General features: G+C 69.8%; 51 protein-coding genes and 1 pseudogene (1 of these 52 running past the window's edge). 35 read left to right on the top strand and 17 right to left on the bottom strand.

Annotated features, from left to right (window positions below; all coding sequences use genetic code 11):
* The 5 genes from LY625_RS08350 to LY625_RS08330 form a co-directional block, all read left to right on the top strand.
* Nucleotides 1–961: type ISP restriction/modification enzyme (locus tag LY625_RS08350; protein WP_233739561.1), on the top strand; the 961-nt coding region annotated here is incomplete at its 5' end.
* Between the two features lie 48 nt (nt 962–1,009).
* A complete protein-coding gene (locus LY625_RS08345) occupies nt 1,010–1,660 on the top strand; it encodes a PAAR domain-containing protein (protein ID WP_233739560.1) in 651 nt (216 codons plus the stop codon).
* Nucleotides 1,661–1,672: 12 nt separating this feature from the next.
* Entirely contained in the window at nt 1,673–2,212 is a 540-nt protein-coding gene (locus LY625_RS08340; protein WP_233739559.1) for a type VI secretion system amidase effector protein Tae4, read from the top strand.
* On the top strand, nt 2,209–2,742 hold the full coding sequence (locus LY625_RS08335; RefSeq protein ID WP_233739558.1) for a hypothetical protein: 534 nt from the start codon (nt 2,209–2,211) through the stop codon (nt 2,740–2,742). Before LY625_RS08340 ends, LY625_RS08335 begins: the two co-directional genes overlap by 4 nt.
* 590 nt (nt 2,743–3,332) lie before the next feature.
* Complete coding sequence (locus LY625_RS08330) at nt 3,333–3,842, top strand: hypothetical protein (RefSeq protein WP_233739557.1); 510 nt, start codon at nt 3,333–3,335, stop codon at nt 3,840–3,842.
* A gap of 37 nt (nt 3,843–3,879) precedes the next feature.
* Here LY625_RS08330 and LY625_RS08325 read toward each other — a convergent pair whose 3' ends face one another.
* The 3 genes from LY625_RS08325 to htpG all read right to left on the bottom strand — a co-directional run bounded on the left by LY625_RS08325 (nt 3,880) and on the right by htpG (nt 7,649).
* Nucleotides 3,880–4,272 (bottom strand): immunity protein YezG family protein, encoded by a 393-nt coding sequence (locus LY625_RS08325; protein ID WP_233739556.1) that lies wholly within the window; start codon nt 4,270–4,272, stop codon nt 3,880–3,882.
* Nucleotides 4,273–4,306: 34 nt separating this feature from the next.
* Entirely contained in the window at nt 4,307–5,455 is a 1,149-nt protein-coding gene (locus LY625_RS08320; protein WP_233739555.1) for a DNA/RNA non-specific endonuclease, read from the bottom strand.
* 310 nt (nt 5,456–5,765) lie between these two features.
* On the bottom strand, nt 5,766–7,649 hold the full coding sequence (gene htpG / locus LY625_RS08315) for a molecular chaperone HtpG (protein ID WP_233739554.1): 1,884 nt from the start codon (nt 7,647–7,649) through the stop codon (nt 5,766–5,768).
* A 175-nt stretch (nt 7,650–7,824) separates the two neighbouring features.
* On the opposite strand from htpG, the gene LY625_RS08310 reads away from it, so the two are divergent.
* From LY625_RS08310 to LY625_RS08285, 6 genes are all read left to right on the top strand, one after another.
* A complete protein-coding gene (locus LY625_RS08310; protein WP_233739553.1) occupies nt 7,825–7,995 on the top strand; it encodes a hypothetical protein in 171 nt (56 codons plus the stop codon).
* A 9-nt stretch (nt 7,996–8,004) separates the two neighbouring features.
* Nucleotides 8,005–8,949, top strand: coding sequence for a PLP-dependent cysteine synthase family protein (locus tag LY625_RS08305; RefSeq protein WP_233739552.1), 945 nt, complete (start codon nt 8,005–8,007; stop codon nt 8,947–8,949).
* 61 nt (nt 8,950–9,010) lie between these two features.
* Nucleotides 9,011–10,252: an MFS transporter gene (locus tag LY625_RS08300; RefSeq protein ID WP_233739551.1), complete on the top strand. Its 1,242-nt coding sequence runs from the start codon at nt 9,011–9,013 to the stop codon at nt 10,250–10,252.
* 77 nt (nt 10,253–10,329) lie between these two features.
* The gene (locus tag LY625_RS08295) at nt 10,330–11,457 is read left to right on the top strand and encodes a hypothetical protein (protein WP_233739550.1); all 1,128 of its coding nucleotides are present in this window, start codon (nt 10,330–10,332) and stop codon (nt 11,455–11,457) included.
* Nucleotides 11,458–11,586: 129 nt separating this feature from the next.
* Nucleotides 11,587–11,778, top strand: coding sequence for a hypothetical protein (locus LY625_RS08290; RefSeq protein WP_233739549.1), 192 nt, complete (start codon nt 11,587–11,589; stop codon nt 11,776–11,778).
* A 99-nt stretch (nt 11,779–11,877) separates the two neighbouring features.
* A complete protein-coding gene (locus LY625_RS08285) occupies nt 11,878–12,960 on the top strand; it encodes a BON domain-containing protein (protein ID WP_233739548.1) in 1,083 nt (360 codons plus the stop codon).
* 42 nt (nt 12,961–13,002) lie between these two features.
* Here LY625_RS08285 and LY625_RS08280 read toward each other — a convergent pair whose 3' ends face one another.
* Both LY625_RS08280 and LY625_RS08275 read right to left on the bottom strand, forming a co-directional pair.
* A complete protein-coding gene (locus LY625_RS08280; RefSeq protein ID WP_233739576.1) occupies nt 13,003–13,230 on the bottom strand; it encodes an RNA-binding S4 domain-containing protein in 228 nt (75 codons plus the stop codon).
* A gap of 32 nt (nt 13,231–13,262) precedes the next feature.
* Nucleotides 13,263–13,658, bottom strand: coding sequence for a DoxX family protein (locus tag LY625_RS08275; RefSeq protein WP_233739547.1), 396 nt, complete (start codon nt 13,656–13,658; stop codon nt 13,263–13,265).
* A 185-nt stretch (nt 13,659–13,843) separates the two neighbouring features.
* On the opposite strand from LY625_RS08275, the gene LY625_RS08270 reads away from it, so the two are divergent.
* Nucleotides 13,844–14,680, top strand: a complete 837-nt coding sequence (locus tag LY625_RS08270) for an EamA family transporter (RefSeq protein ID WP_233739575.1) — start codon at nt 13,844–13,846, stop codon at nt 14,678–14,680.
* An 18-nt stretch (nt 14,681–14,698) separates the two neighbouring features.
* Here the strand turns inward: LY625_RS08270 and LY625_RS08265 are convergent, their stop codons facing one another.
* The 3 genes from LY625_RS08265 to LY625_RS08255 all read right to left on the bottom strand — a co-directional run bounded on the left by LY625_RS08265 (nt 14,699) and on the right by LY625_RS08255 (nt 16,671).
* The gene (locus LY625_RS08265; RefSeq protein ID WP_233739546.1) at nt 14,699–14,995 is read right to left on the bottom strand and encodes a hypothetical protein; all 297 of its coding nucleotides are present in this window, start codon (nt 14,993–14,995) and stop codon (nt 14,699–14,701) included.
* Nucleotides 14,996–15,059: 64 nt separating this feature from the next.
* Nucleotides 15,060–15,998: a peptidylprolyl isomerase gene (locus tag LY625_RS08260; RefSeq protein ID WP_233739545.1), complete on the bottom strand. Its 939-nt coding sequence runs from the start codon at nt 15,996–15,998 to the stop codon at nt 15,060–15,062.
* Between the two features lie 76 nt (nt 15,999–16,074).
* Nucleotides 16,075–16,671: a class I SAM-dependent methyltransferase gene (locus LY625_RS08255; RefSeq protein ID WP_233739544.1), complete on the bottom strand. Its 597-nt coding sequence runs from the start codon at nt 16,669–16,671 to the stop codon at nt 16,075–16,077.
* Nucleotides 16,672–16,731: 60 nt separating this feature from the next.
* On the opposite strand from LY625_RS08255, the gene LY625_RS08250 reads away from it, so the two are divergent.
* Nucleotides 16,732–17,151 carry a CopD family protein gene (locus LY625_RS08250; protein WP_233739543.1) on the top strand — a complete coding sequence of 140 codons (420 nt, stop codon included), beginning with the start codon at nt 16,732–16,734 and terminating at the stop codon, nt 17,149–17,151.
* Nucleotides 17,152–17,199: 48 nt separating this feature from the next.
* Here the strand turns inward: LY625_RS08250 and LY625_RS08245 are convergent, their stop codons facing one another.
* On the bottom strand, nt 17,200–18,822 hold the full coding sequence (locus tag LY625_RS08245; protein ID WP_233739542.1) for an alkaline phosphatase: 1,623 nt from the start codon (nt 18,820–18,822) through the stop codon (nt 17,200–17,202).
* A gap of 144 nt (nt 18,823–18,966) precedes the next feature.
* On the opposite strand from LY625_RS08245, the gene LY625_RS08240 reads away from it, so the two are divergent.
* On the top strand, nt 18,967–20,541 hold the full coding sequence (locus tag LY625_RS08240; RefSeq protein WP_233739541.1) for a hypothetical protein: 1,575 nt from the start codon (nt 18,967–18,969) through the stop codon (nt 20,539–20,541).
* 5 nt (nt 20,542–20,546) lie between these two features.
* On the opposite strand, the gene LY625_RS08235 is transcribed toward LY625_RS08240, so the two are convergent.
* The gene (locus LY625_RS08235; RefSeq protein ID WP_233739540.1) at nt 20,547–21,038 is read right to left on the bottom strand and encodes an 8-oxo-dGTP diphosphatase; all 492 of its coding nucleotides are present in this window, start codon (nt 21,036–21,038) and stop codon (nt 20,547–20,549) included.
* A gap of 118 nt (nt 21,039–21,156) precedes the next feature.
* Here LY625_RS08235 and LY625_RS08230 point away from each other — a divergent pair, with 118 nt between their 5' ends.
* Nucleotides 21,157–21,648, top strand: coding sequence for an acyl-CoA thioesterase (locus LY625_RS08230; RefSeq protein WP_233739539.1), 492 nt, complete (start codon nt 21,157–21,159; stop codon nt 21,646–21,648).
* 17 nt (nt 21,649–21,665) lie between these two features.
* On the opposite strand, the gene LY625_RS08225 is transcribed toward LY625_RS08230, so the two are convergent.
* Both LY625_RS08225 and LY625_RS08220 read right to left on the bottom strand, forming a co-directional pair.
* Nucleotides 21,666–22,322 carry a C40 family peptidase gene (locus LY625_RS08225; RefSeq protein WP_233739538.1) on the bottom strand — a complete coding sequence of 219 codons (657 nt, stop codon included), beginning with the start codon at nt 22,320–22,322 and terminating at the stop codon, nt 21,666–21,668.
* A 161-nt stretch (nt 22,323–22,483) separates the two neighbouring features.
* Nucleotides 22,484–23,008 carry a C40 family peptidase gene (locus LY625_RS08220; protein ID WP_233739574.1) on the bottom strand — a complete coding sequence of 175 codons (525 nt, stop codon included), beginning with the start codon at nt 23,006–23,008 and terminating at the stop codon, nt 22,484–22,486.
* A gap of 105 nt (nt 23,009–23,113) precedes the next feature.
* Here LY625_RS08220 and LY625_RS08215 point away from each other — a divergent pair, with 105 nt between their 5' ends.
* From LY625_RS08215 to hutG, 5 genes are all read left to right on the top strand, one after another.
* Complete coding sequence (locus LY625_RS08215; protein ID WP_233739537.1) at nt 23,114–23,593, top strand: peptidylprolyl isomerase; 480 nt, start codon at nt 23,114–23,116, stop codon at nt 23,591–23,593.
* A gap of 7 nt (nt 23,594–23,600) precedes the next feature.
* The gene (locus LY625_RS08210) at nt 23,601–24,815 is read left to right on the top strand and encodes a DUF418 domain-containing protein (protein ID WP_233739536.1); all 1,215 of its coding nucleotides are present in this window, start codon (nt 23,601–23,603) and stop codon (nt 24,813–24,815) included.
* 10 nt (nt 24,816–24,825) lie between these two features.
* Nucleotides 24,826–26,082, top strand: a complete 1,257-nt coding sequence (locus LY625_RS08205) for an FAD-dependent oxidoreductase (protein ID WP_233739535.1) — start codon at nt 24,826–24,828, stop codon at nt 26,080–26,082.
* A 67-nt stretch (nt 26,083–26,149) separates the two neighbouring features.
* On the top strand, nt 26,150–27,514 hold the full coding sequence (gene gorA, locus LY625_RS08200; RefSeq protein ID WP_233739534.1) for a glutathione-disulfide reductase: 1,365 nt from the start codon (nt 26,150–26,152) through the stop codon (nt 27,512–27,514).
* A gap of 9 nt (nt 27,515–27,523) precedes the next feature.
* Nucleotides 27,524–28,327, top strand: coding sequence for an N-formylglutamate deformylase (gene hutG, locus LY625_RS08195; RefSeq protein WP_233739573.1), 804 nt, complete (start codon nt 27,524–27,526; stop codon nt 28,325–28,327).
* Between the two features lie 3 nt (nt 28,328–28,330).
* Here the strand turns inward: hutG and parE are convergent, their stop codons facing one another.
* Nucleotides 28,331–30,238 (bottom strand): DNA topoisomerase IV subunit B, encoded by a 1,908-nt coding sequence (gene parE / locus LY625_RS08190; RefSeq protein ID WP_233739533.1) that lies wholly within the window; start codon nt 30,236–30,238, stop codon nt 28,331–28,333.
* A 198-nt stretch (nt 30,239–30,436) separates the two neighbouring features.
* Between parE and LY625_RS08185 the strand changes: the two genes are divergently transcribed.
* From LY625_RS08185 to truD, 8 genes are all read left to right on the top strand, one after another.
* The gene (locus LY625_RS08185) at nt 30,437–30,733 is read left to right on the top strand and encodes a hypothetical protein (protein WP_233739532.1); all 297 of its coding nucleotides are present in this window, start codon (nt 30,437–30,439) and stop codon (nt 30,731–30,733) included.
* A gap of 67 nt (nt 30,734–30,800) precedes the next feature.
* Nucleotides 30,801–32,492 (top strand): CTP synthase, encoded by a 1,692-nt coding sequence (locus LY625_RS08180; RefSeq protein ID WP_233739531.1) that lies wholly within the window; start codon nt 30,801–30,803, stop codon nt 32,490–32,492.
* Nucleotides 32,489–33,322, top strand: a complete 834-nt coding sequence (gene kdsA, locus LY625_RS08175) for a 3-deoxy-8-phosphooctulonate synthase (RefSeq protein WP_233739530.1) — start codon at nt 32,489–32,491, stop codon at nt 33,320–33,322. Before LY625_RS08180 ends, kdsA begins: the two co-directional genes overlap by 4 nt.
* Before the next feature lie 42 nt (nt 33,323–33,364).
* Nucleotides 33,365–34,657, top strand: a complete 1,293-nt coding sequence (gene eno, locus LY625_RS08170; protein ID WP_233739529.1) for a phosphopyruvate hydratase — start codon at nt 33,365–33,367, stop codon at nt 34,655–34,657.
* Between the two features lie 10 nt (nt 34,658–34,667).
* Complete coding sequence (gene ftsB, locus LY625_RS08165) at nt 34,668–34,979, top strand: cell division protein FtsB (RefSeq protein ID WP_233739528.1); 312 nt, start codon at nt 34,668–34,670, stop codon at nt 34,977–34,979.
* Nucleotides 34,980–35,031: 52 nt separating this feature from the next.
* Nucleotides 35,032–35,700 carry a 2-C-methyl-D-erythritol 4-phosphate cytidylyltransferase gene (ispD, locus tag LY625_RS08160; protein WP_233739527.1) on the top strand — a complete coding sequence of 223 codons (669 nt, stop codon included), beginning with the start codon at nt 35,032–35,034 and terminating at the stop codon, nt 35,698–35,700.
* A gap of 77 nt (nt 35,701–35,777) precedes the next feature.
* Complete coding sequence (ispF, locus tag LY625_RS08155; RefSeq protein ID WP_233739526.1) at nt 35,778–36,260, top strand: 2-C-methyl-D-erythritol 2,4-cyclodiphosphate synthase; 483 nt, start codon at nt 35,778–35,780, stop codon at nt 36,258–36,260.
* Nucleotides 36,239–37,312 carry a tRNA pseudouridine(13) synthase TruD gene (truD, locus tag LY625_RS08150; RefSeq protein ID WP_343223474.1) on the top strand — a complete coding sequence of 358 codons (1,074 nt, stop codon included), beginning with the start codon at nt 36,239–36,241 and terminating at the stop codon, nt 37,310–37,312. Before ispF ends, truD begins: the two co-directional genes overlap by 22 nt.
* Nucleotides 37,313–37,333: 21 nt before the next feature.
* Here truD and LY625_RS08145 read toward each other — a convergent pair whose 3' ends face one another.
* Nucleotides 37,334–37,831 carry an OmpA family protein gene (locus LY625_RS08145; RefSeq protein WP_233739525.1) on the bottom strand — a complete coding sequence of 166 codons (498 nt, stop codon included), beginning with the start codon at nt 37,829–37,831 and terminating at the stop codon, nt 37,334–37,336.
* A 68-nt stretch (nt 37,832–37,899) separates the two neighbouring features.
* Complete coding sequence (locus LY625_RS08140) at nt 37,900–38,451, bottom strand: Smr/MutS family protein (protein ID WP_233739524.1); 552 nt, start codon at nt 38,449–38,451, stop codon at nt 37,900–37,902.
* Between the two features lie 200 nt (nt 38,452–38,651).
* On the opposite strand from LY625_RS08140, the gene surE reads away from it, so the two are divergent.
* Genes surE through LY625_RS08120 form a run of 4 tightly spaced genes read left to right on the top strand, consistent with a single transcriptional unit; the run spans nt 38,652 to nt 41,535 of the window.
* Complete coding sequence (surE, locus tag LY625_RS08135) at nt 38,652–39,437, top strand: 5'/3'-nucleotidase SurE (protein ID WP_233739523.1); 786 nt, start codon at nt 38,652–38,654, stop codon at nt 39,435–39,437.
* The gene (locus LY625_RS08130) at nt 39,434–40,111 is read left to right on the top strand and encodes a protein-L-isoaspartate(D-aspartate) O-methyltransferase (protein WP_233739522.1); all 678 of its coding nucleotides are present in this window, start codon (nt 39,434–39,436) and stop codon (nt 40,109–40,111) included. Before surE ends, LY625_RS08130 begins: the two co-directional genes overlap by 4 nt.
* Before the next feature lie 19 nt (nt 40,112–40,130).
* Complete coding sequence (locus LY625_RS08125; RefSeq protein WP_233739521.1) at nt 40,131–40,715, top strand: YqaA family protein; 585 nt, start codon at nt 40,131–40,133, stop codon at nt 40,713–40,715.
* A 34-nt stretch (nt 40,716–40,749) separates the two neighbouring features.
* Nucleotides 40,750–41,535, top strand: coding sequence for a peptidoglycan DD-metalloendopeptidase family protein (locus LY625_RS08120; RefSeq protein ID WP_233739520.1), 786 nt, complete (start codon nt 40,750–40,752; stop codon nt 41,533–41,535).
* Between the two features lie 10 nt (nt 41,536–41,545).
* Here the strand turns inward: LY625_RS08120 and LY625_RS08115 are convergent, their stop codons facing one another.
* A complete protein-coding gene (locus LY625_RS08115) occupies nt 41,546–41,920 on the bottom strand; it encodes an Mth938-like domain-containing protein (RefSeq protein ID WP_233739519.1) in 375 nt (124 codons plus the stop codon).
* 9 nt (nt 41,921–41,929) lie between these two features.
* Nucleotides 41,930–42,232 carry a ribosome assembly RNA-binding protein YhbY gene (gene yhbY / locus LY625_RS08110; protein ID WP_233739518.1) on the bottom strand — a complete coding sequence of 101 codons (303 nt, stop codon included), beginning with the start codon at nt 42,230–42,232 and terminating at the stop codon, nt 41,930–41,932.
* Nucleotides 42,233–42,302: 70 nt separating this feature from the next.
* Between yhbY and rlmE the strand changes: the two genes are divergently transcribed.
* From rlmE to folP, 3 genes and pseudogenes are all read left to right on the top strand, one after another.
* Nucleotides 42,303–42,935 (top strand): 23S rRNA (uridine(2552)-2'-O)-methyltransferase RlmE, encoded by a 633-nt coding sequence (gene rlmE, locus LY625_RS08105; protein ID WP_233739517.1) that lies wholly within the window; start codon nt 42,303–42,305, stop codon nt 42,933–42,935.
* Nucleotides 42,936–42,963: 28 nt separating this feature from the next.
* Nucleotides 42,964–44,814, top strand: a pseudogene (ftsH, locus tag LY625_RS08100) (ATP-dependent zinc metalloprotease FtsH); the annotation flags it as partial.
* Between the two features lie 138 nt (nt 44,815–44,952).
* Nucleotides 44,953–45,126: the start of a dihydropteroate synthase gene (gene folP / locus LY625_RS08095; RefSeq protein WP_233739515.1), read on the top strand. The gene runs 726 nt beyond the window's last position; only the first 174 of its 900 coding nucleotides appear in the window; its start codon is at nt 44,953–44,955; its stop codon lies beyond the right edge, outside the window.

Raw genomic sequence — 45,126 nt, 5'->3', positions numbered from 1 at the left:
CGCAGAGGACGAGCCGGTTATCAAATGGTCGCGAAACCTCAAGCGACGTCTGGAGCAGGGAAGAAGCGAGGAGTTCGATCAGGACAAGATCCGGCCAATGTCCTACAGGCCCTACTACAGCCAATGGCTCTACGACTCCGAACTATTTGTTGACGAGCGAGGTGCCGCAGACACGATGTTCTTCGACGGCAATGTGTCGATTGCGATAAGCGGAACCGGGTCATCGAAGCCGTTCCAAGTGCTGGCATCCAATCAAGTTTTCGGTGTCGACTATCTGGAGAAGACTCAATCGCTACCGCTGTGCGTGCGCGTGGATGGCACGGTCGGCGACAACATCACCGACTGGGCGCTCAAACAGTTCCGCGACCACTACCGCCCCGGCAAGGGCAAGCAGGCGCAGGCCGTCACCAAGCCGGCGATCTTCCACTACGTCTACGCCGTCCTGCACGACCCGGTGTACCGCGACAAATACGCCCAGAACCTCAAGCGCGAGTTCCCGCGCATTCCGCTGTACGGCGACACCGAGGTCGACTTTTTGCGCTGGGCCGGCTGGGGCGAACAACTGATGAAGCTGCACATCGGCTACGAGACCGTCGAGCCGTGGCCGCTCACCCGCACCGACATCGACGACGACAAGGCCCGCGCCACCGGCCAGTCGCCGAAGCCGCTGCTCAAGGCCGACAAACCCGGCGGCCGCATCGTCCTCGACAGCGAGACCACACTGTCCGGCATCCCGCCCGAAGCGTGGGACTACCGGCTCGGCAACCGCTCCGCGCTGGAATGGGTACTCGACCAGTACAAGGAAAAGACCCCGCGCGACGCCACCATCCGCGAGAAGTTCAACACCTACCGCTTCGCCGACTACAAGGAAAAAGTCATAGACCTGCTGGCCCGCGTCACCCGCGTCAGCGTCGAGACGCAGGCGGTGGTTGAAGCCATGCGCGGGCAGGCGCGACACTAGCCCGACCATTCACCCAGGAAGGGATGCATGACAAGGATGTGGGCCGTGGTGGGCGACGCCACCAGCAGCGGCGGGCAGGTGGTTACCGGCTCGCCCTTCACCGATATCGACGGCAAGCCCGTCGCCCGGGTCAATGACAAGGCAACGTGCCCGACGCACAAGGGCACGTTCCCGATCGTCGACGGCGACCCGACCACCATCATCGATGGCGAGGCCGTGGCCCTGCACGGCAGCTCGCTGGCCTGCGGCTGCAAGGTGCTTGCAGTGCAGCAGGTGCGGGTGTTTCTGGATGCCGGCGGTGGCGGTGGCGGTAGTGGTGGCGGTAGTGGTGGCAGTGGCAGCTCCAGTGCCGGCTCGTCTTCCGCAGGCGCTGCAGGTGCCGCATTGGCTCGGTCTGCGGCGGCCGTTGTCAATGGTCAGTCCAGTGAGACCGTACCGGCGAAAGAGGTTCTAAGCATCAACTGGAGCTATGGCCCGGACGCGACGCCGTTGAGCCAGGTGTCGCGTCATTACGCGGACCTCAATGTGCATGTCGAAACACGCAACTATGCGGTCGGCGAAACCGTCGAGATTGAAGTCCGCAATCTGGATGACGGTGCATCTGTAATGACCTGCACGGCCGTCGTCGATGCAGACGGCCGTGCCTCCGTGATGAACGTTTTCCAGACGCGCCAAGTTGCGCTGTATGCCAGCCGCTAGGAGATCAACGGAATGACCATTCTGGAAGCCATGGTTGCCAGTCAGGCAGTACAGATCGATGTGCGACGCCCGCGCTTTTCCACCCTGTGGGAGCACTACCCGGTCGGTATGGCCGCGCCGGATGTATACCGGCTTGTTGGCGGCAATGCCTACGAGCTGTATCAGGAGGACCCGGTCGCGTATGCCAATGCATGTGCTTTGAGGTTGAGCCGGGCCTTCAATTACGGCGGCCTTGAGATCACCTCCACCGCGCGCGGATACAAGGTCAAGGGTGGCGATGGAAAACGGTATCTCCTGCGGGTCGTCGACATCATTGCGTTGGTAAAGGCCAATCTTGGAAAGCCCGACATCGAGGTCGCCCCACAGGGCGCTGATGTTTCTTCCGAGTTCCGTGGCAAGACCGGCGTCCTGATCTTCGAGGTGTCAGGCTGGGGGAACGCTACAGGGCATGCCACCCTCTGGAATGGCTCCGACTGCGGCGACAGTTGTTATTTTGTCCACAACCCGCCGGGTGCGACGACCACGAAAGTACTTTTCTGGGAGCTGAAATGAGCCGGTCTATCCTGCTGTTGCTCATGTCCGGACTGGCAGCCTGCAGCACGCACGCCGCGCAGGGCGATCCACGCCTGACGCTGAAGCAATGGGGTCTGGCCTACTGCGTTGCTGAACACGTCGAAGGGCGATCCGGGCCGGGCAGCGCGGCGATGGGCGGCTACTTCCAGCTGGGCAGCCACGAGAGCGAGGAGGCCTACGCAAACGTCCGCCGGTTCTTCGATGAGTGGATGGCCGGGCGTCCCGCGGTGCCGAAGACGCCGGGTACCGACCTGTCGCTGATGACGTGCATCAACGCCTACGAGTCGGCCGAGTACGGCCGCGTGGTGCGTGAGCAGGACCGGTTTTTGCCGCCGGCGACGCACGACGGACCGGGAGCACCCGGTTCCAGTTTGCCGACCACAAGGAAAACGTCATCGACCTGCTGGCCCGCGTCACCCGCGTCGGCGTCGATGCGCAGGCGCTGGTTGAAGCCATGCGCGGGCAGACGCGACACTAACCCGACAATTCACCCAGGAAGGGATGCATGACAAGGATGTGGGCCGTGGTGGGCGACGCCACGCGAACCTTCCGAAGGTGACCGAATGAACCGTCTATACGTCTTGCTGCTGATTGCGCTGTTCCCACTCGTTGGAGGATGCCGGCAACCGGCCAATACCTACCAGCAAGCGGCGATTCGCTGGGTAGACGGGAAGCCATGCTTCTCCGTGGCGGACACGGAGGAAAGCTGGAAGACACCTCCCACTATCGGAGCGATATCGGTCAGCGAGTACATCAACGACAGTTGGATAGAGCTGTGGGGCTGGACTACGCCCCTTTCGCCTCCAACCACCTTGGCACCAAGCCAATGCATTCCGTACGGTCATCTGCCTGCGGAGGAGGCTGGCGGAACGGCTGTGCCAACCTTGGTGCCCGGTGCGCGTTACGGCGTGGAGATCAACGCGCAGATCCCGAACCCGCGCGCCGGCGGCGACCGCATGGTGAGCCGTCGTTACAGCCGGCACTTCTGTCTGCAACCGACAGCGGGTGGAGCTTCGCCCCTGGTTGAGGTGCCGCGAGTTCGCGGCGAGTTGAGGTGGGAGGTGTGTGGACAACCGGTTGCGGGCGAGCCCGGGAGCGAATGAATCTTCGTTGTCTGCTGCTCTGCATCTGCGTCCTGCCGGCTACCGGTGGCTGTACCCAGCCCGTCGGGATGTATCAGCAGGCGCAGGTGCGCATTGTCGATTCGCAGTTGTGTTTTGCGGTTGCCGACACTGAGGAGGCCCGGCGTACACCGCCGGTGCTGACGGCGATATCGGTTGACCGGTTCACCGGTTCGGACTGGGAAAACGTCTGGCACTGGATCACTCCGCTGGAGCCGCAGGTGATATTGAGTCCGGATCAATGCATTCCGTTCGGCAGCGCCCTGATTGCGGGTGGGACCAGCGATTTTGTTGCAACACTGCAGCCGGGAGAGCGCTACAGCGTGGCGATCAATTCGCAGATCGTGAATCCGGAACCCCTTGGGGACCCGACGGTCGGACGCATGTACAGCCGGCGCTTCTGCCTGAAGCTCTCCACGGGTGGGGTGCCGACGTTGATCGAAGTGCCACAGGTGCGGGGTGAGACGGTCTGGAGTGTGTGCGAGTAGCCTGCCACCGGTGGCGGTGTCCAACCCGCCGGACGCCTTACTCCCCGGCCGCACCCGGCCGCGCCCGTTCGGCGACCGCGGCCAGCGTTTCGGGGGTGATGTCCCACTGCTCCGGTTTGTCGTACTCGAAGTCGACCTTCAGCTTCCCGGTGTCGCGGCGCACGCGCAGTACGCAGGCGTCCCAGGGCGCCTTGTCGTGCACGCGGGTGGCCTGGCGCAGTTCGTCGAAGGCCTCGCCGATCGCCGGGTCGCGTGGCGTGGCGGCCTGGTGGCCGTCGCCGTCGGTGTAGCGGAAACCGCTGAGCCGGCGCGCGACTGCGCCGTCGCCGTAGCGCACGACCAGGGCGTAGCCGTCCCACCGACCATCGGAAACGGCCGGGTCGGCGACCAGCAGCTTGCCGATCCGGGCGATCAGTTCATTCCTGTCCATTCCAGTACCCGTTGACGCGCAGGGCAGTGTGGCCTCAGGCATTTGCCCTGTCGATCATGTCGTCCATGCCGTTGGAGGCGATGGCGTCGAAGGACTGGCCCTCGCCGTTGGCAAAGGCGATCAGCGACGGGTCGTAGACCACGTTGCCGCTGTCGGGGTCGACCACGCGGTAGTCGACGCGGACTTCGTCCGGGCGGTGGGAGCCCGGTACCCCGGCCAGGTCGACGTCGATCTCGACTTCCATGCCCTTGCCCAGCCAGTCGCTCCATTCCTGTTCCATCTGCGCGTAGGCGCCGCGGTTGAACAGGCCGAACTGCGGGAACATGTTGACCGGGCCGTGCCCGTTGACGAAGCGGTAGGCGAAGATGTGGCCGACGTCGTCGCCGGTGCCCTTCATCTCGTTGTCGACGCGGAACCTGCTCTGCGCGTTGCCCTCGATCCGGTCGGAGTCGCGGCCGCGGCTGGAGGGTTCCCAGGTCAGCGTTGCCTCCGCGGAGGCCGGACGACCGTGCTCGTCCAGGGTCCAGGTGATGTCGTTGACCTCCCCCGAGCCGGCCTCGGTGACGGTGCCGCGCACCTCGTTCGCCTCGACGTCCTCCGCCAGGATGACGGTTCCGTCCGGCGGCTGGCCGGTCAGCAGCATCCGCGAGTAGCCGGCGCGGTCGGCACCGGCGGCATCGGACAGCATGCTGGTGTGGCGGGTGAAATCCTCGCGCTCGGCGGGATGGGACGCGGGGCCGCCGTCGCGGGGCGCGTCGAACAGCTGTTCGGAGCCACTCATCACCCGCAGGCCCTTCTTTTCGGTCATCTCCAGCGACAGGCGCAGGTCGGCGACCGATTCCAGGCCGTTGGCTTCGGCCAGGGCGGTGAAGGACGGTTCCAGCGCAGTGCCGGCGTAGTCGGCGCCGTGGACCTCGATGCGGGTGCGCTGGGGGATGGTGGCCGGGTCGAACGGGTTCACCGCGCGCATCTGTTCGGGCGTGGCGTTCTCGTTGCGGATCGTCACCTCGTAGCGCACCGGCACCTCGGTGGTACCGCCGCCGGGGACGGACACCACCATGTCCGCGGTGGCGGTGTAGGTGGTGTTCCACTGGCCCTGCTTCTCGTCGTGGATCCGCACCGAGCCTTCGTCGAGGTCGAACCGCACGTCCGCCGGGTCGGCCTTGAGGATGCGGGGATCCATGCGCGTGCCGCTGCCCGTGTCAGGGCGGAGCAGGTCGGGCAGGGTGCGGAGGCCGTCCAGCCAGGACTGGGACGGAAGCGGCGGGTTCAGGTGGGACGCGTCGAAGGCCATGGCGGGCGCGTGCAGGCGTTGGGATCGCCGGATCGCCGTCAATCTAGGCGGTGTTTTCCTACGTCGCCATTGGGGAAAACCCGAAGGCCCGCCGGGGGGCGGGCCTTTGGTGGATTCCCGCGTCCGCGGGAATGACGTCTCCGTGTTCGTGGGAATTACGCTCCAGCTTGGAATGACGTCTCCTGCTTTGCGGGGGCGGTCAGGCCAGCAGGACGCGGTTCATCCGCTGCACGAACGCGGCCGGGTCGGCCAGCTGGGCGCCGGCGGCGATCTCCGCCTGCTCCAGCAGCAGGGCGGCGATGTCTCCGGCCCTGGCGTCGTCCGCCTCCGACTGCACGCGCTGGACCAGCGGGTGTCCCGGGTTCACTTCCAGGGTCGGCTTGCTGTCGGGCAGTTCCTGGCCGGCCTCGCGCAGCAGGCGGGCGAAGTGCGGAGCCATGTCGAACTCCGACAGCACCAGGCAGGACGGGGAGTCGGTCAGGCGGGCGGACACGCGCACCTCGCTCACGCGCTCGCCGAGCAGTTCCTTCAACCGGGCCACCAGCGGCTCGGCGGCCTTCGCCGTTTCCTCCTGCTGCTTCTTCGCTTCCTCGTCCAGTGGCAGTTCGCCCTTGGCCACGCTCCGCAGCTTCCTGCCGTCGTACTCGTGCAGGTAGCCGAGCATCCATTCGTCGATGCGGTCCGACAGCAGCAGCACCTCGATGTCCCTGGCCCGGAACGCCTCCAGCTGCGGGCTGCCCGCGGCGGCGGCGTGGCTGTCGGCGGTGACGTACCAGATCGCCTCCTGACCCGCGGCCATGCGGCCGATGTAGTCGTCCAGGGACACGGTCTTCGCGCTGCCGTCGCCCCTGGTGGAGGCAAAGCGCAGCAGCTTCGCGATCCGTTCGCGGTTGGCGGTGTCCTCGCCGATGCCCTCCTTGAGCGTGTTGCCGAAGGCCTTGAGGAAGGTCGCGAACTTCTCCGGCTCGTTCTTCGCCAGCGACTCGATCAGGTCCAGCACGCGCCTGGTGCAGCTGGCCTTGATGCGCTCGAGCTGGCGGTTCTGCTGCAGCAGCTCGCGGCTGACGTTGAGCGGCAGGTCGTCGGCATCCACCACGCCGCGCACGAAGCGCAGGTAGTTGGGCAGCAGTTCCTCGGCGGCATCCATCACGAACACGCGCTTGATGTACAGCTTCAGGCCCTTGCGCTCGTCGCGCCCGCCCATCATCACGTCGAACGGCGGCTGCGCCGGCAGGTAGAGCAGGGTGGTGAAGCTCTGGTTGCCCTCGACCCGGTTGTGGCTCCAGGCCAGCGGGTCGGCGAAGTCGTGGCCCAGCGACTTGTAGAAGCCCTGGTACTCCTCGTCGCTGATCTCCGACTTGCCGCGGGTCCACAGCGCGGAGGCGGAGTTGACGGTCTCCCACTCGTCGGCCGCCGGCTGTTCCTCGCCCTCGGCCTCGGCCTGCTTCGGCATGCGGATCGGGAAGGCGACGTGCTCGGAGTAGCGGTGGACCAGCTCGCGCAGCTTCCAGGCCGAGAGGAACTCGTCCTCGTCTTCCTTCAGGTGCAGGACCACCTCGGTGCCGCGCTGCGGGCGCTCGACGGCTTCCAGGGTGTATTCGCCCTTGCCGTCGCTGTCCCACTTCACGCCCTCCGCCGCGGCGTCACCGGCACGGCGGGTGAGCACGGTCACCCGGTCGGCGACCACGAAGGCCGAGTAGAAGCCCACGCCGAACTGGCCGATCAGCCGGGCGTCGGCCTTCTGCTCGCCGGCCATCGCGGCCAGGAAGCGACGGGTGCCGGAACTGGCGATGGTGCCGATGTTCTCGACCACCTCCTGCCGGGACATGCCGACGCCGTTGTCGGCAATGGTGATCGTCCGGGCCTTCCCGTCGAAGCTGACATCGATGTGCAGCTCGCCGTCGCCAGCCATCAGGTCGGGGTTGGCCAGGCCTTCGAAGCGCAGCTTGTCGCAGGCGTCGGAGGCGTTGGAGATCAGCTCGCGCAGGAAGATCTCCTTGTGCGAGTACAGCGAGTGGGTCACCAGGTGCAGGACCTGGGCGACCTCGGCTTCGAACGGGCGGGTTTCGGGCGTGGAGCTCATGCGCAAGGGTCCGGGATGAAGGGGACAGGTGACGGAAGTGGGCCCGGTGCCGGTGAAATCAAGCCGCCTGCCCGGGGGCTTGACCTGGATCAGGCGTGAATGCTTTCGCGCTGGCACCTTTACACCGCATGGCGTATCACGTTGCCACACGTCCCGCACCAGGAGGCACAGCGGCATGAACACGCCAGTCCAGAGCCACGATCCGGTCCCACCGCCACGGCGGACCGCCATGCACCCGCGGCAGACCCGCGAGGAACGCCGCAGCCAGGAGGATCTGGTCGATGCCGAGAGCGAGCAGAGCTTTCCCTGCAGCGATCCGCCCGGCTGGACCCTGGGCACGCGCTGAGGAGGTCAAATGAACCGTTTTGCCGCAGTTTCGAACTCCATCCTCGATGCCATCGGCGACACCCCGCTGCTGGAGATCGACGGCATCTTCGCCAAATGCGAGTTCGTGAATCCGTCCGGCTCGATCAAGGCGCGGATCGCCCTGTACATGGTCGAGAAGGCCGAAGCCGAGGGGTTGCTGAAGCCCGGCGACACCCTCGTCGAGGCGACCAGCGGCAACACCGGCAACGCGCTGTCGATGGTCGCGGCGGTGAAGGGCTACCGGATGCGGGTGGTGATGCCCGAGGGGCTGTCCAACGAGCGGGTGGCGATCTCCCGGGCCTACGGGGCGCAGGTCGAGTTCTGCGGCAACTTCCACGTCAACTCCGCGCTCGAGCGTGCCCACGAACTCGGCCGCCAGGAGGGCTTTTTCTGCCCGAGCCAGTTCGAGTCGGAATGGAACGTGGAGGAGAACCGTGTGGTCCTCGGGCCCGAGATCCTGTCCCAGCTGCCCGAAGGCCGGGTGCCCGATGCGCTGGTGATGGGCGTGGGTACCGGCGGCACCCTGATCGGCGTGGGGCAGGCCTTCCGCGAAGCCAACCCGCAGGTGCGGCTGTTCGCCATGGAACCGTCGGGCTCGCGCACCATCCTGTGCGGCGAGGTCGATACCCACGCCATCGAGGGCATCTCCGACGGCTTCGTGCCCGGGATCTTCGCCCGCCACGCCGCGCTGGTCGGCGACACCCTGGCGGTGTCGGACGACGAGGCGATCCGCGAAATGCGCCGGCTGGCCCGCGAGCACGGCCTGCTCTGCGGGCCCAGCTCCGGTGCCCACCTGGTCGCCGCACGCCGGGTGCGCGGGCAGCACCCGGAACTGCGTACGGTGGTGACGCTGTTCTGCGACGAGGGCGAAAAGTACCTGCAGGAGCACTTCAGCGCACCGGCCATGGACGTGGTGGGGGCGGCGTTCGAATAGGCCGCGTTCGAACGGCAATGCACCCCCGCCGGCCGGTGCCGGCGGAGTAGCATTGCCGCCCATGGCGAACCCCACCCCCTTTCCCTGGCGCGGCAGGTTGCTGGTGCTGGCCGGCATCACGCTGGCCGCGTTCAACCTGCGCACCGCCATCACCTCCCTGACCCCGCTGCTGGAGATCGTCGGCGGCGACCTCGGGTTCGGTTCCGGCACCGCGGGGGTGCTGGGCATGCTGCCGACCGCGGCCTTCGCCGTGCTGGGCGTTGCCACGCCACCGATCGTCCACCGCCTTGGCCTGGAACGGACCGTGGTGCTGGCGATGTCCCTGGCGGCGGCCGGGGTGCTGGCGCGCGGGCTGGTCGGTGGTACGGCCGGACTGATACTCGCCTCGCTGGTGGCCCTGGCCGGCATGGGCATCGGCAACGTGGTGCTGCCGCCGCTGGTGAAGCGCTACTTCTTCGACCGGGTGGGCACGGTCAGCTCGGTGTATCTCACCTCGTTGCAGCTGGGGACCATGGCACCGGCGTTCTTCGCGGTGCCGCTGACGCTGGCGCTGGGCTGGCGGCTGTCGCTGGCGGCCTGGGTGGTGCCCGCCGCGCTGGCCGCGTTGCCGTGGCTGTGGGTGCTGCGCGGCGGGCGCCCGGCGCTCGCCCGCCAGACACCGGGGAACACCGCGGAGCTGCCGAGGGCGACCCCGCCGGCGGGGGCGAAGGTGTGGCGGGCGCCGCTGGCGTGGTCGATGGTGGCGCTGCTGGGGATGACCTCGCTGGTGACCTACGCCCTGTTCACCTGGATCCCCAGGTGGATGAGCGATGCCGGCCTGGACCCGACCGCGGCAGGCGCGATGCTGGGGGTGTACTCGGCTGCCGGGCTGGTGACCTCGCTGGCGGTGCCGGTGCTCGCGGCGCGCATGCGGCAGCCGTTCCAGCTGATTCCGCCGATGCTCGCCGGTTACGCCATCGGCTTCGCCGGCCTGCTGTGGGCACCCGGCACGCTGCCGGGCCTGTGGCCCGCGTTGCTGGGGCTGGCGGGAGGCTCGTTCCCGCTCGCCCTCACCCTGGTCAACATGCGCACCCGCACGCCGGCCGGCTCGGCAGGGCTGTCGGGATTCATCCACGCCGCGGGTTACCTGCTGGCCTGCGCCGGACCGCTGGCGGTCGGCTGGCTGCGCGACTCCACCGGCGGCTGGGGCTGGCCGGTGGTGTTCCTCGCCGGGTGCCTGGCGGTGCTCGCCTGGGGCGGCTGGACGTCCTGTCGGCCGCGGTTCCTGGAGGACGAATGGTGCGTGGGGCCGGTCCGGGGCTGAGGTCCCGTGTTTAGCTGCTGTTGCGTCCCCCGGGCATGCTGCACATAGACTGGAGGCCCGTCCCGCCACCGCGTCCCATGACCCGTTTCCGTCGCCACGCCTTCGTCGCAGCCGCCGCCCTGGCCCTCGCCGCGTGCGGGCAGGGACAGCCGGGAGAGCCGGCGGCGCCGGCTGCGGCAACCGGCGCGGCCACCCAGGCCGATGCCGGGCCCGACGCCGGAACCGGCGAGGCGGCGCAGCCACCGGGTGGCGCGGTGTCCGATGCCACCGCTGCCGAGCTCAAGGCGCCCCGCGGGGCGCCGCTGGAGCGGGGAGTGGACTGGCGGCCGCTTGAGCTGACCAGCGGCGAGGCGACGGTGAGCTGCATCCCCGAATACGGCGAAGCCGGCGACGGCGTGCCGGTGGCCAACCTCGGGTACTCGGCCATGCGCCGGGCGATGGCGGCCTGCACCGATACCGGCGTGCTGCGCCTGCGCTACCACGGCAAGGTCGCATCGGACTTCACCGCCCTGATCGAACGCACCGCCGAGCTGGCGGACACGCTGGGCCTGGAGCGCCGGATCCTCGACCTGGATTCCAGCGGTGGCCAGATCGAGGAGGCGATCCGCGCCGGCGACATCATCGGCGATTCCGGCTGGACCCTGTGGGTACGCGAGGGCTCGGTCTGCCACAGCTCCTGCGTGCTGGTGCTGGCCGCCGGCGACATGCGCATGATCGCCGGCGATGTCGGCATCCACCGGATGATCCGCATCGGCTCCAACGCCACCTCCCGCGCCGAGCTGCAGCAGGAGCTGCAGGACGTGCACGGGCAGGTGCGCGAATACCTGCAGCGCAACGGCGTGGCCTTCGCGGTCGCCGACCTGATGATGACGGTTCCCAACCGCGCCTTGCGGCTGCTGACGGAGGACGAGCTCGACCTGTACGGGCTGTCGGGACAGAACGCGGTGGCCGACGACCTGCAGCGCATCCGCCTGGCGCAGAAGTGCGGCGAGTCCTTCGTCCGCCGCAGGGAGGCGTTCTTCCGTGCCTTCGACCGCGAGTGCCGGGCCGCAGAGGAGGAAGTCGGCGCGATGGGCGAGTGTGGCACCGTCCTGCGCAAGCGCTTCGGCTTTCCCGATACCGAATGCCCGGCCGAAAGCCCGCTTTCGGAGTACGACGCGGCGCTGGCCGCAGGGGCGGGGAAGGGCGGCGGCGAGCGCTCCTGAGCACGGTACAGACCGGGATCGTTCCCGGGCGCATTCCCCGCGGCGTCGGTCATCGCGCCGGTTCGTCCCCACCACGCCGATTTAATGATGCCCGGCGCAGTCTGATGGCCTCGAACCAGGAGGACATCGATGAACGAACGCATCCGTCCCGGGCCCGCGCGGGCCGAAACCCGCGAAGGCGAACGCGGCCCGCGTGAGTATCCGCACGGCTCCGGCGACCGCAATACCCACCCGGAAGACGACGAGCGCGGAAAGTTCCACGGTGGCGAGCAGCGCGAGGCGGGCCGCGAAGGCCCGCCACGTGACGCCGGGCGGTCCTGAGCAGGCCCCAGGCGCATCCCTCCCCCCGGACCCGGCTGCAGAACCGGGCACACGCGTACCCGCGCTCGCGGGCCGCAGACACCTGCTACGGAGGCATCCATGCGAAACCAGCAAAAAGACGTCGGAGACGAACTCAAGGCCGTCGCCCAGGACATGCTCGCGCTGGGGGCGCGTGCCATGCGGACCGGGCGTGAGTGGTTGAGCGACTGGAGAAACGACATGCAAGGCAATGACAACGACAACCGGTCCCGCCGGCGCGAGCACGCACGGCGCGGCCAAGGCGGGCACGGCCCCGATTACTACGCCTCCCAGGACTACGGTCGCGGGCAGGCCTATGGGCAGGACGGCCTGCATGCCGAGTACGGCTCCTACGGCGGCAGCTATCGCGATGCGCAGGGCGAGGACAACCGCTTCGGCGAGCGCCAGCAGCCGGGCCGGCGGCACGGCGGCAGTTGGCAGGAGCGCGGCCAGGGCCGCGGCCAGTCACAGTGGAGCCGCGGTGGCAGCGATTATCGCGACGGTGACCACAGCGGTGGCGGCGACTACGGCAGCCACTCCCAGGGTTACGCCGGCCGCGACCAGGAAAACCGGATGGGGACGGGCTATGGCTCCAGCTCAAGCTACGGCAGCCCGCAGGAGCACAGTTACGCCGGCGACTACCGCCAGCCCGGCTTCGTCAGCCCGGCGGATACCCAGTTCCGGAGCGGCCAGTACGGCAGCGGGCGCTACAGCGGATACGGGCCGCGCAACTACACCCGCCCGGATGCGCGCATCAGCGAGGACCTGTGCGAGCGCCTGACCCATGATCCGGATATCGATCCCAGTGATATCGAGGTGCGTGTCAGCGAGGGAACCGTGACCCTGGAAGGGACCGTCGAGCATCGCTGGATGAAACACCGCGCCGAGGACCTGGCCGACAGCTGCAGTGGCGTGCGCCATGTCGAGAACCGCATCCGCGTGCAATCGGCCAGCACGGGCAGCAGCGGAGGCAGTGGCGGTGGTGCCGGCGCGGGCGCGGGCGCGCACGGCGGTGGCAGTACGGGCCGGAGTTCGCAGGCCAGTGGCGGATCCGAGACCGGCGCGCCGAGTACGCCGACCAGCCGCGCGGCCGCCTCGGAGCGGACCGGGGGTACCAGCGTCGGAGGGTCGCCCAGCGAACTCGGCTCCCGGCCGGGAGCTTGAGTCGCAGGAAGGGCCGCGCCGCGGGGCGCGGCCCTTCTCCATTCAGGCCGGTGGCAGCACGCGGATGTCGAACCCGCCGACGCGGATCCGCTGTCCCGCCCGGATCTTGCAGGTGCGCCGCGACTCCACCACGCCATCCACCCGCACCGCGCCCATGGACACCAGTGCCTTGCCGGCCCCGCCGCTCTCGCATGCCCCGGCCAGCTTCAGCAACTGGTTGAGTTCGATGAAGTCGTGGCCCGGCTCCAGTTCGAAATCGACCTGCTCCACGCCGCCCCGGTCCACATCCTCGCGTCCCATGCCTAGCGTCCGTTGACGCTGAATCGCCCAGGCCCGGCCAGCGCCACCGCCACGCCGGCGACGAAGAACATGGCCTGCAACTCGAGTGCCCATCCCCCACTGGAGCCCAAGCGGCCCAGTTCGCCCATGTGCGCCAGGTACACCGCCACCAGCATGTTGATGGCCACCAGCGCGCCCCCGATTCGCGCGTGGAAGCCGGCGATCAGCAACAGCGGGGCGAGCACCTCGCCGATCAGCACCGCGTAGCCGAGCCAGCCCGGCAGGCCGGTGCCGGCGACCATGCCGGTGATGCCGGACAGCCCGCCGTTGAGCTTGGCGATCCCGTGCAGCAGGATCAGCACGCCAAGGGTGACGCGCAGCAGCAGCCGCGCGAGGTCTTGCTGCAGTGCAGGGTTCATCCCGGTTCTCCGTGGCCTTGGGAGCGCAAGCATACCCATCGCACCGGCAGAAAAAGACAGTGCCCCGCGGGGCGAGGCGCGAGACAATGCGGCGCCGTCCGCGAAGCTCTCCCGTGAACCAGCCCCGCTCCTCCGCCGATCCCCTTTCCCGGGCCGGGCATCCGCCGGCCGGTGCGACCGACTGGATGACGCCGCTGGAGATCACCGCGCTCGGGGCGATCTGGGGCATCTCCTTCATGTTCCAGCGGGTGGCCGCGCCGGAGTTCGGTACCGCCGCGCTGGCGGAGTTGCGGCTGGCCTTCGGCGCGCTGGTGCTGCTGCCGTTCCTGCTGCGCCAGTGGCACGCGATCCCCGGCCGGCTGTGGCCGCGCCTGGTGGTGATCGGGGCGATCAACTCGGCCCTGCCGTTCGCCCTGTTCGCCTGGGCGGCGCAGAACGCTCCCGCCGGCATCAGCGCGATCACCAACGCGATGGCGGTGTTGTTCACCGCGTTGCTCGGCTTCCTGTTCTTCGGCGACCGGATCGGCTGGCGCCGCGCGATCGCGTTGCTGGTGGGGTTCTCCGGCGTGGTGGTGCTGGCCAGTGGCAAGACCGCGGGAGAGCGCGTGGGCCTGGCGGTGCTGGCCGGCTGCACCGCGGCCCTGATGTACGGCATCGGCGTGCACCTGTTGCGGCGCTACCTGACCGGGCTGCCACAGGCGGCGGTGGCGGCCGCGACGCTTGGAACCTCGGCATTGCTGGTGCTGCCGTTCGCCGTCGCCGACTGGCCGGCCGGCCCGGTGCCGGCGTCGGCCTGGGGTTCGGCGGTGGTACTGGGGGTGCTGTGCACCGGGCTGTCGTATGCCATGTACTACCGGCTGGTGCAGCGGGTCGGCCCCAGCCGGGCGGTCACGGTGACCTATCTGGTGCCGCTGTTCGCCGTCGCCTGGGCCTGGTGGCTGCTGGACGAGCCGCTGACCCTGGCGATGGGCGTGGCCTGCACGCTGATCCTGGGCAGCGTGGCGATGGCCCAGCGACGCTGACCACGCGCGCGGCGGGGCTCACTCGTACTCGCGGTTCTCGAACTCGGCCACCACTTCGAGGTCGTGGGCGAGCGCCTCCACCGCGTCGCGCACCTTGGCGGCGGTCGCATCGTTGCCCGCATCGACCTCGATCAGCGTCATGCCGGGTCCTTCATCGTCGGACAGGCCGGCGGAACTGGAGTCCGGGTCGTCCATGTGCGGCATGGTGTCGGCGATCTCCTCGACGTGCTCGATGCCTTCGATGCCGGTCAACAGGTTGATGATGGCGCGCGCGTCGTCGTCGCTGCCGGTGATGCGGATACGTAGCTGCGGCATGGGTGGCTGCCCTGGAAACGGGCCTACACGCTAGGCAGCGGACGGCCAAGGCGGCGTGACGGACTCAGCTGCCGTCGGTCTTCCGGGCGGGCAAGGGGACATTGCACAGGTCGATGTGCCCGGCCGCGACGTGGTACCAGGCATCGCGGCGGTTGCGGCGGGCCTCGGTCACCGCGGCGAAGGTCCGGCTGTCGGTGCGCAGCAGCTCGATGCCGGTGCGCTCGCCGGCGGGGACTTCGCTGGCCAGGCGGATGGAGCCGATCGGGACGCGTCGGGCCGGGTCTTCGTGGAAGCCCATCGGTTCCGGCCCGCGCGCGGTGGCGGACAGCAGCTCCATGCCATCGATCACCCGGCCCACGGTGGTGATGTTGCGGTCGAGCTGGCGCGGAGCCTGGCCGATCACCACGTACAGTTCCGAGCCGTTGCTGGAGTCGGGTTCCATGTCGCGGCCCGCACCGACCACGCCGTAGCAGTGCGCAAGCCAGGTGGTGCCGTCCGCCGCCCGGGCGGCGGGGAAGCCTTCGACGAAACCGGCCTGGTGCGACCAGCCGTCGACGTCCGGGAGCGGAGTGAATTCCAGCCCGGCACCCGGCCGCTCGAACTCGGCCGGCAGCGACGCGCGCGCGCTGCCCAGCGGCCTGCGCCCGTCCTCGTCTTCGGTGGGGTCGCCGAACTGGACCACGAAGTTGTCCTGGGCCCGGTAGATCGACAGCCCATCCCAGAATCCCCCGCGGGCCAGGGCGCGGATGTTGTCGGCGTGCGCAGGCGCGAACGCGGGTGCCAGTTCGATCACCACCCGGCCGCCCTCCAGTTCCATGTAAAGGGTGTTGTCCGGGTCCGGCGTGCGCCAGTCGCCCGCGGGCGAGGCGTCGAGGATTTCCTGCACGCCGGGTGCCGGCGGTTCCTCGCTGGCGTCCTGCGCGTGGCCGGGGCGGGGGGTGGTTGCCAGCGCCAACGCCAGGGCAAGCGGAAGCAGCAGCGAAGACGGTCGTGGAGCGGCCATGGTCGGTTCCGGATGGGGACCGCCGGATTCTGTCTGTTGGTTTCCGTTCAGGCAAACCGGCCGGGCATGTCGCCGCTCAGGGACCGGGGACCTCGAGCGCCGCGGTCGCCCCGGCGAAGGCGGGCGACAGCCACAGGTGCGAGCCGAGCGGCTGCAGGCCCAGGGCGGCGAACCGCTCCCGGTAGAAGCGTGCCGGGCGCGCCTGGAATCCTTCGGTGTCGCCGTCGAACCCGTCGGCACGGGTGAAGGTCTCCAGGAACGCGACGCCGCCACACAGCTCGCCCAGCGCCGGCAGCCCGCGGTCCAGTTCGCGCAGGGGCAGGTAGTGCAGCACGTCGCTGCATACCAGCAGGTCCACCGGCGGGCAGGGACGCAGGTGCGCGAAGTCGCCGAAGCGTGCGAAGTGCAGGTTGCGGCGGACGCCGTAGCGCTCGATCGCGTAGGCGCTCGAGTCGAAGCCCAGGTACTGCGCCCGCGGACGCAGCTTCAGCAGCGGCGCGCGCCAGGCACCCTCGCCGCAGCCGATGTCGAGCACGCTGCGCAGCGGACGCTCCAGGTAGTACTCGGCGGTCGCGACCGCCAGGGCAACCTTGCGTGCCAGGCGAGCCGGGCCGCCGATCGCCGGGTCGCGGTACCAGCGCTCGAAATAGGCGCGGTCGTATTGCTTGGCCATCATGCGATCCTAGCGTGCTGCACGCGCCTGTCTCCTTTCCGCCTTCTTCCAGGGACTTCCATGGCCTACGTCTGGACCAAGACCTTCCATCTGGTGTTCGTGATCGCCTTCATGGCGGCGGTGTTCTACCTGCCGCGCATCCTGGTCAACCTGGCCGAGGCCGGGAACCAGCCTGCGGTACGCGACCGGTTGCTGCTGATGGGGCGCCGGCTGTACCGCTTCGGGCACGTGATGTTCGGGCTGGCGTTGTTGCTGGGCCTGGCGCTGTGGCTGCACTTCGGTGTCGCCGGCGGCTGGCTGCACGCGAAGCTGCTGCTGGTCGCGGCGGTGTTCGCGTTCCACATCGTGACCGGGCGCTGGTTGAAGGCGCATGCGGCGGGGAGGGCGCTGCCGTCCCCGCGGGCGCTGCGGTGGTTCAACGAGTTGCCGCTGGTGGGGCTGGTGGCGATCGTGTGGCTGGTATTGGCCAAGCCGTTCTGAGGTGGGCGGGGTGCCGGATGCCCGCGCGTGCGGGCATCCGGATGACGCTCAGGGCCGCGGCAGTTCGACGGGCACGCCGTCGGCGGTGCAGCCGCCGCGGACACAGAAGGCGTTCCGCAGGTGCGGAGTGGACTGCAGCATGAAGTGGAAGATGGTGTTCTGCTCCACGCTGCCGCGCACCGCATGGCTGCCCGGGCCGGTGGCCCAGATGCCCACGTCGTCGCCGCCGTGGCTCTCGCTGCCCATCGGGACGGTCGCTTCCTGCAGGTAATCCGGGCCGGTGGTGTCGACCTGCGACAGGTCCGGGCGGCCGTCGTCGCCGACGTAGCCGGGGCCGTTGGCGTAGACCAGGGTGGTGTAGGGCAGGCCGTCACGGTCGGTCGACTGCTCGGCCTCGCCATGGCGGTCGACCTTGGCCACCTTGCCGAGGATCGGGTTGCCGCGCCCGGGGTAGCCCACGAAGCTCATGGTGTGGGCGTGGTCGGCGGTGACCAGGATCAGCGTGTCATCAGAGGTCGCTTCCACCGCCGCCTGCACCGCATCGCTCAGGGCGACGGTTTCGGTGAGGGCCCGGTAGGCGTTGCCACCATGATGGGCATGGTCGATCCGGCCGCCTTCGACCAGCAGCACGAAGCCTTCGGGGTTGCGCTCCAGCCGGGTGATCGCCGCGCGGGTCATTTCCGCCAGGCTGGGTTCGCCGGCCGCGTCGTTGGGGCGGTCGTGCTCGAACTGCATGTGTCCGGGCTCGAACAGCCCCAGCAGGGGCGCCTCGACCGGGGCGGCGGCGAGCTGCTCCGCGTTCCACGCGTACACGCCATCGGGGTGGCGTTGTTGCCACAGCGCGACCAGGTCCACGCCGTCACCGCGCTGGCCCTTGCGGTCCGGGTACTCGGGGTCGGCCTGCGCGGCGGTCATGAAGTGCGCACGGCCACCGCCCAGCATCACCTGCGGGCCGTGGCCATGGGCGTTTTCCACCATCTGTCGGGCGATGTCGGTACAGCCGGCGGCCTTGGCTTCGGCCGGCACCTGGGTGTCGTTCTCCCAGTTGCGGTTCGGAGAGTGGGCAAGGGTGGAGGCCGGGGTGGCGTGGGTGATGCGGGTGGTGGTGACCACGCCGGTGGCCATGCCGGCGTCGGCGGCCAGTTCCCACAGCGTCACCAGCCGGCCATCCTGCAGGCCGGTGCAGTCGTCGAAGTACATCGACTGGGCGACGCTGATCAGGCCGGCGCGGGTCTTCGCGCCGGTTGCCATGGCACTCATGGTTCCGGCCGAGTCGGGGGTCTGCTGGTCGGTGTTGTAGGTCTTGCTCAGCGCAGTGGCCGGGAAGTGCTCCCACGACAGGCGGTTCTCCTCGCCCGCCTGGCCCCGCCGCTGTCCCTGGTGGATGCGCGCGGCGGCCACGGTGGCCAGGCTCATGCCGTCGCCGACGAACAGGATCACGTTGCGTGCCGTGCCTTCCATCGCCCCGCGCGAGGCCGCCTGGGCCGCGCCGTCGCGGAACCACCACGCAGCGGTTTCGTCCATCGGACGCCGGATCTCCGGTACCTCCACCGGGAGCGCGCTGGCCACCGGGGTCGCCGGGCTGGATGGGGCGGGCGCGGTCGCACAGGCGGCAGCGGCGAGGGTGACGGCGGCGGCAAGCGCGCAACGGGCCAGGGACTGCAGGGACATTCGGCAGGACTCGGTCACGGATGAATGTTCCATTATGCGCCCGCGTCATTCCGTCCGCGTTGCCGCACCGGGCTAGTGTCATCCCTAGATGCCCGGCGGCGGCGCGCTTCCTAGGATGGGTCGTCGACGACCCGGGACCAGACCATGACCACCATCAACCAGCAGGCCGACGCCATCCTCGATGTAGGCGACCGTTTCCTTTGGCGCGACGACTACGACGCGCGGCTCGACGCGTTCGCCGAGGCCATCGAGGGCCTGGACCCGCAGGCACGCGCGGAGCTGTTCGATGCCATCCTGGAAAAGGATGGCGGGGCCACGATGTCCTGGCTCACGCCGGACCGGCTCAATGACCTGGTGGACAGCGGGCGGATCACCGGCCTGGAGCGTGACGCCATCACCGATGCGTTCGCCCAGGCCTACGTGGACGGCGAGGTCGACCTGGGTGACGCGCTCCAGTTCACCGGGATGCTCGGCTCCTCCTCCTTCGGTCCCCTGGGCCTGATGCCGGGCGATGCCGAGGGCACGCAGGCGCTGATGGACATGCTGGTGGGCAGCGACAGCCCGGCGGCCCAGCAGTTCATCGAGAAGTTCGCGGCGGACATGCTCGGGCAGCGGCTGCTCGTCGATCCGCCGATGATGACCCCGGCCGAGCAGGGTGCCATGGCCGGCATCCTGCTCAACGCGCTGGAGCAGTCCGGCGGTACCCAGGCGATCCATAACGTGCTCGGTGGCCTGTCCGCCGGACAGCGCGACAGCCTGTATGCCGCCGTGGGCCAGGAAGGCCAGTCGTTCGGTTCGCCGATGCTGGACGGGGTCGGGCTGACCGACCCGATGGAGCTGGTGATCCAGGCCGTTGCCGACCACGGCACCGCCGCCGACGCGCTGCACATGGTCGAGTACGTGGGCCAGCACTCAAGCGGCAACATCATCGAGAACCAGTTCTACGGCAGCGGCAACAAGCCGATTCCGGGCCGGGCCGATGCACTTGCGGACCTGTTCATCGCCCATGGCGACACGCTGATGCGCGACCTGACGGTCCTCGATCCGTCGCAGACCCCGGGTTCGAGCAACGAAAACAGCACCGTGATGGGGGAGAACCTCGCCGCGCTGTCCAACCTCATCCGCCTGACCGCACTGAACCCCGACAGCAGCCGCGGCGGACAGGTGATGGACATGCTGGGCGAGTTCGTCTCCGACAACATCCGCCAGAGCAACCAGCCCGAGAGCGACGGCAACGTGCGCGAGGTGAACGACGCGACCACCCGCGTGGCGATGCTCGGGGCGGTCATGCAGGATGCGGTGGACGCGGGCTACATCGACCTTCGGGCCGACATTGCCGCACGCGACGAGATGGTCGGCTTCATGCTGGACATCGCGATCTCGGCAATTCCGGTCGCCGGTGACCTGGCCGCCAAGCCAGTCGCCGATGCGGTGGCCGACATGCTCGGCGACCGTGCGCTGGCCGGCCCGATCTCCGACAAGCTGGGCGAACTGGCCGGCGGAAGGGTCACCGACGCACAGGGCAGGCTGACCGCCGAGGCCAAGCAGGCGATCATCGACGCGCTGCCCGAGGACCACGCTTTCCTGGAGGAGGTGAAGACGATGAGCAACGACTTCATCACCAGCCATATCGTGGAAACCGCCGACCGTCGTGGCACGATCATCCCCGACATGCAGTCGTATTCGCAGATGATCGACGGCGCGCAGGGCGAGAAGTAACGCGCCTAGGCGCGCGAGTAGCGCCAGGACAGCATCCGTCCGCCTTCGTACGGCATCACGCCGTGGAAGGCGCGCGGGTCCCCGTCGAACACCAGCGGCAGGAAGTTCCGGTCGCCCTCCCACATCGGCAGCTCCCCCAAGCGCGCCAAAGGCACCCATTCAAGGGTGCCTTCGTGGTTGTGGACCAGCGGCTCGCCGCTGTAGCGCGTGATCAGGAAGATGAAGCCCAGCCAGTCCTCGCCCTGCTTGCCGAAGCCCGGCCAGCTGACGGTCCCGCGCAAGGTGAGCGCCTCACAGCCGATGCCGGCCTCCTCGAGGATTTCCCGCCGCATCCCGGCGACCACGTCCTCGTCGCGCTCGATCTTTCCACCCAGGCCGTTGTACTTGCCCAGGTGGTGGTCACCCGGCCGCGCGTTGCGGTGGATCATCAAGACCTGCTTCCGGTCCGGCGAGAGCACGTAGCCGAGCGTGGCGACGATGGGGGTATAAGCGGCCATCGGGGATCCGGGGAACAGGGCCGCCCAGTGTCTCCGATCGCCCCGTGCACGGCCACTTCCACGGCGGCTTGCCGCCCCGGCGCCATACTGCCGTCCGGTCCCGATGAAGAGAGCACGCATGAGCGGACACCAGCGCGAGGTGACCATGCGCTTCCTGGCCGAACCTTCCGACGTGAACTACGGCGGCAAGGTGCACGGAGGGGTGGTGATGAAGTGGATCGACCAGGCCGGCTATGCCGCCGCGGTCGGCTGGAGCGGGCGCTACAGCGTCACCGTGGCGGTCGGCGGGATCCGTTTCGTCGCGCCGATCCGCACCAGTGACCTGGTCACGGTACGGGCGCGGCTGGTGCATACCGGTACCAGCAGCATGCACTTCGCGGTGGACGTGGGCGCGCGCGATCCGATGGGAGGCCCGGCACGCCTGTGCACCCATTGCGTCATCGTGTTCGTCGCCCTGGATGGCGTGGAAGGCAGTCCCACGCCGGTACCGCCGTGGACGCCGGCCACCGAGGACGACCGTCGGCTCGCCGGGTACGCGCAGCAGGTGATGGCCCTGGGCAAGGGCATCGAAGGCGTGGTGGAGCGCTACCGGGCGGCCGCGCTCGAGTAGAACGCCGGCGTGGGCAGTCAGATGCCGGCGAGGCGGCGGCCTTCCATGTACTTCCCGCTCCAGTAGCCGGTCTCCAGGCTGGAAACCATCACGTCCTTGCCGGTGCTCGGGGCATGCACGAAGCGGCCCTCGCCGACGTAGATGCCGACGTGGTCGACCCTGCCGCGCTTGCCGAAGACGACCAGGTCGCCTTCCTCCAGCTCGGACTTGTCGGCGACAAGCTCGCCCTGCCTGGCCTGGTCCCGGGTCACCCGTGGCAACTCCAGCCCGACCGCGTTGCGGAACACGTAGCTGACCAGGCCGCTGCAGTCGAAGCCGCTTTCCGGGTTGGTGCCGCCCCAGCGGTAGGGCGTGCCCAGCAGGGTAAGGGCGCTGTTGAGCACAGTCCGGATCCGGCCATCGGTTGGTTTGTAGTCCTGCGATGCCGCGGCGGTCTTGCCACTGGCCAGCAGGCGGCTGATGTCGCTGGCTAGTGCCAATGCGCCGTCGGGCAGGCTGCCGGCACCGGAGAACACCATGGGCGCCTCGGCCGTCGCGGAGGCGCCCGCCTGGGCGCTCTGCTGCGCCAGTGCCGGTACCACGGGCAGTGCCAGCAGCAGGGCGGCCAGGGCCAGACGGACGCCGCGCCCCCGGGGGGCGCGGCTGGAATCGGAAACATGTGCGGTGTGCTTCAACGCCATCACGCGGCCATCACTGAAAAATCACCCGGCGATGATGCCGGTGAACGGGGGCCAGCAGGTTCAGAAGACGTTAAATGAATGTTAAAAGAAGCGAATCACGTTCCAGCTTCAGGAACATCAAGGGCCTGCGTTCCCGTCCCGGTCAGTGAAGTGACTCACAACACCCGGCGTGCGCCGCTGTAGTGGTCGCGCCAGTAATGGCCGTCCAGATGGTCCAGGCGCACGGTCCCGCCGCTGCTGGGCGCGTGGACGAAGCGCCCTTCGCCCACATAGATGCCGGCATGGGTGACCGAGCCGCGGCTGCCGAAGAACACCAGGTCGCCCGGCGACAGGCGTTCGGGCGCGATGCGCGGGCCCTGGACCGCGGCGAGGTCCCGGGTGGTGCGCGGCAGCGCCAGGTCGAGCATGTCCCGGTAGACGTAATTGATCAGGCCACTGCAGTCGAAGCCGGCCTGCGGCGTGTTGCCCCCGTAACGGTAAGGGGTGCCCACCAGGCTGATGGCGCGCATCAGCACCGAATTGGCCGAGGCCGGATCGGCCGGTGCCAGGGTGGCCCACTGCCGCTGCGATGCCGGCGGGATCTCGGCACGGGCCGCCTTGCCGCCCCCGCAGGCCGACAGCAGCATGCCGCAGGAGAGTGCGGCACAGGCCAGGGCTACGGGGAGGACAGGGCGGCCCAGACGCCGAACTGGCGTGGGGAGCGGCTTGCCGGGATAATGCGCGGCCCTTGTCACGTGCGACAGCTTGGCCGCTTTCGTCCGCGACGGCAACCAGAGAGCCAGCCAATGAAGATCGAGAAAGACCGCGTCGTGAAGTTCCACTACACCGTTTCCGAGCAGGGCGGCGAGCAGCTGGAGAGTTCACGCGACAGCGGTCCGCTGGCGATCCTGGTCGGGCACGGCAACATCATCCCGGGCCTGGAGAAGGCGATGGACGGCCACGAGGCCGGCGACACCTTCACCGCCGAGGTTCCCGCGGCTGAGGCCTATGGCGAGATCCGCGAGGGCCTGACCCAGCGGGTGCCCAAGAAGTACTTCCAGGGCACCAAACTGGTGCCGGGCATGCAGGCGGTACTGCCGACCAATTTCGGCCCGCGGGCGGTGACCATCCAGAAGGTCGGCATGAGCGTGGTCGACGTCGACCTCAACCACCCGATGGCCGGCAAGGACCTGAGCTTCGACATCGAGATCGTCGAAGTGCGCGAGGCGGCGGCCGAGGAAGTCGAGCACGGCCACGTGCACGGCGATGGCGGCCACGAGCACTGAGCCGCGCATGACGGCGACCGCCGGCGGCGGTCGCCTGGATCACCTGGACGCATTGCGCGGGTTCGCCCTGCTGGGCATCGCGCTGATGAACGTCGAATACTTCGGCGCGCCGCTGTCACAGATGGGCGGCGGCGTGCAGCCGGGACAGGGCGTCCTCGATGCCGCGGCGGACTGGCTGGTCTACCTGCTGGTCCAGGGAAAGTTCTGGACCCTGTTCTCGCTGCTGTTCGGCATGGGTTTCGTGCTGATGCTCGAGCGCGCGCGGACCGCCGGTACGCGGTTCGCGCCGGTCTACCTGCGCCGCATCGCAGGCCTGCTGGTGATCGGCCTGGCGCACGCCTGGTTCATCTGGGCCGGTGACATCCTGGTGTCCTACGCGCTGGGGGCATTGGGCCTGCTGCTGTTCTTCCGCGAGGCGGGCACCGCCACCCTGGGCGTCATGGGCCTGGTGCTGTGGAGCGTGTGGGCCACGCTGATGCTCGCCGGGGGCGGGCTGCTGGTGCTGGCCGAACAGGCCGGGCCCGAAGTGGCCGGCGGCGTCCTGGAGTCGCTGGAGGGCATGCGACTGCAGGAGATCGCCGCCTACGCCCACGGCAGCTGGCTGGAGGCGACGGCGCAGCGGGTGCACTACTGGACCGCGATGGCCGGCAACCTGGTGGTGATGCTCCCGGGATTGCTGGGCACCTTCCTGGTCGGCGGCTGGATGCTCCGTTCGGGGCTGGCGGCCGATCCCGCCGCCCACCGCCCGGCGCTGCTGCGCCTGGTGGCGATTGGACTGGCCGGCGGCCTGGTGCTGACCCTGGCGAGCCTCGCGGTGGATCCGGTGCCGGGGCAGGCCGCGTCGGTGGGCACGGGCATGGTCGCCGCCGTCCTGCACATGGCTGCCGGGCTGCCCGCGGGCCTGGCCTACGCGGGCATCGTGCTGCTGCTCGCGGCCCGGCCCCGCTCGCTGTTGGGCGTGCTCGCGCCAGCCGGGCGGATGGCACTGAGCAATTACCTGCTGCAGTCGCTGGTCGGCACCTGGATCTTCTATGGCCATGGCTTGGGGATGTGGGGTGGGGTAGGCCGCGCCGGGCAGGTGCTCGGCGTGGTCGTGTTCTTCACCCTGCAGGTGCTGGCCAGCCGCTGGTGGCTGGCGCGGTTCCGCCAGGGACCGGTGGAATGGCTGTGGCGCGCCTTCACCTGGTGGCGCCTGCCGCCGCTGCGCCAAGTACCCGCGTAGACTCGCCGGCATGGCGCAGCGCGATGACGTGGTGGTGGTCGGGGCCGGCGTGGTCGGGCTGGCCACCGCGCTGGCGCTGCTGGAGGACGGGCGCGGCGTGCGGGTGATCGAGGCACGCCGGATCGGCAGCGGCAGCTCGCATGGCAACTGCGGGACCATCACCCCCAGCCATGCGCCACCACTGGCCGCGCCCGGCCGCGTCGGCGAGGCGCTGAGGATGATGCTGAGGCCGGACGCGCCGCTGTACATCCGCCCCCGGGTGGACGCGCGGCTGTGGCGCTGGCTGTGGCGGTTCGCCGGCCGCTGCAACCGGCGCGACTGGGAAGCCAGCGCCCGGGCCAAGTCGCTGCTGCTCAACGATTCACGTGCCCGGCTGGCCGACTGGATCGCACGCCACGGGCTCGCCTGCGAGTTCTCCCCGTCCGGCGAGGACTACGTCTTCCGTGCCCCGGCGGCCTTCGAGCGCGGCCAGGGCGAACTGGACCTGCTGCGCGAACTGGGGGTGGAGGTCGACGTGATCGACGGGCCCGCCTACGACGCCATGGAGCCGGCGGTGCTGCCCGGTACCGCCGGTGCGATCCGCTTCCGCGGCGACGCGGTCCTGCGCCCGGACCGGTACGTCGACGAGCTCGCCCGGGTGGTCCGCGAACGTGGCGGGAGCATCGACGAGGACCGCCCGCTGCAGCGGCTGGAGGAGGACGGCGCCGGCGTCGTCCTGCAGACGCCGGCCGGACCGCTGCACGCGCGCGAGGCGGTGATCGCCGCCGGTGCCTGGTCGCCGCAGCTGGCGCGGGCGATCGATGCGCCCTGGCTGGCCCTGGCGATGCAGCCAGGCAAGGGGTATTCGATCACCTACGATCCGCCATCGCGGGTCCCGCTGCGCCCACTGGTGCTGCGCGACTGGTCGGTCTGCGTGACCAGCTGGCCGAGCGGCTTCCGGCTGGGCAGCACCATGGAGTTCTCCGGCTTCGACGAGCGCCTGCAGCCACGGCGGCTGGCGGCGCTGGAGCGCGCGGCCCGCGCCAGCCTGCACGAGCCGGTCGGCCCGCGGGTGCGCGAGCGCTGGTGCGGCTGGCGGCCGATGAGCTGCGACGACGTGCCGATCATCGGTCGCCTGCCGGCGCATCGCCACGCCTGGCTGGCCACCGGCCACGGAATGATGGGCGTGGGGATGAGCGCGGGGACCGGGCAGCTGGTGGCCGACCTGGTGGCGGGGCGGGCACCGGCGATGGATGCCGCGCCTTTCGATCCGGCGCGGCTGGGGTGAGGGGCCAGGATCCGGTTTGCCGCCCGGCGAGGGCTATGGCAGCGTGGCCCGTCTGCCGGAGGAATACATGTCACAGGATTTCGACCTGATCGTGATCGGCGGCGGCTCCGGCGGCCTGGCGGGTGCGTTCCGGGCCGCCGCGCATGGCGCGAGCGTGGCGCTGCTCGAGCCCGATGCGCTGGGCGGCACCTGCGTCAATGCCGGCTGCGTCCCGAAGAAGGCGATGTGGCTGGCCGCCGAGGTCGGGCGCAGGCTTGGCCTTGCCGGCCAGCTCGGCTTCTCCTCCAGCGCCGGCTCGCTTGACTGGCCGACCTTCATCGGCCATCGCCAGCGCTACATCGGCAACATCCATGAGAGCTACCGGCGCCGCCTGGACGAGGCGGGCATCGCGGTGCTGCCGATGCGCGGCAGCCTGCGCGATGCCAGGACCGTGGCCTGCGGCGACGGCGTCTTCCTGCGGGCGAAGCGGATCCTGCTCGCCACCGGCGGGCGCGCGCTGCGCCCGTCGATCCCCGGCGCGGAGCTGGGCGGCACCTCGGACGATTTCTTCGGCTGGGTCCAGGCCCCGCGGCGGGTCGCGGTGATCGGCGGCGGCTATATCGGAGTGGAGCTCGCCGGCGTGCTGCAGGCGCTGGGCAGCCAGGTCGAGCTGCTGGTGCGCGGCGAGCGGCTGCTGTCGGGATTCGACGAGGAACTCGCCCGGGTGCTGGCCGAGGACTACCGCCAGAGCGGCGTCGGGGTCCGCTTCGGCTGCAGCGCCACGGCCCTGGAGCGCGAAGGCGGGCGCGTCCGCGTCGTGGTCGAAGGGCCGGCCGGTCCGGCCTTTGATCCGGTGTTCGACGCGGTGCTGTTCGCCACCGGCCGTGCGCCCAACACCGGCAACCTCGGGCTGGAGGCTGCCGGCGTGGAGCTCGACGGGCGTGGCCATGTACGGGTCGACGCGCGCCACGACACCAGCGTCGCAGGCATCCACGCGGTCGGCGACGTCACCGCCGACCTGCCGCTGACCCCGGTGGCGATCGCCGCCGCGCGCCGGCTGATGGACCGGGTCTTCGCCGGCCGCGACCGGCCGCTGGATCCGGAGAACATCCCCAGCGTGGTCTTCAGCCATCCGCCGCTGGGGATGGTCGGACTGACCACGCAGCAAGCGGTCGAGCGGCATGGCGCCGGGGCGGTGAGCGTGTACCGGGCCGGCTTCCGGCCGATGCTCAACGCCCTCGCCGACGTCCCGCAGCGCAGCCTGTTCAAGCTGGTGTGCGTGGGCGCCGAGCGCCGGGTCGCCGGCGTGCACCTGCTGGGCGAGGCCGCCGACGAGATCCTCCAGGGCTTCGCCGTCGCCGTGCGCATGGGCGCCACCCTCGACGACCTCAACGACACCGTCGCCATCCATCCCACCAGCGCCGAGGAAGTGGTGCTGATGCAGGACACCTGAGTGGACCTCATGGACAGCTATCGCCTCCACCGTGGCAGCGCTCCGCTGCTGCTGAGCCTGCCGCACGACGGCAGCGAAATCCCCGTGGCACTCGCCGAGCGCATGGCCGGGCCCGCGCGCACGGCGCCGGATACCGACTGGCACGTGTCACGCCTGTACGACTTCGCCCGCGCGCTGGGTGCCTCGGTGCTGGTGCCGCGCTACTCGCGCTACGTGGTCGACCTGAACCGCCCGGAGGACGACACCTCGCTGTACCCCGGGCAGAACACCACCGGACTGTGCCCGACCACCCGCTTCGACGGCGGGCCGGTCTACCTGGAAGGACAGCAGCCGGGAAAGGCGGAGATCGCCACCCGGATCGAACGTTACTGGCGCCCCTACCACGACGCCCTGCGCGGGGAGCTGGAGCGCCTGCGCGGCGGGCACGGCCGGGTGGTGCTGTGGGAAGGCCATTCGATCCGCGGCAGCGACCTGCCGTTCCTGTTCGAGGGCCGGCTGCCGGACCTCAACCTGGGCACTGCGGCCGGTGCCAGCTGCACCCCGGCGCTGCAGCAACGGCTCGAGCAGGTGCTGGCCGGGCAGGACGACTACGACTGGGTTGCCAACGGACGCTTCAAGGGCGGCCACATCACCCGGCACTATGGCGACCCGGCACGGGGCATCCAGGCGGTGCAGATGGAAACCAGCCAGCGCTGCTACATGGACGAGGGCAGCGGTGAGTTCGACCCGGCCCGTGCGGCGCGCCTGCAGCCGCTCCTGCGCCGGCTGCTGGAGGTGTGCCTGGACGCCGGGCAGAGCCCGGCCGCTGGCTGAGGCTCAGACCTCCAGCGTCGCCAGGTCGCCCTTCTCCTCCAGCCACGCCTTGCGGTCGGACGCACGCTTCTTGCCCAGCAGCATGTCCATCAGCGAGCGGGTGCCGTCGGCGTCGTCGACGGTCAGCTGTACCAGGCGTCGGGTGTCGGGGTGGATGGTCGACTCGCGCAGCTGCGCCGGGTTCATCTCGCCCAGGCCCTTGAAGCGGGTGACCTGGACGGTACCGGCCGAACCCTTCTTCTTCTGTGCCTTCTCGCGCTCGATCCGGTCGAGCAGGATCTGCTTCTCCTCCTCGTCCAGGGCGTAGTGGACCTGCTTGCCCAGGTCGATGCGGAACAGCGGCGGCATCGCCACGAACACGTGGCCGGCGCGGACCAGGGCGGGGAAGTGCTGCAGGAACAGGGCGGTGAGCAGGGTGGCGATGTGCAGGCCGTCGGAGTCGGCGTCGGCGAGGATCACCACCTTGCCGTAGCGCAGCCCGGACAGCTCGTCCTTGCCCGGGTCGCAGCCGATCGCCACCGCCAGGTCGTGGACCTCCTGCGAAGCCAGCACGCTGCCCGACGCCACCTCCCAGGTGTTGAGGATCTTGCCGCGCAGCGGGAGGATCGCCTGGAAGTCCTTGTCGCGCGCCTGCTTGGCGCTGCCGCCGGCCGAGTCGCCCTCGACCAGGAACAGCTCGGTGCGCGAGAGGTCCTGGCTGATGCAGTCGGCCAGCTTGCCGGGCAGGGCGGGGCCCTGGGTGACCTTCTTGCGGGTGACCTGCTTATCGGTCTTCAGCCGCGCGCTGGCGCGCTCGATGGCCAGCTGGGCGATGCGCTCGCCCCATTCCACGTGCTGGTTGAGCCACAGGGTGAAGGCGTCCTCGGCGGCGCCCTCGATGAAGCCCGCGGCCTGGCGCGAGCTCAGCCGCTCCTTGGTCTGGCCGGAGAACTGCGGGTCGGTCATCTTCAGGCTGAGCACGAAGCTCACCCGGTCCCAGACGTCCTCGGGTGCCAGCTTGACCCCGCGCGGCAGCAGGTTGCGGAAGTCGCAGAACTTGCGCAGCGCATCGGTGAAACCGCTGCGCAGGCCATTGACGTGGGTGCCGTGCTGGGCCGTCGGGATCAGGTTGACGTAGCTTTCCTGGACCAGCTCGCCCTCGGCCGACCAGGCCACCGCCCATTCCACGGTCTCGGTCTCGCGGCCCAGCCCGCCGACGAACAGTTCCGGCGGCAGCAGCTCGCGGTTGCCCAGCTCGCCCAGCAGGTAGTCGCGCAGCCCGTTCTCGTAATGCCACTCGACGCGCTCGCCGCCGGCTTCCTCCACCAGGCGCACGGTCAGCCCGGGGCACAGCACCGCCTTGGCGCGCAGCAGGTGCTTCAGCGCGCGCAGGTTGAACTTCGGGGTGTCGAAATACTTCGGGTCGGGCCAGAAGCGCAGCCGGGTGCCGGTGTTGCGCCTGCCGACGCTGCCCACGACCTCGAGCTCGCTGGCGCGGTCGCCGTCGGCGAAGGCGATGCGGTGCTCGCTGCCCTCGCGCTTGATGGACACCTCGACCCGGGTGCTCAAGGCGTTGACCACGCTCACGCCCACGCCGTGCAGGCCGCCGGAGAAGGTGTAGTTGCGGTTGGAGAACTTACCGCCGGCGTGCAGCCGGGTCAGGATCAGTTCCACGCCCGGCACGCCTTCCTCGGGGTGGATGTCGACCGGCATGCCGCGCCCGTCATCGGACACCTCGCAGCTGCCGTCGGCGTACACGGTCACCTCCACCAGCCGGGCGTGCCCTGCCAGCGCCTCGTCCACGGCGTTGTCGACCACCTCCTGGACCAGGTGGTTGGGGCGGGTGGTGTCGGTGTACATGCCGGGCCGGCGCTTGACCGGGTCAAGGCCCGACAGGACTTCGATGTCGGCGGCGTTGTAGCGGGTGTTCATGCGGTGCGGAGCCGGTGCGGGGACTGCGGAAAGTCCGCCAGAATGCGGGTCGGGCAGAAGGGGGTCAAGCAAGGGGTCGCTGAACGTCAGGCGCCGGGATGTGGGGTCCTTCAGGTGCCCTCACGCCACGACGCGCTAGCCTTCCGGGGTCGTCACGCGGGGAGGCGGCGCCATTCCGCACATGAAGAGGACAAGCCGATGAAGATCCCAACGATCACGTTCCGGACCCTGATGCTGGTACCGGTTGGCCTGGCGCTGGCGGGGGTGGCGCTGGTGGCCTCGGCCCAGCAGGCCGATACCGCGGACCAGGCCACGGCACACGAGCGCCAGCCCAAGAAGGCCGCCGCCGAGCAGGCCGACCGCAGCGCCGCCGACGCCCGTCGCGACGCCGCGCGCCGGGCCGCCGAGGAGGCGCGCAAGGCGCGGGACGCCGCCGCCGCCCGTGGCGACCGGCGCCCGGCCGAGCGCGAAGAGGAAGAAGACTGGCGCGGCTGAGGCTGTCAAGCGGTCGCGGCGGCCACGGCCAGCCGGTAGACTACCGCTTTCCAGCGGCAGCTAGACCATGACTCCCCTGATCTTCGTCACCGGCGGCGTGGTGTCCTCGCTTGGCAAGGGCATCGCGGCGGCCTCGCTGGCGGCCATCCTCGAATCGCGCGGGTTGCGCGTGACGATGATGAAGCTCGACCCGTACATCAACGTCGACCCGGGCACCATGAGCCCGTTCCAGCACGGCGAGGTGTACGTCACCGACGACGGGGCGGAAACCGACCTCGACCTCGGCCACTACGAGCGCTACGTGCGCACCCGGCTGGGGCGCAAGAACTCCATCACCACCGGGCGCATCTACGAAAGCGTGATCCGCAAGGAGCGCCGCGGCGACTATCTCGGCGGCACGGTGCAGGTCATCCCGCACATCACCGACGAGATCAAGCGCGGCATCTTCGAGGCCACCGAAGGCTTTGATGTCGGCCTGGTGGAGATCGGCGGCACCGTGGGCGACATCGAGTCGCTGCCGTTCCTGGAGGCGATCCGCCAGATCCGCACCGAGCGCGGGCCGGACAAGGCCCTGTTCATGCACCTGACCCTGGTGCCGTGGATCGCCGCCGCGGGCGAGCTCAAGACCAAGCCGACCCAGCATTCGGTCAAGGAGCTGCGTTCGATCGGCATCCAGCCCGACATCCTGGTCTGCCGCTCCGAGCAGCCGCTGCCCGACAACGAGCGCCGCAAGATCGCGCTGTTCACCAGCGTCTCCGAGCGCGCGGTGGTCTCCGCGGTGGACCTCGACAACATCTACAAGATGCCGGCCCGCTTCCACGAGCAGGGGCTGGACGACCTGGTGATCGAGCGCCTGCGGCTGAACGCCGGACCGGCCGACCTGTCGGAGTGGGAGGCGGTGGTCGATGCCACCCAGAACCCGGACGACGAGGTCACCATCGCCATCGTCGGCAAGTACGTCGACCACCAGGACGCCTACAAGTCGGTGGCCGAGGCGCTCAAGCACGGCGGCCTGCGCCAGCGCACCCGGGTCACCCTGCGATGGCTGGAGTCCAGCGAGGTCGAGAAGCAGGGCGCGACGCTGCTCGAGGGCGTCGACGGGATCCTGGTTCCGGGCGGCTTCGGTGACCGCGGCTTCGACGGCAAGGTGCTCAGTGCCCGCCACGCGCGCGAGAACGCGGTTCCGTACTTCGGCATCTGCTACGGCATGCAGGCGGCGGTGATCGACTACGCGCGCCACGTCGCCGGCCTGGAAGGCGCCAACAGCACCGAGAACGACAGGTCCACCCCGCACCCGGTGATCGGCCTGATCACCGAGTGGCGTACCGCGACCGGCGAGCTCGAGCGGCGCAGCGAGGATTCCGACCTGGGCGGCACCATGCGCCTGGGCCTGCAGGAGCAACGGCTCAAGCCCGGTACCCTGGCCCATGAGCTGTATGGCCGCGACGTGGTCGGCGAGCGCCACCGGCACCGCTACGAGTTCAACAACCGCTACCGCGCCCAGCTCGAGGACGCCGGCCTGGTGATCAGCGCCAAGTCGATGGACGACCTGCTGGTGGAGATGATCGAACTGCCCCGGGACCGGCACCCGTGGTTCCTGGCCTGCCAGGCCCATCCGGAGTTCCTGTCCACCCCGCGCGACGGGCATCCGCTGTTCGTCGGGTTCATCGAGGCGGCGCGGGAATACAGGGCGGCCAAGGGACGGGATGCGGTCGCGGCTGAAGCCACCCCTGCACGAGCACAAGGAGCACTGCGATGAACCTGTGTGGATTCGAGGTTGGCCTGGACCAGCCGTTCTTCCTGATCGCCGGCCCGTGCGTGATCGAGTCGATGCAGCTGCAGCTCGATACCGCCGGCACGCTCAAGGAGATCACCGACGAGCTCGGCATCCCCTTCATCTTCAAGTCCAGCTTCGACAAGGCCAACCGGACCTCGATCTCCGGCTTCCGCGGCCCCGGCATGGAGGAGGGGCTGAAGGTGCTGGAGACGGTCAAGCACCAGTTGGGCGTGCCGGTGCTGACCGACGTCCACGAATACACCCCGATGGACGAGGTCGCCGCCGTTGTCGACGTGCTGCAGACCCCGGCCTTCCTGTGCCGGCAGACCGACTTCATCCGCAAGGTCGCCAGCGCCGGCCGGCCGGTGAACATCAAGAAGGGCCAGTTCCTCTCGCCCTGGGAGATGAAGCACGTTGCCGAGAAGGCGCTGTCGACCGGCAACGAACAGATCATGGTCTGCGAGCGCGGCGCCAGCTTCGGCTACAACAACCTGGTCAGCGACATGCGCTCGCTGTCGGTGATGCGCGACACCGGCTGCCCGGTGGTGTTCGATGCCACCCATTCGGTCCAGCTGCCCGGCGGCGCCGGCGGCAAGTCCGGCGGCCAGCGCGAGTTCGTGCCGGTGCTGTCGCGCGCGGCCATGGCGGTGGGCATCGCCGGCATCTTCATGGAAACCCATCCGGACCCGGACAAGGCACTGTCCGACGGCCCGAATGCCTGGCCACTGGGCAAGATGCGCGCCCTGCTGGAAACCCTCATGGCCATCGACGGGGTCACCAAGCGCAACGGCTTCCTGGAATCGGATGCCTGAACGTCGGTCCCGCCTTCTGTTCCGAACCCTTCAAGAGACGACATGACCACGATTGCGAAAGTCCATGCCCGCGAGATCCTCGACAGCCGCGGCAACCCCACGCTCGAGGCCGAGGTGACCCTCGCCGACGGCAGCTTCGGCCGGGCGATGGTGCCCTCGGGTGCCTCGACCGGGTCGCGCGAGGCGGTGGAGCTTCGCGACGGCGACAAGACCCGCTACCTGGGCAAGGGCGTCCGCCAGGCGGTGGAGAACGTCAACACCGCCATTGCCGCGGCGGTCACCGGCACGGACGGGGCCGACCAGGCCGGCCTGGACCACCGCCTGATCGACCTGGACGGCACCGAGAACAAGGGTCGGCTGGGTGCCAACGCGCTGCTGGGCGTGTCGATGGCCAACGCCCATGCCGTCGCGATGTCGAAGAAGCTCCCGCTGTGGCAGCACCTGGCGGCCGGCACCGGCGTCGCGCCGGTGCTGCCGGTGCCGATGATGAACATCATCAACGGCGGTGCCCACGCCGACAACAACGTCGACCTGCAGGAATTCATGGTGCTGCCGGTGGGCTTCGACAGCTTCTCCGAAAGCCTGCGCGCGGGCACCGAGATCTTCCACGCGCTCAAGTCGGTGCTGCGCGGCCGCGGCCTGTCCACCGCGGTGGGTGACGAGGGCGGCTTCGCCCCCGACCTGCGCAGCAACGAGGAGGCGCTGGAGACCATCCTGGAGGCGATCGGCAAGGCCGGCTACCACGCCGGCGAGGACGTGCTGCTGGGCCTGGACGTGGCCTCCAGCGAGTTCCACGACAACGGCAAGTACCACCTGACCGGCGAGGGCAAGCGCCTGACCGCCGAGCAGTTCGTCGACTTCCTGGCCGGCTGGTGCGACCAGTACCCGATCATCAGCATCGAGGACGGCATGGACGAGGGCGACCGCGAGGGCTGGAAGCTGCTGACCGCGCGGCTGGGGCGCAAGGTCCAGCTGGTCGGTGACGACCTGTTCGTGACCAACCCGCAGATCTTCGCCGAGGGCATCGAGGACGGGCTGGGCAACTCGATCCTGATCAAGGTCAACCAGGTCGGTACCCTGACCGAGACCCTCGAGGCGATCGCCATGGCCGACCGGGCGGGCTACTCCGCGGTCGTCTCGCACCGCTCCGGCGAAACCGAGGACACCACCATCGCCGACATCGCGGTGGCCACCACCGCCACCCAGATCAAGACCGGCTCGCTGTGCCGCAGCGACCGGGTGGCCAAGTACAACCAGCTGCTGCGCATCGAGGAGCAGCTGGGCGCCGCGGCGAAGTACGCCGGCCGCGACGCCTTCGTCTCGCTGCACCGCTGAGGCCACTCCAATGCGCTGGACCGGGGTCCTGGTACTGCTGCTGGTCGCCGTGCTGGTGATGCTGCAGTCCCGCCTCTGGTCCGGCGAGGGCGGTCGCCCGTCGGTGGAGGCGCTGCAGGAGCAGGTCGAGGCCCAGCGCCGGGAGAACCTCGGCCTGCAGCAGCGCAACGACGCGCTGGCGGCCGAGGTCGAGGACCTCAAGTCCGGCGAGGCCGCGGTGGAGGAGCGCGCCCGCAGCGAACTGGGCATGATCCGCCCGGGCGAGACCTTCTACCGCGTCGTCGAGAACGGCGAACCGCAGCCTGCGGAGCCCGCGGAGTGAGCGGCGGCAGGTCGTGGCCGTGACGACAGGACACCCCCCCGTCTGGGCCGTGATGCCCGCCGCCGGGAAAGGCACGCGCTTCGGCGGCGAAGTGCCCAAGCAATACCTGGAGGTCGCCGGCCGGCCGGTGATCCGGCATGCGCTCGAAGCCGTGCTCGACCACCCGCGGGTGGCCGGAGTCGTGGTGGCGCTGGCCGCCGACGACGGCTTCTGGCCGGGCTGGCAGCAGCTGGCCGGCAAGCCGGTGCTGCGCTGCACCGGGGGCGCGGAGCGGGCCGATTCGGTCCTGGCGGCGCTGCGCGTGATCCCGGGCGACGCCGGTGCGCACGGCCTGGTGCTGGTGCACGACGCCGCACGGCCGAACCTCGACCCGGCCGACCTGGCGCGGCTGGTCGAGGTCGCCGGTACGCATGGCGACGGGGCGATCCTCGCCGCTCCGGTACGCGACACCCTCAAGCGCGGTTGCGGCGACGGCACAATCGCCGGGACGGAGCCGCGCGGAGTGCTGTGGCGCGCCTTCACCCCGCAGGCGTTCCGCCGCGGGGCGCTGGTTCGCGCGCTGGAGCGTGCCCGGGCCGACGGCGTCACGGTGACCGACGAGGCGATGGCGATGGAGCGCGCCGGGGCCAGGCCGCGGCTGGTCGAGGGGCGGGAGGACAATCTCAAGGTGACCACCCCGGCGGACCTGGCGTTGATGGAGGGGTTGTTGCGCGGGGGGTGATTGGGCGCGCCTTTGGGGCGTCCCGTCCGGGGTGCGTTTTGCTTGCGTACGGTTTGGGTCTGGATCCTGGAGGATGGATGGACGTGCGGGTTGGGCAGGGATTTGATGTGCACGCTTTCGGCGAAGGCGGCGACCATGTGGTGGTCGGCGGGGTGCGGGTGCCGCACGAGTGCGGCGTGCTGGCGCATTCCGATGGCGACGTGGCGATCCATGCCCTGTGCGATGCGATGCTCGGCGCGCTGGCGCTGGGTGACATCGGGCGCCACTTCCCGCCGTCCGATCCGCAGTGGAAGGGTGCCGACAGCCGGGCTTTCCTGCGCCATTGCCGCGAGCTGGCCGCCGAGCGCGGCTGGCGGCCGGGCAATGCCGATGTCACGGTGATCTGCGAGCGGCCGAAGATCGGTCCGCACGCCCAGGCGATGCGCGAGGCACTGGCGGCCGACCTGCAGGTCGAGGTGGACGCGGTGAGCGTCAAGGCGACCACCAGCGAGAAGCTCGGGTTCACTGGCCGCGGCGAAGGCATCGCCGCGATGGCGGTGTGCCTGATGGTCCGCGGGTGAGTGGCGACGGCACGCCCGCGGCCCACGGCCCGGCGGTGCTCCAGGGCCGCTACCGCGCGGTGCCGGAGGACTTCCGGGTCGAGGAGTTGCCGGCCTTCGAGGCCGATGGCCAGGGCGAGCACCTGCTGCTGACGGTCGCCAAGCGCGGCATGAACACCGCGCACGTGGCGCGCCGCATCGCGCAATGGGCGGGGGTGGACGAGCGCGATGTCGGCTACGCGGGCCTGAAGGATCGCCATGCGGTCACCACCCAGCGTTTCAGTGTGCAGCTCCCGGGGCGGCCCGACCCGGATCCCGCCGCGCTGGAACTGGACCAGGACGGCGAATCGCTCCGGGTGCTCCACGCGCGCCGCCACTCGCGCAAGCTGTCGCGGGGGGCATTGGCCGGCAACCGCTTCGTGCTGGTCGTGCGCGAGGTGCGCGGCGAACGGGCGCGGATCGAGGCGCGGCTGCGGGCGATCGCCGGCCACGGCGTGCCCAATTACTTCGGGGTGCAGCGCTTCGGCCGTGGCGGTGACAACCTGGGCCGCGCGCTGGCGATGTTCGGCGGCCGCCGGGTCGGGCGCGAGCAGCGCTCGATGCTGCTCTCGGCGGCGCGCTCGCAGCTGTTCAACCAGGTGCTGGCCGCGCGGGTCCGTGGCGGCAGCTGGGTGGCCGGGCTGCCCGAGGGCGAGGTCTGGATGCTCGATGGCAGCCGCAGCGTGTTCGGCCCGCAAGCGCTGGACGCGGAGCTGGCCGACCGGGTGCAGCGTTTCGACATCCACCCCACCGGCCCGCTGTGGGGCCGCGGCGGCCTGCGCAGCGATGGCGCGGCACGTTCGCTGGAACTCGATGCGATCGCCGATCCGGCATCCCTGCGCCTGCGCGAGGGGCTGGAGGCCGCGGGGCTGAAGCAGGAGCGCCGCGCGCTGCGCCTGCGCCCGGCGGATATTGCCTGGCAGTGGCCGGCCGGCGACGTGCTCGAACTGTCCTTCGTGCTTCCACCGGGCACCTATGCCACCGCGGTGCTGGCCGAGCTGGGCGCGCTCGAGGAAGGCGCGGCTGGCCCCTGACCGCCGCGCCCGCCGCCACGCTCAGTCGGCGAAACGGATCTTCAGCTCGACCCGGCGGTTCGGCGCCAGGCAGTCAACCAGTGCCTGGCCGCGTTCGCCCTCGCATTCCACCAGCGGTGCCTCGCTGCCCCAGCCGGCGACGGTCATGATCCCCTCGTGGATGCCTTCGCCGACCAGGTAGTCGCGGACCGCCTGGGCGCGACGCAGTGACAGGCGCTGGTTGGCCCGGGCATTGCCGATCCGGTCGCTGTGGCCGATCACGTTGATCGCCGCCACCGGGCGCTGGCGCAGCCGATCGACCAGTGCGGCCAGCGCCTGCATGCCTTCGGGGCTGAAGTCATCGAGGCTGGCCCTGCCGAACCCGAACAGCCCGTCGCCGGAAAGCTGCTCGATGATGGTGGTCGGCAGCACGGGCGTCGCGTGCTCCGGTACCGGCTCGGGCGCGGGTGTGCGGGTGCCACAGGCGGACAACATCACGACGGCCGCGGCCAGTGCCGCGACGGCAATACGGTGCTTCATGCTCTTCCCCCAGTCCATTGACGATCCCCTTCGCGGAGCATAGCAACGGCGGATGACAAAGAAAGCAGTCAGCCGCGGCGGCGGGGCGCCAGCAGCACCAGCACCGCACCGGTGCCGCCCTGGGCCGGCGGGGCGGAGTGGAACGCCAGCACCCCGGCGCGCTGGCGCAGCATCCCGTCGACCAGGTTCTTCAGCACCGGGACCCCGCTGCGGCCGATGTCCTCGCTGCCGCGGCCCTTGCCGTGGATCACCCGCACGCAGCCCAGCCCGTGGTCGCGGGCATCGGCGAGGAACCGGCGCAGCAAGCCCTCGGCGGTCCGGGCATCCAGGCCGTGCAGGTCCAGCTCCTCCTGGGCCGAGATCTCGCCGCGGCGCAGCCGTTGCCAGGCGCGCGCGGGCAGGGCGTCCTGGCGGTAGGCCAGCACGTCGCCGGCCTGCACCGGCAGCGTCTCCAGGCCGTGGCGGAACTCCTCCCGGGCGGCCTGCTCGTCCTGCTCGGCCATCCGCGCGCGCGGCCGTGGGCGGGGGCGGCCCGGCGGCGCCGGGCGCTCGTCGAGCCGCCGCACCTTGCCGATGGCGGCGCGGAAGAGTTCGCTGTCGTCGTCGGGATCGCTGTCCATGGCGCGGCGGGCAGGCACAAATCGGCGGGCGGGCCCCAAGGGTAACGTCCCGCGCACCGGCCGGGCGGGTGCCGGGTCGGCTATCATGCCCGCTTGCCGATCGCGCTCGCCCGGGCGGCGCGGCACCGGCCGCAACGCGGCCGCGGGGCACCCATCCGACAGTCCAGCCAAGCGCCAGCGGGCGCCTGCCAAGGGAGACCATGCGAGTTCTGGTCAGCAATGACGACGGCGTCGATGCGCCGGGGATCCGGCACCTGGCCGAGGGGCTGCGCGCCGCCGGCCATGAGGTCCTGGTGGTGGCACCCGACCGCGACCGCTCCGGCGCCAGCAATTCGCTGACCCTGGACGCGCCGGTGCGCGTGGTGCAGCAGGACGGCGCCACCTGGCGCGTGTTCGGCACCCCCACCGATGCGGTCCACGTGGCGATCACCGGCATGCTCGAGGTGGAGCCGGACATCGTCGTGTCGGGCATCAACAACGTCGCCAACCTGGGCGACGACGTGATCTATTCCGGCACCGTCGCCGCGGCGATGGAAGGCCGTTTCCTCGGCCTGCCGGCGGTGGCGGTCTCGCTGGCCACCCGCGACGGCGTCGGCCGCCACTACGAAGCCGCCGCCCGCGCCGCCGCCGAGATCATCGCCCGGCTGAGGGTCGACCCGCTGCCGGCCGACACCATCCTCAACGTCAACGTGCCGGACCTGCCGTGGGAGGAGATCCGCGGCTTCGAGGTCGGACGCCTGGGCAGCCGCCACCGGGCCGAGGCCTGCATCCCGCAGGTCGACCCGCGTGGCCGCCAGTGGTGGTGGATCGGCCCCGCCGGCGCCGAAGAGGACGCCGGCCCCGGCACCGACTTCCACTCGGTGCGCGGCGGCCATATCTCGATCACCCCGATCAAGGTCGACCTGACCCGCTACCAGGCACTGGAGCAGGTGGCCAGCTGGGTCGCCGGGCTGGAGGCCAACCTGGTCAAGGCGGACGGTCGATGACCCCGCGCATGCGCCTGCAGCCCGAGGCGATGGGCAGTGGCCTGACCTCGCAGCGGGTGCGTGACCGGCTGGTCGAGCGGCTGCGCGCCAACGGCATCGCCGACGAGCGGGTGCTCGAGGCGGTCCGGCTGGTGCCGCGCCACCTGTTCGTGGACGAGGCCCTGGCCACCCGCGCCTACGAGGACACCGCGTTGCCGATCGGCCACGGGCAGACCATCTCCCAGCCCTGGGTGGTGGCGCGGATGACCGAGCTGCTGCTCCAGGTCGACCCGCGGAAGGTGCTGGAAGTCGGCACCGGCTCGGGTTACCAGGCCGCGATCCTGGCCGCGCTGGGGCTTGAGGTGCACACCGTCGAGCGCATCGGCGACCTGCTGCGCAGCGCGCGCAAGCGCTTCCGCCAGCTGGGCCTGAACGTGCGCAGCAAGCACGACGACGGGCGCCTGGGCTGGGAAGAGAACGGCCCCTATGACGCCATCATCGTCACCGCCGCCGCGCCGGCCCTGGTCCAGGGACTGGCGGGCCAACTGGCGCCGGGCGGGATGCTGGTCGCCCCCGTCGGTTCGGCGAGCGCCCAGAACCTGATCGTGCTCGAGCGCGACCGCGGCGGCACCCTCAGCCAGCGTGAACTGGAAGCTGTAGTCTTTGTCCCGCTCCTGCCCGGGCTGGTCGACTGAGTCCCACGAGAGAAACACGATGAGGCTCTTTGGCCCGATCTATGACCGCTGCCGGACGTGGGCGAGTCACCACCTGGCTGCGCGCTACCTGTTCTGGATGAGCGTTGCCGAGTCGATATTCTTCCCGGTACCGGTCGACGTCATGCTCGCGCCCATGGCGCTCGCCAGGCCGTCTCGCTGGTGGCGGCTGGCGGTGCTTTGCGCAGTGGGCTCGGTGCTGGGGGGGCTGGTGGGCTACGCACTTGGGGCGCTGGCGCTGGAGGCGACTTGGCCCTTGATCCAGCGGCTGGGCTGGGATGCGACCTTCATCCACGTACAGGAACTGTTCGTCCGCCACGGCATCTGGATCGTGTTCGTCGCGGCATTCACGCCGATCCCCTACAAGGTATTCACCCTCGCGGCAGGCGCGACCGGCATAGGCTTGCTACCTTTCATCTCCGGTTCGCTGGTTGGCCGTGGTGCCAGGTTCCTCCTGGTTGCCGGCCTCGTTGCGTGGGGTGGTCCACGGGTCGAGCCCATGCTGCGCCGCTACATCGAGGTGCTCGGCTGGCTGGTGGCGCTGCTGGTCCTGATTGCACTGGCCTGGATGGAGTTCCGGCGCTGAGCGCGCCCCGGGTACCAAGGAGAACGACAGCCGCATGAGTAACAACGCACGCGCATCCGCCCCCCGCCTCCGCCTGCTACGGATCTCGGCAGCTGCTGCGTTGCTGGGTTCTCTGTTGCTGGTCGCGTGCGCCAGCAGCACAGTCACGCGCACCCCGGCTGGTTCAACGCCCAAGTACGGCGCGACCACGGTCGTCAAGCGTGGCGACAACCTGTACCGGATCGCCACCGGCAACGGCATCACCACCCTGGACCTGGCGGCCTGGAACAACATCCCGCCGCCTTACACCATCTATCCGGGTCAGCGCCTGAAGCTCTATCCCGATTCCGGCGCCGGGCGCATGCCGTCGCGCGGCACTGCCGGTACGGCCACGCCGCCGGCCAGTCGTCCCCCAGCCACCTCGGCACCCGTACCCTCACCGGCGCCCGCGGGCAAGGCGATCGCCAGCTCGATCAAGTGGCGCTGGCCGGTCGACGGCTCATTGCTCAGCAGCTACCAGTCCGGCGACCCGACCCGCCAGGGCATCGACATCGCCGCCACCGGCGGGGCGCCGGTGCGCGCCACTGCCGACGGCACCGTGGTGTATTCGGGGTCCGGGCTGGTCGGCTATGGCGAGCTGATCATCCTCAAGCACAGCGAGGAGTGGCTTTCCGCGTACGGCCACAACCGCAACCGGATGGTCAACGAGGGCCAGGTGGTGAAGGCCGGGCAGCAGATCGCCGAGGTCGGCCGCAGCGGCGCCTCGCGCGACATGCTGCACTTCGAGATCCGCCACAACGGCAAGCCGGTCGACCCCCAGCTCTACCTGCCGAAGCGCTAGGAGCGCCGGGTCAGCCCGGGAGGATGAAGGCGGCGACCACGCGCCGCTGCTCGCTGGCCATCACGGTGTAGGTCCGGGCCACGGCGGCGTTGGTCATCACTTCCAGGCCGATCCCGCGCTGCAGGCAGGCGGCCATCACCTCCGGCGGCGGGAACACCTGGCCGGCGCCGCTGCCCAGCAGGATGGCTTCCGGATCCAGCGCCAGCGCCGGTTCCAGGTCGGCCGGGGTCATCGTCCCGGCGTCGCGGACCGGCCAGTCCTCGACCAGGCGGTCGGGGGCGACCAGGAAACTGCGGGTCAGGCGACGGTCGTTGACCCGCCCCTCGAAGGCATTCGCCCCGCGCAGGAAATACGCGTAATCCGGGTTTTCCAGGATCAGGTCCATGGCTGCCTCCTAACGCGGGAGCACGATCTCCCGGTGTTCCCGGCTCTGCCGGTAGAACACTGCGGTGTGGCCGATGCGTTGCACCAGCGCCGCGCCGGTCTGTTCGGCCAGGCGGGCGATCATGGCGTCGCGTTCCTCCCGTTCCGCCCCGGCCACCCTCACCTTCACCAGCTCGTGGTGCTCCAGGGCCAGGTCCAGTTCCGCCACCAGGTTCTCTGTCACGCCCTTGCCGCCGACCTGGATCATCGCCCGCAGGCCGTGGGCCATGCCGCGCAGGAAACGGGTCTGGGCGGAGCTCAGGGGGGTCGACATGACGGTTGCGGTTACGGTGCGGGGAGGGCGCGCAGGGTATCATGCGGGGCCCTGCAACCCGCGACTGCCGATGGCTTCACGCAGCAAGAGCAGCCAGCGCTGGCTCAAGGAACACCATTCCGACCCGTTCGTGAAGAAGGCACGGGCGGAGGGCATGCGTTCGCGGGCGGTCTACAAGCTCGAGGAGCTGGTCGAGCGCGACCGGCTGCTGCGCCCGGGCATGACCGTGGTGGACCTGGGCGCGGCCCCGGGCGGGTGGTCGCAGTGGGTTCGGCGCGAGCTGGGCGACACCGGTCGGGTGATCGCACTGGACATCCTGGAGATGCCGCCGCTGGCCGGCGTCGAGTTCCTTCATGGGGATTTCAGGGACGATGACGTCCTATCGGCGCTCGAGGCCGCGCTCGACGGACAACCGGTGGACCTTGTGCTGTCGGACATGGCCCCCAATAAGAGTGGAGTGGATGCGGTCGACATGCCGCGCGCGATGTACCTGGCCGAGCTGGCCATGGACTTCGCCGACCGCCACCTGCGCGAAGGTGGCACGTTCCTGATCAAGCTGTTCCAGGGCGTGGGTTTCGACGATTACGTGCGCGATCTGAGACGCCGGTATGAGAAGGTGTCGATCCGCAAGCCGGAGGCCTCGCGCAAGCGGTCGCCGGAGGTATACGCGCTGGCGCGCGGCAGGCGCGCCGGGACGAATTGATGCCTACGGGCAAGAGGTGTAGCGGTAGATGAACGATCTGGCCAAGAACTTGCTGATGTGGGTGGTGGTCGCCGTCGTGCTGATGGTGGTGTTCCAGGCTTTCGGTCCCCGGACCGCCGGCCAGGGCGCGCCGCAGGAGGTGACCTACTCCCAGTTCCTGAAGGACGTCGATGGCGGCAACGTCAAGGCGGTCACCTATACCGAGGACAGTGGGCTGGCCGGCAACGCCCTGCGCTTTGAGCGCAAGGACGGCAGCACCGGCACCACCAACGGTCCGGCGGACGACGCGCTGGTCAACGTGCTGGTGCGCGAGAACGTCGAGATCACCCGGATCCCGCCCGACAACGGGCCTTCGCTGCTGTACATCCTGATCAACATCCTGCCGTGGGTGCTGTTCATCGGCATCTGGGTGTATTTCATGCGCCAGATGCAGCAGGGCGGCAGCAAGGGCGCGATGAGTTTCGGCAAGTCGCGGGCCAAGCTGCAGGGCGAGAACGAGGTCAAGGTCACCCTGGCCGACGTGGCAGGCTGCGAGGAGGCCAAGGAGGAGGTCGGCGAGCTGGTCGAGTTCCTGCGCGACCCCTCCCGGTTCCAGAAGCTCGGCGGCAAGATCCCGCGCGGGGTACTGATGGTCGGACCGCCGGGTACCGGCAAGACCCTGCTGGCGCGCGCCATTGCCGGCGAGGCCAAGGTGCCGTTCTTCAGCATTTCCGGCTCCGACTTCGTCGAGATGTTCGTCGGCGTGGGCGCCAGCCGCGTGCGCGACATGTTCGAGCAGGCCAAGAAGCACGCCCCGTGCATCATCTTCATCGACGAGATCGACGCCGTCGGCCGCCACCGCGGCGCCGGCCTGGGCGGCGGCCACGACGAGCGCGAGCAGACCCTCAACCAGCTGCTGGTGGAGATGGACGGCTTCGAGGGCGGGGAGGGGGTGATCGTGATCGCCGCCACCAACCGCCCGGACGTGCTCGACCCGGCGCTGCTGCGCCCGGGCCGCTTCGACCGCCAGGTGGTGGTCGGGCTGCCGGACGTGAAGGGCCGCGAGGAGATCCTGCGCGTGCACATGCGCAAGGTGCCGGTGGCCGACGACGTCGAGCCGATGATCGTCGCCCGCGGCACGCCCGGCTTCTCCGGCGCGGACCTGGCCAACCTGGTCAACGAGGCGGCGCTGTTCGCGGCCCGGACCAAGGACAGCGAGGTGCGCATGGAGCACTTCGACAAGGCCCGCGACAAGATCATGATGGGCGCCGAGCGCCGCTCGATGGCGATGAGCGAGGACGAGAAGAAGCTCACCGCCTACCACGAGGCCGGCCACGCGATCGTCGGCCGCCTGGTGCCCGAGCACGACCCGGTCTACAAGGTGACGATCATTCCCCGCGGCCGCGCGCTGGGCGTGACCATGTACCTGCCCGAAGGCGACAAGTACTCGATGAACAAGGTCGCGATCGAATCCCAGCTGTGTTCGCTGTACGGGGGGCGCGTGGCCGAGGAACTGATCTTCGGCCACGACAAGGTCACCACCGGTGCCTCCAACGACATCGAGCGGGCGACCAAGATGGCCCGCAACATGGTCACCAAGTGGGGCCTGTCCGACGAGATGGGGCCGATCGCCTATTCCGACGACGAGGACGAGGTGTTCCTGGGCCGTTCGGTGACCCAGCACAAGAGCGTGTCCGACGACACCGCGCGCAAGATCGACGAGGTGGTCCGCGGCATCCTCGACAAGGCCTACCACCGCACCACGGCGATCCTCAGGGACAACCTCGACAAGCTGCATGTCATGGCCGAGGCCCTGCTGCAGTACGAGACCATCGACGCCAGGCAGATCGACGACATCATGGACGGCCGCGAGCCGGGCCCGCCGGCCGACTGGAGCCGGGGCGGCAAGCCGCCGGTCGACCAGCCGCCGCCCCCGCCGGGCACGGTGGTCGGGCCGGTGGCGCAGACCTGACCGGCGCTTGCCGCCGCTACCCGGAAGGGGCCAGAGTCCGCTCTGGCCCCTTTTCCGTTTGAGCCCATGTTCGACACCGCTCCCACGCTCGACTGCAACGGCCGCCCCCTGGTGCTCGACCGCGCCCGTGTGATGGGGATCGTCAACGTCACCCCGGACTCGTTCTCCGACGGCGGCGCCCACGACACCGTGGATGCCGCGTTCGCCCATGCGTTGCGGCTGCTGGAGGAGGGGGCGGAC

Origin of the sequence: Lysobacter sp. GX 14042, assembly GCF_021390425.1 — a bacterium.
GTDB lineage: Bacteria > Pseudomonadota > Gammaproteobacteria > Xanthomonadales > Xanthomonadaceae > Novilysobacter.
The sequence above is the reverse complement of the archived record's forward strand: the minus strand, read 5'-3'. Positions and strand labels throughout refer to the sequence as shown.

Bases quoted from the DNA above. Each gene is read 5' to 3' on its own strand.
- LY625_RS08340 (WP_233739559.1), top strand. From the start codon at position 1,673: ATGACCATTCTGGAAGCCATGGTTGCCAGTCAGGCAGTACAGATCGAT.
- LY625_RS08335 (WP_233739558.1), top strand. From the start codon at position 2,209: ATGAGCCGGTCTATCCTGCTGTTGCTCATGTCCGGACTGGCAGCCTGC.
- LY625_RS08330 (WP_233739557.1), top strand. From the start codon at position 3,333: ATGAATCTTCGTTGTCTGCTGCTCTGCATCTGCGTCCTGCCGGCTACC.
- LY625_RS08325 (WP_233739556.1), bottom strand. From the start codon at position 4,272: ATGGACAGGAATGAACTGATCGCCCGGATCGGCAAGCTGCTGGTCGCC.
- LY625_RS08320 (WP_233739555.1), bottom strand. From the start codon at position 5,455: ATGGATCCCCGCATCCTCAAGGCCGACCCGGCGGACGTGCGGTTCGAC.
- htpG (WP_233739554.1), bottom strand. From the start codon at position 7,649: ATGAGCTCCACGCCCGAAACCCGCCCGTTCGAAGCCGAGGTCGCCCAG.
- LY625_RS08310 (WP_233739553.1), top strand. From the start codon at position 7,825: ATGAACACGCCAGTCCAGAGCCACGATCCGGTCCCACCGCCACGGCGG.
- LY625_RS08305 (WP_233739552.1), top strand. From the start codon at position 8,005: ATGAACCGTTTTGCCGCAGTTTCGAACTCCATCCTCGATGCCATCGGC.
- LY625_RS08300 (WP_233739551.1), top strand. From the start codon at position 9,011: ATGGCGAACCCCACCCCCTTTCCCTGGCGCGGCAGGTTGCTGGTGCTG.
- LY625_RS08295 (WP_233739550.1), top strand. From the start codon at position 10,330: ATGACCCGTTTCCGTCGCCACGCCTTCGTCGCAGCCGCCGCCCTGGCC.
- LY625_RS08290 (WP_233739549.1), top strand. From the start codon at position 11,587: ATGAACGAACGCATCCGTCCCGGGCCCGCGCGGGCCGAAACCCGCGAA.
- LY625_RS08285 (WP_233739548.1), top strand. From the start codon at position 11,878: ATGCGAAACCAGCAAAAAGACGTCGGAGACGAACTCAAGGCCGTCGCC.
- LY625_RS08275 (WP_233739547.1), bottom strand. From the start codon at position 13,658: ATGAACCCTGCACTGCAGCAAGACCTCGCGCGGCTGCTGCTGCGCGTC.
- LY625_RS08270 (WP_233739575.1), top strand. From the start codon at position 13,844: ATGACGCCGCTGGAGATCACCGCGCTCGGGGCGATCTGGGGCATCTCC.
- LY625_RS08265 (WP_233739546.1), bottom strand. From the start codon at position 14,995: ATGCCGCAGCTACGTATCCGCATCACCGGCAGCGACGACGACGCGCGC.
- LY625_RS08260 (WP_233739545.1), bottom strand. From the start codon at position 15,998: ATGGCCGCTCCACGACCGTCTTCGCTGCTGCTTCCGCTTGCCCTGGCG.
- LY625_RS08255 (WP_233739544.1), bottom strand. From the start codon at position 16,671: ATGGCCAAGCAATACGACCGCGCCTATTTCGAGCGCTGGTACCGCGAC.
- LY625_RS08250 (WP_233739543.1), top strand. From the start codon at position 16,732: ATGGCCTACGTCTGGACCAAGACCTTCCATCTGGTGTTCGTGATCGCC.
- LY625_RS08245 (WP_233739542.1), bottom strand. From the start codon at position 18,822: ATGTCCCTGCAGTCCCTGGCCCGTTGCGCGCTTGCCGCCGCCGTCACC.
- LY625_RS08240 (WP_233739541.1), top strand. From the start codon at position 18,967: ATGACCACCATCAACCAGCAGGCCGACGCCATCCTCGATGTAGGCGAC.
- LY625_RS08235 (WP_233739540.1), bottom strand. From the start codon at position 21,038: ATGGCCGCTTATACCCCCATCGTCGCCACGCTCGGCTACGTGCTCTCG.
- LY625_RS08230 (WP_233739539.1), top strand. From the start codon at position 21,157: ATGAGCGGACACCAGCGCGAGGTGACCATGCGCTTCCTGGCCGAACCT.
- LY625_RS08215 (WP_233739537.1), top strand. From the start codon at position 23,114: ATGAAGATCGAGAAAGACCGCGTCGTGAAGTTCCACTACACCGTTTCC.
- LY625_RS08210 (WP_233739536.1), top strand. From the start codon at position 23,601: ATGACGGCGACCGCCGGCGGCGGTCGCCTGGATCACCTGGACGCATTG.
- LY625_RS08205 (WP_233739535.1), top strand. From the start codon at position 24,826: ATGGCGCAGCGCGATGACGTGGTGGTGGTCGGGGCCGGCGTGGTCGGG.
- gorA (WP_233739534.1), top strand. From the start codon at position 26,150: ATGTCACAGGATTTCGACCTGATCGTGATCGGCGGCGGCTCCGGCGGC.
- hutG (WP_233739573.1), top strand. From the start codon at position 27,524: ATGGACAGCTATCGCCTCCACCGTGGCAGCGCTCCGCTGCTGCTGAGC.
- parE (WP_233739533.1), bottom strand. From the start codon at position 30,238: ATGAACACCCGCTACAACGCCGCCGACATCGAAGTCCTGTCGGGCCTT.
- LY625_RS08185 (WP_233739532.1), top strand. From the start codon at position 30,437: ATGAAGATCCCAACGATCACGTTCCGGACCCTGATGCTGGTACCGGTT.
- LY625_RS08180 (WP_233739531.1), top strand. From the start codon at position 30,801: ATGACTCCCCTGATCTTCGTCACCGGCGGCGTGGTGTCCTCGCTTGGC.
- kdsA (WP_233739530.1), top strand. From the start codon at position 32,489: ATGAACCTGTGTGGATTCGAGGTTGGCCTGGACCAGCCGTTCTTCCTG.
- eno (WP_233739529.1), top strand. From the start codon at position 33,365: ATGACCACGATTGCGAAAGTCCATGCCCGCGAGATCCTCGACAGCCGC.
- ftsB (WP_233739528.1), top strand. From the start codon at position 34,668: ATGCGCTGGACCGGGGTCCTGGTACTGCTGCTGGTCGCCGTGCTGGTG.
- ispD (WP_233739527.1), top strand. From the start codon at position 35,032: ATGCCCGCCGCCGGGAAAGGCACGCGCTTCGGCGGCGAAGTGCCCAAG.
- ispF (WP_233739526.1), top strand. From the start codon at position 35,778: ATGGACGTGCGGGTTGGGCAGGGATTTGATGTGCACGCTTTCGGCGAA.
- LY625_RS08145 (WP_233739525.1), bottom strand. From the start codon at position 37,831: ATGAAGCACCGTATTGCCGTCGCGGCACTGGCCGCGGCCGTCGTGATG.
- LY625_RS08140 (WP_233739524.1), bottom strand. From the start codon at position 38,451: ATGGACAGCGATCCCGACGACGACAGCGAACTCTTCCGCGCCGCCATC.
- surE (WP_233739523.1), top strand. From the start codon at position 38,652: ATGCGAGTTCTGGTCAGCAATGACGACGGCGTCGATGCGCCGGGGATC.
- LY625_RS08130 (WP_233739522.1), top strand. From the start codon at position 39,434: ATGACCCCGCGCATGCGCCTGCAGCCCGAGGCGATGGGCAGTGGCCTG.
- LY625_RS08125 (WP_233739521.1), top strand. From the start codon at position 40,131: ATGAGGCTCTTTGGCCCGATCTATGACCGCTGCCGGACGTGGGCGAGT.
- LY625_RS08120 (WP_233739520.1), top strand. From the start codon at position 40,750: ATGAGTAACAACGCACGCGCATCCGCCCCCCGCCTCCGCCTGCTACGG.
- LY625_RS08115 (WP_233739519.1), bottom strand. From the start codon at position 41,920: ATGGACCTGATCCTGGAAAACCCGGATTACGCGTATTTCCTGCGCGGG.
- yhbY (WP_233739518.1), bottom strand. From the start codon at position 42,232: ATGTCGACCCCCCTGAGCTCCGCCCAGACCCGTTTCCTGCGCGGCATG.
- rlmE (WP_233739517.1), top strand. From the start codon at position 42,303: ATGGCTTCACGCAGCAAGAGCAGCCAGCGCTGGCTCAAGGAACACCAT.